This is a genomic window from Paenibacillus ginsengihumi DSM 21568, from assembly GCF_000380965.1.
Lineage (GTDB): Bacteria > Bacillota > Bacilli > Paenibacillales > NBRC-103111 > Paenibacillus_G > Paenibacillus_G ginsengihumi.
This window is the reverse complement of the sequence record NZ_KB905581.1, coordinates 1-52861: the sequence shown is the minus strand read 5'-3', so window position 1 is coordinate 52861 and position 52861 is coordinate 1. Positions and strand designations below refer to the sequence as shown.

At 56.8% G+C, this 52861-nt stretch carries 49 protein-coding genes and 1 pseudogene; 27 read left to right on the top strand and 23 right to left on the bottom strand.

Features of this window, described 5'->3' with window-relative positions; genetic code table 11:
- The first annotated feature begins 508 nt into the window (after positions 1 to 508).
- The gene (locus F591_RS0116780) at positions 509 to 832 is read left to right on the top strand and encodes an MGMT family protein (RefSeq protein WP_026326680.1); all 324 of its coding nucleotides are present in this window, start codon (positions 509 to 511) and stop codon (positions 830 to 832) included.
- Between the two features lie 124 nt (positions 833 to 956).
- Here F591_RS0116780 and F591_RS0116775 read toward each other — a convergent pair whose 3' ends face one another.
- Both F591_RS0116775 and F591_RS0116770 read right to left on the bottom strand, forming a co-directional pair.
- Positions 957 to 1283 carry a spore coat protein gene (locus F591_RS0116775; protein ID WP_026326679.1) on the bottom strand — a complete coding sequence of 109 codons (327 nt, stop codon included), beginning with the start codon at positions 1281 to 1283 and terminating at the stop codon, positions 957 to 959.
- Between the two features lie 40 nt (positions 1284 to 1323).
- Positions 1324 to 1635: a ferritin-like domain-containing protein gene (locus tag F591_RS0116770; RefSeq protein ID WP_019535782.1), complete on the bottom strand. Its 312-nt coding sequence runs from the start codon at positions 1633 to 1635 to the stop codon at positions 1324 to 1326.
- Between the two features lie 172 nt (positions 1636 to 1807).
- On the opposite strand from F591_RS0116770, the gene F591_RS0116765 reads away from it, so the two are divergent.
- The 3 genes from F591_RS0116765 (at position 1808) to F591_RS0116755 (ending at position 3809) form a co-directional block, all read left to right on the top strand.
- Positions 1808 to 2326, top strand: a complete 519-nt coding sequence (locus tag F591_RS0116765) for a TetR/AcrR family transcriptional regulator (RefSeq protein WP_019535781.1) — start codon at positions 1808 to 1810, stop codon at positions 2324 to 2326.
- Positions 2327 to 2431: 105 nt separating this feature from the next.
- The gene (locus F591_RS0116760) at positions 2432 to 3325 is read left to right on the top strand and encodes a hypothetical protein (protein WP_019535780.1); all 894 of its coding nucleotides are present in this window, start codon (positions 2432 to 2434) and stop codon (positions 3323 to 3325) included.
- A 31-nt stretch (positions 3326 to 3356) separates the two neighbouring features.
- Positions 3357 to 3809 carry an ABA4-like family protein gene (locus F591_RS0116755; protein WP_019535779.1) on the top strand — a complete coding sequence of 151 codons (453 nt, stop codon included), beginning with the start codon at positions 3357 to 3359 and terminating at the stop codon, positions 3807 to 3809.
- A gap of 71 nt (positions 3810 to 3880) precedes the next feature.
- Here the strand turns inward: F591_RS0116755 and F591_RS0116750 are convergent, their stop codons facing one another.
- The 3 genes from F591_RS0116750 to F591_RS0116740 all read right to left on the bottom strand — a co-directional run bounded on the left by F591_RS0116750 (position 3881) and on the right by F591_RS0116740 (position 5206).
- The gene (locus tag F591_RS0116750) at positions 3881 to 4546 is read right to left on the bottom strand and encodes a PspA/IM30 family protein (RefSeq protein ID WP_019535778.1); all 666 of its coding nucleotides are present in this window, start codon (positions 4544 to 4546) and stop codon (positions 3881 to 3883) included.
- Between the two features lie 29 nt (positions 4547 to 4575).
- On the bottom strand, positions 4576 to 4797 hold the full coding sequence (locus F591_RS0116745) for a PspC domain-containing protein (RefSeq protein ID WP_019535777.1): 222 nt from the start codon (positions 4795 to 4797) through the stop codon (positions 4576 to 4578).
- A 127-nt stretch (positions 4798 to 4924) separates the two neighbouring features.
- A complete protein-coding gene (locus tag F591_RS0116740; RefSeq protein WP_019535776.1) occupies positions 4925 to 5206 on the bottom strand; it encodes a MerR family transcriptional regulator in 282 nt (93 codons plus the stop codon).
- A 380-nt stretch (positions 5207 to 5586) separates the two neighbouring features.
- Between F591_RS0116740 and F591_RS0116735 the strand changes: the two genes are divergently transcribed.
- From F591_RS0116735 to tatA, 3 genes are read left to right on the top strand one after another with little or no spacing between them, the layout of a single operon-like run.
- Positions 5587 to 7197, top strand: a complete 1611-nt coding sequence (locus tag F591_RS0116735; RefSeq protein ID WP_019535775.1) for a flavin monoamine oxidase family protein — start codon at positions 5587 to 5589, stop codon at positions 7195 to 7197.
- Positions 7198 to 7220: 23 nt separating this feature from the next.
- Complete coding sequence (locus tag F591_RS0116730; RefSeq protein ID WP_019535774.1) at positions 7221 to 7778, top strand: RidA family protein; 558 nt, start codon at positions 7221 to 7223, stop codon at positions 7776 to 7778.
- 29 nt (positions 7779 to 7807) lie between these two features.
- Positions 7808 to 7993: a twin-arginine translocase TatA/TatE family subunit gene (tatA, locus tag F591_RS0116725; protein WP_019535773.1), complete on the top strand. Its 186-nt coding sequence runs from the start codon at positions 7808 to 7810 to the stop codon at positions 7991 to 7993.
- 72 nt (positions 7994 to 8065) lie between these two features.
- Here tatA and F591_RS0116720 read toward each other — a convergent pair whose 3' ends face one another.
- Entirely contained in the window at positions 8066 to 8884 is an 819-nt protein-coding gene (locus tag F591_RS0116720; protein ID WP_019535772.1) for a DUF6492 family protein, read from the bottom strand.
- Between the two features lie 354 nt (positions 8885 to 9238).
- Between F591_RS0116720 and F591_RS0116715 the strand changes: the two genes are divergently transcribed.
- From F591_RS0116715 to motB, 5 genes are all read left to right on the top strand, one after another.
- On the top strand, positions 9239 to 9898 hold the full coding sequence (locus F591_RS0116715) for a YceI family protein (RefSeq protein ID WP_019535771.1): 660 nt from the start codon (positions 9239 to 9241) through the stop codon (positions 9896 to 9898).
- A gap of 626 nt (positions 9899 to 10524) precedes the next feature.
- Positions 10525 to 10977 (top strand): DUF1641 domain-containing protein, encoded by a 453-nt coding sequence (locus tag F591_RS0116710; protein ID WP_019535770.1) that lies wholly within the window; start codon positions 10525 to 10527, stop codon positions 10975 to 10977.
- 27 nt (positions 10978 to 11004) lie between these two features.
- Complete coding sequence (locus tag F591_RS0116705) at positions 11005 to 12180, top strand: NAD(P)/FAD-dependent oxidoreductase (RefSeq protein WP_019535769.1); 1176 nt, start codon at positions 11005 to 11007, stop codon at positions 12178 to 12180.
- Positions 12181 to 12777: 597 nt separating this feature from the next.
- Complete coding sequence (motA, locus tag F591_RS0116700) at positions 12778 to 13584, top strand: flagellar motor stator protein MotA (RefSeq protein ID WP_019535768.1); 807 nt, start codon at positions 12778 to 12780, stop codon at positions 13582 to 13584.
- On the top strand, positions 13565 to 14353 hold the full coding sequence (gene motB / locus F591_RS0116695) for a flagellar motor protein MotB (RefSeq protein WP_019535767.1): 789 nt from the start codon (positions 13565 to 13567) through the stop codon (positions 14351 to 14353). The genes motA and motB overlap by 20 nt, the downstream gene beginning before the upstream one ends.
- Positions 14354 to 14406: 53 nt before the next feature.
- On the opposite strand, the gene F591_RS0116690 is transcribed toward motB, so the two are convergent.
- Positions 14407 to 15354 carry a helix-turn-helix transcriptional regulator gene (locus F591_RS0116690; protein ID WP_019535766.1) on the bottom strand — a complete coding sequence of 316 codons (948 nt, stop codon included), beginning with the start codon at positions 15352 to 15354 and terminating at the stop codon, positions 14407 to 14409.
- Positions 15355 to 15541: 187 nt separating this feature from the next.
- On the opposite strand from F591_RS0116690, the gene F591_RS0116685 reads away from it, so the two are divergent.
- Both F591_RS0116685 and F591_RS32050 read left to right on the top strand, forming a co-directional pair.
- Positions 15542 to 16729, top strand: coding sequence for an MFS transporter (locus tag F591_RS0116685; RefSeq protein WP_019535765.1), 1188 nt, complete (start codon positions 15542 to 15544; stop codon positions 16727 to 16729).
- 199 nt (positions 16730 to 16928) lie between these two features.
- Entirely contained in the window at positions 16929 to 17090 is a 162-nt protein-coding gene (locus tag F591_RS32050) for a hypothetical protein (protein ID WP_019535764.1), read from the top strand.
- A 372-nt stretch (positions 17091 to 17462) separates the two neighbouring features.
- Here the strand turns inward: F591_RS32050 and F591_RS30500 are convergent, their stop codons facing one another.
- The 4 genes from F591_RS30500 to F591_RS0116655 form a co-directional block, all read right to left on the bottom strand.
- Positions 17463 to 17612: a DUF4083 family protein gene (locus F591_RS30500; RefSeq protein ID WP_156829596.1), complete on the bottom strand. Its 150-nt coding sequence runs from the start codon at positions 17610 to 17612 to the stop codon at positions 17463 to 17465.
- A gap of 217 nt (positions 17613 to 17829) precedes the next feature.
- Complete coding sequence (locus F591_RS32900) at positions 17830 to 21576, bottom strand: rhamnogalacturonan lyase family protein (protein WP_019535761.1); 3747 nt, start codon at positions 21574 to 21576, stop codon at positions 17830 to 17832.
- Between the two features lie 316 nt (positions 21577 to 21892).
- A complete protein-coding gene (locus F591_RS0116660) occupies positions 21893 to 22561 on the bottom strand; it encodes an NAD(P)H-dependent oxidoreductase (protein ID WP_019535760.1) in 669 nt (222 codons plus the stop codon).
- A 222-nt stretch (positions 22562 to 22783) separates the two neighbouring features.
- Positions 22784 to 22984 carry a cold-shock protein gene (locus F591_RS0116655; protein ID WP_019535759.1) on the bottom strand — a complete coding sequence of 67 codons (201 nt, stop codon included), beginning with the start codon at positions 22982 to 22984 and terminating at the stop codon, positions 22784 to 22786.
- A gap of 333 nt (positions 22985 to 23317) precedes the next feature.
- Here F591_RS0116655 and F591_RS0116650 point away from each other — a divergent pair, with 333 nt between their 5' ends.
- A complete protein-coding gene (locus tag F591_RS0116650; RefSeq protein ID WP_019535758.1) occupies positions 23318 to 24820 on the top strand; it encodes an FAD-dependent oxidoreductase in 1503 nt (500 codons plus the stop codon).
- 87 nt (positions 24821 to 24907) lie between these two features.
- On the opposite strand, the gene F591_RS0116645 is transcribed toward F591_RS0116650, so the two are convergent.
- The 5 genes from F591_RS0116645 to F591_RS0116620 form a co-directional block, all read right to left on the bottom strand.
- Positions 24908 to 26704 (bottom strand): ABC transporter ATP-binding protein, encoded by a 1797-nt coding sequence (locus F591_RS0116645; RefSeq protein ID WP_051109210.1) that lies wholly within the window; start codon positions 26702 to 26704, stop codon positions 24908 to 24910.
- Between the two features lie 46 nt (positions 26705 to 26750).
- Positions 26751 to 28484: an ABC transporter ATP-binding protein gene (locus tag F591_RS0116640; protein WP_019535756.1), complete on the bottom strand. Its 1734-nt coding sequence runs from the start codon at positions 28482 to 28484 to the stop codon at positions 26751 to 26753.
- A gap of 36 nt (positions 28485 to 28520) precedes the next feature.
- The gene (locus tag F591_RS0116635; RefSeq protein ID WP_019535755.1) at positions 28521 to 28988 is read right to left on the bottom strand and encodes a MarR family winged helix-turn-helix transcriptional regulator; all 468 of its coding nucleotides are present in this window, start codon (positions 28986 to 28988) and stop codon (positions 28521 to 28523) included.
- 316 nt (positions 28989 to 29304) lie between these two features.
- The gene (locus F591_RS0116625) at positions 29305 to 31308 is read right to left on the bottom strand and encodes a bifunctional diguanylate cyclase/phosphodiesterase (protein ID WP_019535753.1); all 2004 of its coding nucleotides are present in this window, start codon (positions 31306 to 31308) and stop codon (positions 29305 to 29307) included.
- A gap of 198 nt (positions 31309 to 31506) precedes the next feature.
- Entirely contained in the window at positions 31507 to 32541 is a 1035-nt protein-coding gene (locus tag F591_RS0116620; RefSeq protein ID WP_019535752.1) for an HD-GYP domain-containing protein, read from the bottom strand.
- A gap of 279 nt (positions 32542 to 32820) precedes the next feature.
- Here F591_RS0116620 and F591_RS0116615 point away from each other — a divergent pair, with 279 nt between their 5' ends.
- Positions 32821 to 33243, top strand: coding sequence for a flagellar brake protein (locus tag F591_RS0116615; protein WP_083935511.1), 423 nt, complete (start codon positions 32821 to 32823; stop codon positions 33241 to 33243).
- A gap of 54 nt (positions 33244 to 33297) precedes the next feature.
- Positions 33298 to 36411: an ATP-binding protein gene (locus tag F591_RS0116610; protein ID WP_019535750.1), complete on the top strand. Its 3114-nt coding sequence runs from the start codon at positions 33298 to 33300 to the stop codon at positions 36409 to 36411.
- Here F591_RS0116610 and F591_RS0116605 read toward each other — a convergent pair.
- Positions 36393 to 37523 (bottom strand): response regulator, encoded by a 1131-nt coding sequence (locus F591_RS0116605; RefSeq protein ID WP_019535749.1) that lies wholly within the window; start codon positions 37521 to 37523, stop codon positions 36393 to 36395. The two genes, F591_RS0116610 and F591_RS0116605, sit on opposite strands and share 19 nt — an antisense overlap.
- A gap of 464 nt (positions 37524 to 37987) precedes the next feature.
- Between F591_RS0116605 and F591_RS0116600 the strand changes: the two genes are divergently transcribed.
- The 7 genes from F591_RS0116600 to F591_RS0116570 all read left to right on the top strand — a co-directional run bounded on the left by F591_RS0116600 (position 37988) and on the right by F591_RS0116570 (position 45311).
- Positions 37988 to 38338: a hypothetical protein gene (locus F591_RS0116600; protein WP_019535748.1), complete on the top strand. Its 351-nt coding sequence runs from the start codon at positions 37988 to 37990 to the stop codon at positions 38336 to 38338.
- 379 nt (positions 38339 to 38717) lie between these two features.
- Positions 38718 to 39806 (top strand): ABC transporter substrate-binding protein, encoded by a 1089-nt coding sequence (locus F591_RS0116595; RefSeq protein WP_019535747.1) that lies wholly within the window; start codon positions 38718 to 38720, stop codon positions 39804 to 39806.
- Between the two features lie 127 nt (positions 39807 to 39933).
- A complete protein-coding gene (locus F591_RS0116590) occupies positions 39934 to 40872 on the top strand; it encodes a nucleoside hydrolase (RefSeq protein ID WP_019535746.1) in 939 nt (312 codons plus the stop codon).
- 13 nt (positions 40873 to 40885) lie between these two features.
- Positions 40886 to 41707 (top strand): ABC transporter permease, encoded by an 822-nt coding sequence (locus tag F591_RS0116585; protein WP_019535745.1) that lies wholly within the window; start codon positions 40886 to 40888, stop codon positions 41705 to 41707.
- A 5-nt stretch (positions 41708 to 41712) separates the two neighbouring features.
- On the top strand, positions 41713 to 42501 hold the full coding sequence (locus tag F591_RS0116580; protein WP_019535744.1) for an ABC transporter permease: 789 nt from the start codon (positions 41713 to 41715) through the stop codon (positions 42499 to 42501).
- 17 nt (positions 42502 to 42518) lie between these two features.
- Positions 42519 to 43580, top strand: coding sequence for an ABC transporter ATP-binding protein (locus F591_RS0116575; RefSeq protein ID WP_019535743.1), 1062 nt, complete (start codon positions 42519 to 42521; stop codon positions 43578 to 43580).
- A gap of 18 nt (positions 43581 to 43598) precedes the next feature.
- Positions 43599 to 45311, top strand: a complete 1713-nt coding sequence (locus F591_RS0116570; RefSeq protein ID WP_019535742.1) for an adenine deaminase — start codon at positions 43599 to 43601, stop codon at positions 45309 to 45311.
- Positions 45312 to 45911: 600 nt separating this feature from the next.
- On the opposite strand, the gene F591_RS0116565 is transcribed toward F591_RS0116570, so the two are convergent.
- The 4 genes from F591_RS0116565 to F591_RS0116550 form a co-directional block, all read right to left on the bottom strand.
- Entirely contained in the window at positions 45912 to 46190 is a 279-nt protein-coding gene (locus tag F591_RS0116565; RefSeq protein ID WP_019535741.1) for a DUF3784 domain-containing protein, read from the bottom strand.
- Between the two features lie 46 nt (positions 46191 to 46236).
- Positions 46237 to 46836, bottom strand: a complete 600-nt coding sequence (locus F591_RS0116560; RefSeq protein WP_019535740.1) for a hypothetical protein — start codon at positions 46834 to 46836, stop codon at positions 46237 to 46239.
- Positions 46833 to 47183 carry a PadR family transcriptional regulator gene (locus F591_RS0116555; RefSeq protein ID WP_026326676.1) on the bottom strand — a complete coding sequence of 117 codons (351 nt, stop codon included), beginning with the start codon at positions 47181 to 47183 and terminating at the stop codon, positions 46833 to 46835. Before F591_RS0116555 ends, F591_RS0116560 begins: the two co-directional genes overlap by 4 nt.
- Positions 47184 to 47857: 674 nt before the next feature.
- Positions 47858 to 49003, bottom strand: coding sequence for an ATP-binding protein (locus tag F591_RS0116550; RefSeq protein ID WP_019535738.1), 1146 nt, complete (start codon positions 49001 to 49003; stop codon positions 47858 to 47860).
- 298 nt (positions 49004 to 49301) lie between these two features.
- On the opposite strand from F591_RS0116550, the gene uxaC reads away from it, so the two are divergent.
- From uxaC to F591_RS0116535, 3 genes are all read left to right on the top strand, one after another.
- Positions 49302 to 50711, top strand: a complete 1410-nt coding sequence (gene uxaC, locus F591_RS0116545) for a glucuronate isomerase (protein WP_019535737.1) — start codon at positions 49302 to 49304, stop codon at positions 50709 to 50711.
- Positions 50712 to 50909: 198 nt separating this feature from the next.
- Positions 50910 to 51176 (top strand): AbrB/MazE/SpoVT family DNA-binding domain-containing protein, encoded by a 267-nt coding sequence (locus tag F591_RS0116540; protein ID WP_245581059.1) that lies wholly within the window; start codon positions 50910 to 50912, stop codon positions 51174 to 51176.
- Positions 51173 to 51508 (top strand): type II toxin-antitoxin system PemK/MazF family toxin, encoded by a 336-nt coding sequence (locus tag F591_RS0116535; protein WP_019535735.1) that lies wholly within the window; start codon positions 51173 to 51175, stop codon positions 51506 to 51508. The genes F591_RS0116540 and F591_RS0116535 overlap by 4 nt, the downstream gene beginning before the upstream one ends.
- 108 nt (positions 51509 to 51616) lie before the next feature.
- On the opposite strand, the gene F591_RS0116530 is transcribed toward F591_RS0116535, so the two are convergent.
- Entirely contained in the window at positions 51617 to 52096 is a 480-nt protein-coding gene (locus F591_RS0116530; protein WP_019535734.1) for a hypothetical protein, read from the bottom strand.
- 621 nt (positions 52097 to 52717) lie between these two features.
- A pseudogene (locus F591_RS33415) lies at positions 52718 to 52861 on the bottom strand (IS1380 family transposase); the annotation flags it as partial.

Genomic DNA, 52861 nt, shown 5'->3' with positions numbered 1-52861 from the left:
TCGGAGCGGCAACGCAGAGCTCGACCGCTAACGCGGAGTCGGAGCGGCAACGCAGAGCTCGACCGCTAACGCGGAGTCGGAGCGGCAACGCAGAGTTCGACCGCTGACGCGGAGTCGGAGCGCCAACGCAGAGTTCGGCCTCTAAGACAGAGTCGGACCGCTAACGAGGAGTTCGAGCGTCAAAGCGGAGTGCGACTGCTAAGTCGGAGTTCGGGGCCCGCCGGCTGAGTGTCCCAAGGGATAGCATGGTATAATAGACCTTGGAACGATGGTTCGGCCCGGCGATCGGGCAAGGCAGGCGCTGCGTTGCGGATTGCCGGCACAGGCTGTCGCATTATCTGCGACAAGGGGAAGGACCGGTAGGAAGGACTGGTGCAGCCATATCCGCGACAAGGAGAAGGATCGGATGCGGCCATATCCGCGCCAAGGGAAAGGAACGGATGCGGCCATATACGCGCCAAGGGAAAGGAACGGATGCGGCCATATCCGCGACAAAGGGGAGGATCGAATGCAGCCATATACGCGGCGGGTGATCGAGATCATTGCCGGGATACCGGAAGGATGTGTCATGACATACGGACAGGTGGCCGAATTGGCCGGAAGCCGGAGAGCGGCCAGGCAGGTGGTGCGCATCCTGCATTCCATGAGCGACTCGCACAGGCTCCCGTGGCACCGCGTCGTCAATGCGAAAGGGGAAATTGCCGTCAGGGACGAGGAATCGCGCCTGCTGCAGACGCTTTATTTGCAGGGCGAAGGCGTGGCGGTGGACGACCGGGGGTGCGTCGATCTGTCGAAATACCAGTTTTGGCCGGAAATGAAAGACCAAAGATAATATAAAAGCGTTATATCATCAACCCGGATTCCGTGGAAAGGACAAGGACGACCGTGGGACCGCGGCGAAAGGCGCAAAATCAAAGCCCCGAAAGCTTTTCCTTTCGGGACTTCGCAGGCAGCTCCTAATAAGGATACTGCGATGAATAGCCGCTGAACTGCTGCTGCGCCTGCTGCACCTTCTGCTGTTCCTCGGCCTCGAGCTTGTACCAGCCGTTTCGGAACATCAGTTGGTACATTTCCCGGGCGCTATGGTGCGTCTCCGTCAAGATTTGCAGCATATCGTCGTACAGCTGCTGGTGGCTTGCTTCACGAACGGCGACGTTGAGGCTGTCGGTCAAATATTTGCAGGTGCTGAGGCCGTCGTTCAGAAAGTCGCGGTCGTTCATCTCCGGCCCTTTGACCTTCGGCAGCTGCCCGGTTTGCGGATTGGCGATTTCCCTGCTCTGCATTTGCTGCGTCATTTGCTGCGTCGGCATGTTGCCCACCTCCTTACTGTATTGGCTGCTGGGATTGCTGCTGCTGCGGCTGCGTCACACTGGCCATGGCGGCATTATTGTCGACCTGCAGATGAGTCAGCAGCTTCTCGTAATGGCGCTGATGCATTTGGCCGGCTTTGCCCAAAGCCTGCTTGATTTGCGGATTCGAAGCCTGCTGCGCCAGGAAATGAAATTTCTTGAACGCGAGCAGCTCCCACGACAGCGCATCCTTGAGGTACAGCAAATCTTTGGTCGTAATGACGCGGGGCGGAGCCGGAATCGGCGGCTGCTCCTGCGGGGCGGGGGGATTCATCGTGGCTTGCATGCGGAGCCCTCCTTTCTGTTCAGCAATGGCATATTATAACGATTAGCATGGACAATAACGGCGCGATTATGCTTTGTCCGGGAACCAAAAATAAAAAATGTCAGCCTCTTGACAAAAAGGTTCGCTGCGCCATAATATTTATTTATCAATAAATAAAAAGGAGTCTGACAAAGTGGTTGTCCGCGAGGATCGAAAGGAACAGATTTTGGATAAGGCGGTAGCGGTGTTCGCGGAGAAGGGGTATTACAAAGCGACGACTGCTCTGGTGGCGAAGGCAGCCGGGGTTACGCAGCCTTATGTCTTTCACTTTTTCAAGAACAAGGAAGAGCTGTTCAACGCGGTGATCGACAGAGCCGTAGGCCGGCTGTACGATACGTTCATGCAGGTCGAGGCGCCGGCTGACCAGTTGGCCGAATCGATGGGGAAGGCGTTTAAGCAAATTTTGCAAACGAACCGGGACGTAATGATCATGGTCATGCAGGCGCACGCCATTTCCGAACCGGCGATCCGGATGCATGTGCGGGAAAAGTTCCGGCTGATGAACGAAGTGTTCATTGCCAAGTTCGAGGCTGCGGGGATGCCGAATCCGAGAGCGGCGGCAGGTCATTTCCTCAGCATCGGCCTGCTGATCACGTTATCTGACGTGCTGGAGCTGCCGGAGCTGCTGCAATGCGAGAAGGGGTGCATTTGAATAGCCATATGGGCGAACGTGTTAAGGCGGCGGAATGCTGCCTTGATTTAAGGTTCATCATTTATTTATCAATAAATAAATAATAGAAGGAAGGTTGAAAAAACTATGAATCATGCAAAAAAAATGCAATCACAGTCGGCAATCCGCGAAGCTTTGTTTTCCGGAGAACGGCTGCTCGTGTTGGTCGGACTGCTAGGTATGGCGCTGGCCGCCGGCACGGCCGTATGTATCGGTCTGCTCGGGGCAGAGGTGCCGCCGGAAGGCAATTTGGAAAGCGTCTTTTCCTTCAATGCGGCGATCGGGATCTTTGTGCTGTCGATTGCTGCGATACTGCCGCTGACCGGTTGGAGCCCGGCCCGGCGGACGCGGGTGCGCTACTGGCTTGCCGCTGCTTCTGTTTACGCATACGCCCAGGAGACCGTCCAGCATTTTCGCGGGATCAACCCCCGGTTCAGCGCGGCGGGCACGGCGATCGATCGAATCTTCGGCATCTTTTTCGCCGTCGATTCGCTGCTTCTGATCATTTTAACCGTTATGATCGCGATTCCTTTCTTCCGCCGCAAGCAAGCTTTCCGTCGGGCGTCGCTTGTGCTCGGCATCCGTTATGCGATGATTTCGACGATGATTGCCTATGCCGCGGGGATTGGGATGATCGTGCTGCAAGGCCGCTACACGGGAGATGGCGGCAATCTGATCGTGCTGCACGGGATCGGGTTCCACGCCCTGCAGACGCTGCCGCTGATCGGCTGGCTCACGGAGCGGTCGCAGCTTGAAGAGAAGCAGGGCCGGCGCTTCGTTCACGCGGGGAGCATCGCCTGGCTCGCCGCCAATCTGCTCATCGGCTGGCAGACCGCGCTCGGCCGCACTGTCTTCGAATGGTCGCCGCTGCCCATCGCCTCGGCAAGCCTCCTGCTTGTCTGGCTGGCAGTCGCCGCGCTTGCCGCGCTCGGCCTGAGAAAGCCGCAGGTCAGCCAGCCTCCGGTATCGTCATCATCTTGAGTGCGGCTTAAGGAAAGGAGGGTGCGAATCGATGTACGAAACGCTGTTTGCTCTGGCCAATCCGGCCGTGGCTTTCTGGTTGCTGCTCATGCTGCTGCCGGGGTGGCGGGTGACGCGGTTTTTGGCCGATACAGCTATCTTCCCCGTTTATCTCGCCGTATTGTATGCCGTCGGAATGGTGGCAACCGTAGCAGCCTCGGGCTTCGGCTTCATGAGCGATTACGGCTCGGCGGAAGGGGTCGCCCGGCTGCTGTCCGACACCGATATCGCCTTGCTCGTCTGGATTCACGTGCTATGCTTCGATCAGGCGGTCGGCCATTACATTTACCGGGATAACATGAAGCATCGCTATGTCCCTCTGCCGGTCCAGTCCGTGCTGCTGTTCTGCACGCTTATGTTCGGCCCGCTCGGATTCCTCGGATATGTCGGCCTTCGTTCGCTGCGGCAGCGGGCCGGTCGCCGCGTTCGCGCTGACCATGAATAAGCGCGGCGAAGCCCCTCCACGCCAACCGGCGGAGGGGCTCTTGCGTGTTATAAGACTTAAGCTGACGGGGCTCAGGATGACGTCCTGCTTCTTAGTCGCTGCAACTGCTCTTCAATGAACGCTTCACGGCGGCTGTCGTCCCGGGGACCGCTTCCTGCGGCGGCGTGCGGCTTGGAAGCCAGTTCGGTCTGAATCTCCAGTTGCATGATTTTTTCCTCGATTCGTTCGAATCCGCGCGCCGCCGTGCCGACCTCCATCCCCCGGCTCACGCTGGGCATGACCGTCTGCGCCTTGGCTGCGACCTGGCGGGCCCGCGCCGTCAGCTCGGTTTTTTTCTCCTTCAGACGGGCATATTCCGCCTGGGCCTGCTTAAGCTGCTGCTCGAGCTCCGCGCACCGCTGCCTGGCTTCCGCATATTCGGCTTCGTACTCCTTGATTTTTTCCATATAGTACAGCTTCATGCCGAGCGCTTCGCGCGCTTCCTCTTCATAGCCTTCGGCTACGGCGTCCGCGGCCTTCATCTCGTTCTCTTCGACGAGCCGGATGGCGTCCTCCAGCCGCAGCTTCAGCCCTCTCTCCGCGGCGCGCTGCCTGCTCAGCTCCCGCTGAACGGCGTCGATATCCTGCTCCATATTGCGGAGATATTGGTTTAACATCAGCTCCGGGCTTTCCAGTTTGTCCAATGCCTCATGGACGGCCGCCTTCGACAAATTCATAATCCGTGCAAATACTCCCATGGATTTCTCCACTCCTTATCTCTTGTTCGTTAGGGGCGATTCGGGTCGGTGTAAAACGATTGGCCGTACGGGGCTTTCGGAACGACGATGCTTAAGATGAAGTAAATGAGCAGTACCGTGCCGAAGCTGCACAGGGTGGCGATGAAGACGGCGAGCCGGGTAAGGGCGACGCTGATGCCCAGCCATTCCGCAATGCCTCCGCAAAGTCCCGTCAGCCAGCTGTTCGTTCTTGACCGGTAAAGTTTGTTCATGGTGGATGCTCCTCTCTGCATCGATTGATGGTCAGTTCGCGCTGTCTTTCTCTCTCGGTTCATGACTATATTGTAGATCGGGTGCGTTATCCTGGAAACGGACCCGCGGCGGTTTCACGTCCTGGCCTTAAGACGGGGAAGCTCTACGCCCAAAGGCGGAGCGCTCGGTGGACGGCGCGGCTTTTCGCTGCTTGGACAGGAGCTCCTTCAGCTCATTCGTGCTGAAGCCGTCGGTCAGCATGCGGTGGATGGTTTTGATCATTTCGACGTCCTCGAGCGAGTATTTGCGGAACCTGCCCTTGGTCCGTTCGGGAAAAATCAATTTCCGCTCCTCGTAATACCGGATTTGCCTTTCCGATAATCCCGTTAATTCGCAGACCGTGCCGATGCTCATGATTTTCTTGTCCACCAGTACCCCTCCGCTTCTTTCTGAAGTCAAGATAGATCCTATGACGAGCTAAGATTTCGTCATCGGTCGTCACCTGCGGTGTTGAAATTTTGTCGGCGTATATCGCCAAATTTTCAAGATAGATATATGTTATATAAAATAACATAAAACGAAGAAGGTCAAGAGCTTGATATCGTTTTTATAGCAGAATCATGCCCGTTTTTTTAGAAAAAGCTCTGTTTTCTCCTCAAAAATTTCACCCCCCCTCATTCGACAAAATTTTTATGTAAGATTATCTAACGTATTTTGTCTCAACTTATCGTTATTCTGCTATAGTCGTATCAAGACCCGTTTTTAGACGAATCACGTCTAGAATTATTTTGCTGAAGGAGTGCGGCGATATGGAGACGAAAACCTCGCAGACAGCAATGACACGCAGGCAGTTTCTGACGACAGTCGGCAAAATCGGCGGCTCGGCGGCCGTGTTTAGCCTGATGGGCTCGCTGGGGCTGCTTGCGCCTGAGACGTTGAAGGCGGCGGCGTACACTCCGCCCTCGCAAGGCGATCTGCTCTCCGCACACCGCGGCGGCAAAAAAATCGTCATTCTCGGCGCCGGCATCGCCGGTCTCACCGCTGCGTACGAGCTCGGGCAGGCAGGATACACGTGCACGGTGCTGGAAGCCAGAGGCCGCTCCGGCGGCAGAATTTGGACGGTGCGGCGCGGGACGACGGAAACCGATATGGACGGCTTCAAGCAGGTCGCCCGGTTCGATGCGGATGAGCATCTGTACTTGAACGCCGGGCCGATGCGCATTCCGCAGTTTCATGTGACGATGGACTACTGCCGCAAATTCGGGGTGGAGCTGGAGCCGTTCAACAACGTGAACGAGAGCGGCTATTATTACAGCGAGAACGTGGGAGCCTTGTCAGGGCAAAAAATCCGCAAGCGGGCCATCAAGGCCGATGTCAGAGGCTACATATCGGAGATGCTGGCCAGGGCGGTGCGTCAAGACCAGCTCGATCTGCCGCTCACGGCAGAGGAGAAGGAGAAGCTGGTCGCATATTTGAAGCGGGAAGGGGATCTGAACGAGGACCTGTTCTACAAGGGCTCCTCGCGCGGAGGCTACAAGTCCGAGCCCGGCGGCAAGCTGGATGCGGGCGTCGTTCGTGATCCGTTCGATCTGAAGGCGATCATCCACTCCGGTTTCGGCAACTTCTTCAGCGGCGAGTACAGCTACGACCAACAGATGATGATGTTCCATCCGGTAGGAGGCATGGACCGCATCTCCAGGGCATTCGAGCAGCGGCTCCGCAGGCCGGTCGTCTATCATGCCGAGGTGAAGGAGATCCGCCAGAACGACGTCGGTGTGCGAATCGTTTACCTGGATAAGATGTCGGGGCGAATGAGGGAAGAGACGGGCGACTACTGCATTTGCACGCTGCCGCTGCCTGTGCTGAAGGACATTCCCGCCGATTTTACGCCGGAGCTGCAGAAGGCGATCGCCGGCATCCGTTACGCGTCGGCTGGCAAGCTGGGCATTCAGTTCAAGCGCCGCTTCTGGGAAGAAGACGAGCAGATCTACGGAGGCAGCACGACGACGAACACCGATCTGGCCTCGATCTATTATCCTCCGACCCGCTATTTCGCCCCGAAAGGCGTGCTGCTCGCTTATTACGCCAACGGCGCCGCCGCCGACCGGCTGGGGGCGATGAGCCCTGCCGAACGCGAGAAGTATGCGCTCAGCGTAGGCTCGCGGATTCATCCGCAATATTATACGGAGTTCGAGACCTCGTTCTCGGTCGATTGGAAGAGAACCAGATACAGTCTGGGCGGTTGGGCCTCCTATTCGGCGGACGACCGCAAGACGCACTATCCGGTGCTGTGCGAGCCGGCCGGGCGCGTTTATTTGGCCGGGGAGCATATGAGCTATATTACCGCCTGGATGGCCGGGGGCATCGAATCGGCCCGCAAGGTCGTCACGGAACTTCACGAACGGGTTATGAAAGAATAGAGATAAGGAGCGCGATCCATCCTATGCGAATGAAAAAAGCAAAGTCGATCATCGCCATGTGCTTGCTGTCGGGCATCGTCGGGGTCTGCGTGTACGCCGCCGAGCCGGCCCGGCCGAACCAATATCCCGCCGAGCCGATCGTCGAGCCGGAGTTCTACGGCAGTCCGTCCTCTTCGATCTCGGGCGGGGTCGCCGTTCCGGCGGGGGCGGCCTATTTGTACACGAGCGGGACCGTGCCTCCGGTGCTGAACAAGGACGGGGCGACAGTATACGAGCGGTATGGCGATACGAAGACACAGGCGGTCGGCATTTTGACGAATATCGAGAAGCAGTTGAAGGACAAAGGCTTGTCCATGAAAGACGTCATTTACTTGCGGGCATACGTCGTCGCCGATCCTGCCAAAAACGGCGAATTCGATTACGCCGGCTGGAACGAGGCGTACGGGCAGTTTTTCAACAACGAATCGAACCCGGTCAAGGCGGCCCGCTCGACCGTCGGCGTCGCCAGTCTGGTCAACAAGGATTGGCTGATCGAGATCGAGGCGGTAGCTGTGTTCCCCAAAAAGAGCCGTCCGCAGTAAGTCATTTCCGAACCGTGGGGGGATAAGGCATGCTGCAAAATATCGGAATTCCCGGATTGCTGCTGATCGTCGTCGTCGTGCTGCTGCTGTTCGGTCCGGCCAAACTGCCGGAGCTTGGCAGAGCGGTCGGCCGGACGCTGGCCGAATTCAAGCAGTCGGCGCGGGAGCTGGTCGCCGATCCGCAGGACGAAGCGAAGCCCAGGCGGGAGGTTTGACGGCCGGCAAGACGATGCGGAGAAGGAGGCCAAGGTCGCGTCGCGGGCGGCCAGGACCTCCTTCTCTTGCGATTAATTTTTCGGACGCCTGACATAGATCTTGCGCTTGTGAAAAGAAAGCGAGCGGTATTTTCGGGCCAATCGCTCGATTTTCGGCGACGAGACGACAGCTGCCGCGCTTCCGCTCAAGCTTTTGTTCAGCGTCGGTTTGCGGATCATTCTTCCGGGATATTGCGAACGGAAGAAATTCCCGTAGGTCTCATATTCGGAGAAGCCGAACTGCTTCGCTTTGTTCGTCAGGCGGATGATCGCGCGGTACCAGGGAAGGCCGTGACGCGCTTCGATCGTCTTCTTCAGCCGCGCTACTTTCGAGCGGTCGAACAGCATGTAATGGGCGACGAAGGAGGGGGAAGCAGAAGCCTTCCTGCCCAGCAGCCGGCGGTACATGTTGAAATATTCGCCCTGGCTCCAATTGCGGCAGTAAAATACCGTTTTGCCTCGCTTCAGGAAGCGGTGCGGACGAATCAGCACTGTATCGGCATCGATCACCAAATAATGCTTTCTGGTGCAGATCGTATTGCCGCTCAGCTTCAGCAACTGCTGGTAAAGCCAGCCGGAGCGGTCCCATGTGCGCGAGCGGTAGCGGATATGCTTTTTCGTAATCGGCAGCACCGTCTTTTCGTTCACGAAGGTACAGCCCTTGCGGAGGCAAAGCTGCTTGATTTTGTCGCTGTCCGGGGATACGATCAGAATGCGCCCGATCGGATGCCGGACATAACGTCTGACGCTGTCGATGACGTAGGGCAGCGTTCCCAAATCTTTCTCGATGGCGGGGATCAATACGTCAATCTGCTTTGTGCCGCCGGATGAACGCGCTGTTGAAATGGACAATCGTCTCATCTCCTTGGTAGAGGAATCCAAAGCACAATATGTAGAATATAAGCGGATGGTCCGCCCATTTTTAATCTGCTTTTAAGGTTATCGTAATGATGGATTCAGGTTCGCTTGCTAATCTGTGTCAGATCCGTCAGAAATCAATGATTGCTGCTTCAAAACACTACGCATCGTAGTGTATCGCGGAGCCGAAGCAATGGGGGGGTACAGCGAATTTTACCCAAATACACTACATAGTGTAGTGTATTTGCTCGCAAGCGGCATCCTTTGTCTTCGGCGGCCGGACGATCCGGCAGCAGGCACGGCGGCAGTGCTGATGACACTCTATTCACTTATAGGAGGCGGTTTACGATGAACAAGAAAATGGTGGCATTCGCAGCAGGAGTGCTGGTCGTGTTGGGCGGAGGTTACGCCGCTTACGATTATTTTGTCGGCAATCACGTAACGATACAGGAGGCGATTCCGGCGGCTGCGCCTGCCCAATCAGGAACGTCCGTGGCGGCGAGTGAGCTGGACGGCGTCTGGAGCATCCGGCCCGATTCGAAGGTGTATGTCTCTGTAACGACGTCCAAGGAAACCGTCAATTTTGAAGGAAGCTCGGTTCAAGGCAGCTGGACAGTGAACACTTCCGATTTTAGCCAAATGAAAGTCGAGGCCAAGCTGCAGATCGATTCGCTGCAGTCAGGCAACGCGCAGCGCGACAATCATGTGCAGGGGGAGAAATTTTTGAACGCGGCGCAATATCCGGAAGCGGTATTTACGCTGCAAGACTTTGCGAATTTCCCGCAAGAATGGAAGGAAGGAGAGCGGGTCTCCTTCGATATGAACGGTACGCTGACGGTCAAGGGCATTTCGAAGGACGTCACCTTCAAGAGCGAGGCGATGTACAATCAAGGCGTCATCAGCATGGAAGGGAGCGCCGTCGTCACGTTCGACGATTTCGGCATGCAAAATCCTCATACGGTGCTGCTGGATTCCCAGAACGACGTAACCGTCCAGTTGAGGCTTTAGCTGGAACGGGGCTAATGCTAGCGGAGCGGCACGGCACGGCTTCCGCTTGACTTGCCGCCCGGCCAAGCGTCGGCTGCGGCAAGCTCGGGTGGCCGGTGCGGACTGGCAGGCAGCGGCCAGGCTTGCCCGCGTCCAATGATTACCCTCCGGCAAACGGTAGCGCCGCCGGGGAAGAAGCCGCGGCCGGATGCGCATTCCGCCCCAGGGAGTATGTCCGCCGGCATGCAAAGCGGCGAACTGGCGATCACAGCCGATCCCGTTCCCGCCCCAGGGCGCATGTCCGGCTCGACTGTAATTGCTCCAATTTCTGGAATAATCGCCGGGAATGGATAAAAATTATACGTTAGACACAGAATATTCACAAATGTCGAATGTTGTTTTTCGCGCGTTTTCGCTCAAGAGGTGTATAATAGGGGTACATAGGGTTCCGTTTCAGCCTGTTCGTCTGGCCAAGGATGAGATTTGGAAGTTAGCCAGTCCAGATTAGTATGTTGTTATATGTGAAAAATGTAACAATAACGAGAGCACGACGTTGTCGAAACCGATAACCCGTTTTCGTGACTAGACCATCGACAGGTGATGGAAAATAGGGACTTCTATTTCAAAGCAAAGGAGGACGTTCTCTCATGTCAGCAGCACCTACTCAACAAGCGGCACTTGACGGCCAAGACAACAACGCTTCCCAGCAGGCTCGGCAAACGACGGACGTGCTTGATCAATTGATGAAGCCCGAGGTCCAGGAATCGCTTACGATCCTCGTCGAGAACCTGCCCAAGCTGGCGGAGATGGTAACCATCTTAACGAAGACGTACGATGTGGTGCAAAATCTGGTGACGGACAAAGTTCTGATCGACGACCTGAAAGGCGGCGTCGAGGAGTTTGTGAAGCCGATTCAAGACAAGGCCAAAACTTACGCCCAAGCCGCTATCGAAGCAAGCGACCGGGCGCAGGCTGAGCCCGCCCAAGTCGGCTTGTTCGGTATTCTCAAGATGCTGAAGGACCCGCAGGTACAAAAGACGCTCCGTTTCGCTCAAGCCTTCCTGGAAGTCACGGCTGAACGGCAGCAGCGTCAGCAATAATAGCCGGAACAAGAACGGAGGATAAGTATGTCGAAGCATATATTGATCTTAGGCGGCGGGTACGGCGGCTTGCTGAGCGCATTGACGGCCCGGCAGTACTTGACGCCCGAAGAAGCGGACATCACGCTCGTTAACCGATTCCCGACCCACCAAATTATTACGGAACTGCATCGTTTGGCCGCCGGCAACTTGGCGGAGCAGGCGGTGGCGCTGCCGCTGGATAAGCTGCTGCGCGGCAAGGATATCAATCTGCAAATCGATACGGTCGAATCGATCCATCCGGATGACAAGAAGGTCCTTATGGCCAGCGGCAAGACGTACGAATACGACGCCCTGGTCGTGGCGCTCGGCAGCGAAACGGCGTTCTTCGGCATTCCCGGCCTGCAGGAGCACAGCTTCACGCTCAAATCGGTCAACGACGCGAACAAGCTGCGCGCGCACGTCGAAGCGCAGATCGAAGCGTACCGCCAGTCGAAGGACAAGGCGGATGCGACCTTCGTCGTCGGCGGTGGCGGTCTGACCGGCATCGAACTGGTCGGCGAGTTTGCCGACATGCTGCCTGGATTGTGCCGCAGCAAAGGGGTCGACTTTAACGAAGTATCCATTTACTGTGTAGAAGCGGCGCCGTCGATTCTGATGGGCTTCGCTCCGGAGCTGGTCGAGCGCGCCAAGACGAGCCTGGAGAAGCGCGGCGTGAAGTTCCTGACCGGCGTGGCGATCACGGAAATGCAGGAGACAACGGTATCGCTCAAGGACGGCAGCACGATCGAGACGAAGACGCTCGTCTGGACCGGCGGAGTTCAAGGCAACTCGGTCGTGGCGAACTGCGGCATCGAAGTCAACCGCGGCCGCGCGACGGTCACGCCTACCCTGCAATCGACCTCGCATCCGGACATCTTCCTGGCCGGCGACAGCGCGGTAGTCATGAACGGCGAGCGTCCTTATCCGCCGACGGCGCAGCTCGCTTGGCAGATGGGCGAGACGGTTGGTTTCAACTTGATGGCCTACTTCAAAGGCGCTCCGATGGACACGTTCACGCCGGTATTCTCCGGCACGCTGGCTAGCCTGGGCCGCAAAGACGCGATCGGCACGATCGGCGGCAACCAGACCCAGCTGAAAGGCCTGCCCGCGTCCTTGATGAAAGAGGCAAGCAACATTCGTTACTTGTCCCACATCAAAGGACTGTTCAGCCTGGCTTATTAATAACGCTTCGGATTTTGAAGCGGTTATATTCCGTCTTGACCAAGAGAGGCACCCGGTGAGGGTGCCTTTTTGTTGGTTCGGGTCCCAGGCCGCGCACTCCGCCCGATTTTCCGGAGAGTTAGAAAATGTTGTATTTTGTACAACAAAAACGGGAGGATAAAGCCTACTGACGGCTCAATGTTGTATAAAGTACAGCATTTCGGGTGTTGATCCCTGGTTTGAAGCCAATCTCGCCAAAATTGTTGCGCGAAATACAACATTCCCCCAGCTCATGTGCGACGGATACGAAAAATGTTGCATTTTTTGCAGGATTCGTTGTCTCATATGCCGGGTGTGCCTGTGGGGGGCAGCGCGAAACCGCTGGTGAGCATGACCCAAGTCATCGAGCGTTTTTTTGCTATGTAGCGCGGCTGCATCCTCGAGACGATGTCAACAGGCAGTTTCCTACATTTATTGGAACATCTTGAGCAAATAACGTCTCTTTTTCGCAGAGAAATCTAAAAAGAACTAATACTTCCCGTTCATAATGTCGAAATAATAGGAAGAAAGGTGGCGACAAGGCCGCAGAATTATAGAACGATTAGGGGAGACGTAAGCGTGGAAAAGTCAACGATTATAGGACTGATTCTGGGAATCCTTGCCGTCGGACTGGGAATGATCCTGAAGGGGGCAAGCCTGGCGGCGCTGGTGAATCCCGCTGCTATCATGATTATTATCGTCGGCACGATCGCCGCAGTATTTATCGCTTTTCCCATGCAAGATTTGCGGATGGTGCCCAAGCTGTTTGGCATTGTATTCAAGCAGCAGAAGCTGATCCCGAAGACGGAACTGATCAACATGTTCACGGAATGGGCGATGATCAGCCGCCGCGAAGGGCTGCTGGCAATGGAAGACAAGATCGAGGGCATCGACGATGCTTTCCTGAAGTCCGGAGTGCGCATGATCGTCGACGGCAGCGATCAGGAATTCGTTCACGACGTCCTGATGGAGGATATCGCCGCGATGGAGGAGAGACACCGCACCGGCGCCGCTATTTTTACTCAGGCAGGGACGTACGCGCCGACGCTCGGCGTGCTCGGGGCGGTTGTCGGGCTCGTCGCCGCGCTGAGCGACCTGAGTAACACCGAAGAATTGGGCCATTTGATTTCTGCCGCTTTCATCGCGACGCTGCTGGGGATTTTTACGGGATACGTATTGTGGCACCCGATGGCGAACAAGCTGAAGCAGCGCTCCAAGAAGGAAGTGGCGATCCGCCTCATGATGATCGAAGGGCTGCTGTCGATCCAGTCGGGCATTACGCCGAATGCCGTTCGGCAAAAGCTGGAGGTGTTCCTGTCTCCGGCGGAGCGTAAGGCGATGGAGCTTGCGGAAGGGGGAGCCAGCCGTGCGGAAGAAGCAGCATAGACAGGCGCATCATGAGGAGCATATCGACGAGTCCTGGTTGATTCCTTATGCCGACCTGTTGACGCTGCTCCTGGCATTGTTCATCATCCTGTTTGCCTCCAGCCAGGTCGATTCGAAGAAGTTCGATCAGATTATGAAGTCGTTGAACGCGGCCTTTACCGGGGGAACGAGCTTTTTCGAGATTTTTAAGTCTACGCCGATCGAGATGGAGCAGCCGGACTTCGGCCAGACGGAGATGGACCGCGTCTCCAGCCAACTGGCCGTCGAAGCGGATCAGCAGGCGGCGTGGGAGAAGGAGATGCAGGATCTCAGCGAGCTGAAGGCGCAGATCGATCTGTATATTCAGGAGAACCAGCTGTCGACGCAGCTGGAGACGGAGCTGAACCGGAATATGCTCGTGCTCCGCATCCGGGATCACGCCCTGTTCGAGTCGGGTTCGGCCACGGTGAAGTCCGATTCCAGGCAGCTTGCTCAAGCGATAGGCAACATGCTCTCCGAATACCCGGAATATCCGGTGGAAGTGGCAGGACATACGGACAATGTGCCAATCCGCAACAGCACCTTCCCGTCGAACTGGGACTTAAGCTCAAGCCGAGCTTTGAATTTCATGAAGATCATGATGCAGAACGAAAATTTGGATCCCGCCCGGTTCCGCACCATCGGCTACGGGGAATATAAGCCGATCGATTCGAACGACACCGAAGAAGGACGATCGAGGAATCGGCGGGTGGAAGTCAGCATTTTGCACAACGTCAAATTCGATGAATAATGGAAGGGCGGCTGTCGGTTTCATCCGGGGGCTGCCTTTTTTAAATGCCAATGCTACGAATATTTGGCTATCAATTCCGTTAAATGCCGCTTCAACTCGTCAACCAGCTCTTGCGGCTGCTTGACGGTCGCTTCGCTCCCCAGCCCGATGAAAAATTTGGCATAGAAGGCTATATCGTTCCGCGCAACCGGCCCTTCCAGCCACCCCGTGCCATCCTCCCGCACATGCAGATGAGCGCCGAGCCACATGACGGCTTCGCACATTTGGACGCCTTGGCGGCTTAGTTCCGCGTAAAGCTGGACCGATTCTTTCTCCGATCGGAAACATGATTCCTTATTGCCAAGATGAACGTCCCGCAAATCAAGCGGCTCCGTACCGTCCGCATCGTATTCCGCCGAACGAATGCGGTCGCAGCGGAAGATGCGAAAATCTTGGCGAAGAAAGCAGTACGCCGGGCAGAACCACAATCCGTTGCTCGCATAGATGCCAATCGGTTGTATTTTGCGGCATACTCCGTCTCCCCGGGACTCGTATTCGATGGCAAGCACCTTCTGCCGAACGGCGGCCTCAAGCAGGATCGACAAATACGGGGAGGCCTGCTGCCGCGTCGGCGTCACGAAGTCGAACCGGTTCTTCATCTGATCGATACGGTCGCGCACGTCCCCGGACAGGTGCAAATAAAATTTGTGCAGCGCGGAAGCCGTCTCCGCTTCGAAAGGCAGCGAAGAATAGTGGCGAAGCGCATGCGCGGCAAAAAACAAAGCCACGGCTTCTCTTTCGGTGAAGGCGATTGGCGGCAAAATGCTTTCCTTCAGCACCTGGTAGCCGCCGTGAGGACCAACCTCCGAATACAGCGGAAAACCGAGCGAGCTCAATTCCTGCAAATCTCTCAGCATCGTTCTTGTAGAGACGCCGAACTCCGCGGCCAGTTCTTTCACGGTAAACTTCCGTTTTCGGTTGACCGTCATCATCAGCTCCAGCAAACGTTTCGATTTGGACATAACCAGGCCCCCGCCATTTTATAATTAGGCGCCGATGACGAACGAATCCTTCGTCATCGGTCTCACCTTCGGTACTGAAAATTCGCCGACGGACTTCGTCGAATTTTCGGGATAGTGACAATATTTGTCGCTATTATGCATTACAATGGGCCTTAAGTCAAATCCATTTGCGAAAGAGTTGATAACGATGCGTCAAATCACTGTGCTGTTTTTTCTGATTATGTTTTTGATCGGTACGGATACGTTTCTGATTTCTCCACTGATTCCGACATTGCAAAGCTTGTTCGATGTGCCGACTCGCATGGCGGGCTGGATGGTAGGAGCCTATACTTTAGGCTCGTCGGCGTTCGCGCTGATCGCGGGACCATTATCTGACGGGTGGGACCGGAAAAAAGTGCTGGTAGGAGGACTGGTGTGCTTCGCGGTTTCGACGGGCCTGTGCGGTTTCGCCATCGATTTCTGGACGATGGTGCTGTTTCGATTTCTGGCAGGGGTAAGCGCGGCATTCACGGCGCCGCAGGTGTGGGCCGCCATACCGACATTGCTGCCCCCGGCTAAAGTCGGCAAGGCGCTGGGCGCGGCTTATGCCGGGCTCGCCGTCTCCCAGGCGCTGGGCGTGCCGATCGGCAGCCTGCTGGCGGCAGGCTATTGGGCGGTTCCTTTCTGGGCCATCGGCTGCGTGTCTTTGCTGCTGGCGGCTGTCGCCATAGCGGTTGTGCCAAGCATGAAACCGAGCCAACCGCTCAGGGCTCAGCAAGTTTCGATCTTCTCAAGATACGTTCCACTGCTTAACAGCAGCAGGGCGAGAGGCACTTACGCCGCTTACTTTTTCGTCCATCTCGGGAGCAGCGCCGCCTTCGCCTTTCTCGGCAAATGGATGACGGACCGCTTTCACCTCTCGGTAGATGAGACGGTATACGTGATCGTTTTTCTGGGGCTCGGCAATTTGCTCGGCAGCTTATGGAGCGCTCAGGTAATCAAGACGTTGACTCCGCTGCGGACGATGGCGGCGGGAATGCCGATCGCAGCTGCCGCTTATATCGCGCTGCCTCATGTATCGTCGGTTTTGATCGCCGCGGGCGCTTATATGTTCATTTTTGCGATTCTCGGCATTTTGTTCCCGCTCATGGTGGGGCTGCTGAACAGTCTGAATCCGACCATCCGCGGCACGATTTCCAGTCTGGCCACCTCCACCATGAATGCGGCGACGACGTGCGGCGCTTGGACAGCCGGGATGCTGTATGCAGGCTTTGGCGGGTATGCCGCGATTGGGATGTTTGCGGGAGTCTGCCTGGCGGGCTCGCTGCTCGCCTTCCTCTCTAGCGGGGTGCTCTCGGCGGAAAAAGCAGAGTCGGGCGGGAGCAGGGCTCATTGAGCCATGGCGGGGAGGGGTGGCTTCTTGCGGGGGATGAACCTCGGCGAAGGCTAGTTTATGCTGATAGCCGCTGTTTTATTTGGAATAAGCCTATTAAGAAGTCGTCACTGAAGAATTATAGGGAAAAGCGACGGGCGGAGGATAAAACAGCCTGGATCGGAGCACAATATTCCAGATTCCGGTTGAGGGAGGTTATCCGATGGACGAGCATACGAAGCAGGGAATGGAAAATCTGGAGACGACGGCGGAAGCGGCCGATCTGGTGACGATCCCTGAAGGGGCCAAAGAATACGTCGATTTGATCGGCGATGAAGATCTGGATTCTTTCGGCAATCCGGGTTCGAATGCAGACCGGAGATAGGCGTTTCCTGCCATCCCGACGAAAGGCTATCCCCGCACGTCCGGCGTATGGACCAAAGGGTGGCCTTTTTGGCGTAAGATAGAGGAATTTGTTCTTGAAATTTTGTAATATAAGTAAAAAATAAGCTACAATGGGGATAACCTCACGGATGCAAGGGAGGTGAAGACGTGAGCTGGATTTTTTGGCCGGAGCTTATCGTATTCGCTGTATGTGTGATTTTGCTTATGTTCGGTATTTATTACGTTGTACGCAAGTGGAAGAACCTTTTCCGAAGAGTCGAACAATTGGAACAAACCGTATATCAGGACAAAATTCGATGATCGGCTCATAGAAAAAGCGGATCTCTTCCCGAGACCCGCTTGCCGTATGAGATTAGCGCTGCTCATGCTTATTCAGCAGCTCTATGATTTTATCCAGTTTGTCCGCCACATCGCGCGCCTGCTTCTTTCTCCAATTGATGTAGCTTATAACCGAGATTCCCGCATAAATAAAAAGAACGACGAACAACAACCAGATGAGCATCGGAATAATCCCCGCCAAACCAATATTCGCAACCGCCTAAAGTAACACCTTCCTCTCCTGTTCTTTTGCCCAATTGTCTTACAATTTCCCATTTTATGAAAGAGAGAGGGTCGCCTCCCTCGGATATTTCCGATCCAAGACGGAGGGATTCCCTCTCTCTCGTATGTTCCTTATGCTGCTGCGGCTTCGCCAGCCCGTGTCTCCCGCGAGCGCGAGCTTACCTGCTGACTGTCACCGTGATTGGATCGCTTCGCGTTGTCCCCGCGTCGTTGATCAATTCGGCGTAGTACTGGTACGTTCCGGGCGCTCTGCCCTGCAGGGTGGTGACGGCCGATTGCGCCTGCGGCGAGGCGGCGGCCAGCGGCTGGCTGTCGATCAGCCTGCCGTTCTCATACAGCTTGTACTGCGTGCCGTTCGTCCCCCACCACAGATTCATCCGCACCTCGAAGCTCCCGTCGCCGTCCCAGTTGTTATGGGACAAGACCGGCTTGGACGGCGCGGCATGCTTCACCTCCACCGTGACCGGCTCGCAGGCGGTCGTTCCGTGCCGGTTGATCAGCTCGCACGTATACCGGTATGTTCCGTTGCTTCTCCCTGTGATCGACGTTGCAATCGTCTGCGCTGACGGCGACCGGTCCTCCACCGTCCTGGCCTCGATCAATACACCGTTCTCGTACAGCTTGTAGAAGCTGCCGTTCTGGCCGTGCCACAGGTTCATCGTGATCGTATAGTCGCCGTCCAGCAGCCCGGTACCGTGCCCGTTGTCGCTCGACAGGACGGCGGTGCCGGGGGCTGCCGCAGCCGGGCCGTCAGGCGCGGCAATGACGATGTCGGCTTCCGCGGCGGCGCCCGAGCCGTCGGCGGCCGCGGCCCTCACCCGAACGGTTCCCGGCATCAGCGCTTGAAGCGTACCGGCTTGATCGATCGAAGCCGCCGAAGTCGCCGCGCCGTCAGACGAGTATACGCTCCAGACGACCGACTTGTCGGTGGCTGCCGCCGGAGCGACCAGCGCCTGCAACTGCACGGTGTCGCCGACCGCCACCTCCGGGGAAGCGGGCTCGATCCGGATGGACGAGACCGGTACCGGAATCCGGCGCAGCTGCGGCATCGGCGGCTTGGCCATGCCTTCGCCCAGATAGAAGCCCGGGTGAGGCGGCTGGTTATACCCGGTATTTTGCCAGGCGACAGCGAGGCGATAGACGGGGTCGTCCATCAGCGTATATATCCGGTGCTCCGTCACATCCGTCGTCGTGTAAATGCGCAGGGCGCTGCTGTCCTCGCTCCGCCATACGGCCTCCTCCCTCCAGTCGCCGAACAGATCGGCCTGCAGGGAAGGATTGCCTTTCGTCGTATTGTTGGAATAAGTGCCGCTGGCCGTCAACAGGTTGACCGAGCGTCCGTTTATATAGTCCCACTTGTCGATCTTGCCAACGCCGACCGAGCCATTCCACTGATGATCGAGCAGCTCGCGCAGCAGATCGCCGTCCCACCAGATGCCGAAGTTGATCGACGGCCGGGTGCTGCTGATCTTCTCGCCTTTCGCCGAGTAGACGCCGCCGACTTCCCCGCTGGCCCACACCTCTTCGCCGGGGTAACGGGGATCGATATCGGCGGACATGCCCCGCCCGACATCGTAGTTGGTCGGGATGCCCCAGATCAGCTCGCCGGTCCCGGCGTCGCGGAATTCAATGCCGGCCGGATTCGGATAATGCTCGTGCACGGCAAACACTTCCAGACCTGGCCGGGTCGGGTCAAGGTCGCCCACATGCATGGCGTCCCCATGGCCAAGCCCGGTCGAATACAGGACGGAGCCGTCGTCGTCGATCGCCATCGCCCCGTACACAATCTCATCCTTGCCGTCGCCGTCGACGTCCGCCACCGACAAATTATGATTGCCTTGCCCTGTATATTGCTCATGGCCCGGATCGTTCGTATCGAATTTCCACAGCTTCGTCAGCTGGCCGTCCCGCCAATTGTAAGCGACCAGCACGGTTCGCGTATAATAGCCCCGGGCCATGACCAGACTCGGCCGTTCTCCGTCCAGATAGGCGATAGCCGCCAGGAAACGGTCGACCCGATTGCCGTAGCTGTCGCCCCAGCTGGAGACGCTGCCGCGCGGCGGATCGTAATTCTCGGTGTGCAGCGCTCCTCCTGTTACCCCGTCGAAAATGGTAAGGTATTCCGGTCCGCTCAAAATATATCCGCTGGCATTCCGGTAATCCGCATTCGGATCGCCGATAACTTGGCCAGTTCCGTCAATCGTGCCGTCCGCCGTCTTGAAGGCGACTTCCGCCTTGCCGTCGCCGTCCAGATCATAGACCATAAACTGCGTATAATGGGCGCCGGCCCGGATATTCCGCCCGAGGTCGATGCGCCACAGAAGCGTGCCGTCCAGCTTGTAGGCGTCGATATACACATTGCCGGTATAGCCGGATTGCGAATTGTCCTTGGAGTTCGAGGGGTCCCACTTGACGATCAGCTCGTACGTTCCGTCGCCGTCCAGATCCCCGACGCTGGCATCGTTGGCGTGATACGTATAAGCTTCTCCGCTCGGGGTAACTCCGCCGTCTGGCTTTTGCAGCGGAACGTCAAGGTAGTTCTCGTTCCATACGCCGAAGGTTTCGCCTTGCCGCTCTTCGACGCCATTTCGGACGGCGCGAACCTCGTACACCGAGCCCGGACTGCCGCCGGGGTCCAAATAGTTGGTGCTGCCCGTGATCGGGGCTTCGTTGACCTTAAGGCCGTCCCGATACAGATTGAAAGCGATATCGTCCGGGTCGGTGGCGAAGAGCCGCCAGCCCGTATACACGCCTGCTTCGGTCCGGACGGCGACCGGGCTGCGGTCCAGCGTTTCCGCCTGGCGGGTGAGCACCGTCATGGCCGGCACAGACAGCACTGCGGACCGCTTGGACAAGCCGCCCTCATTGACAGCGGCGACCTCGTAATAGTAAGGCACGGTCGTGAACACGTGATCGTCGACAAAGCTCGGCTCGGCAGAGGTGCCGACCAGGCGGAAAGGGCCATCCTCAGCCTGGGAACGGTAGATATTGTAGAACAGAGCCCGATCCGAGGCATTCCAGCGAATCGCCAGCTGCCTCTTGGCCGCGCTTTCGACAGCGAGCCCGTCAGGCGCTTCCGGGGGCGGAACAGAGCGATCCGCGACCGTGACCTCGAGGACGGCGCCCGGGACGGACTCGATGCCGCGGTCCATCAGCGCGGTGGCCCGGTACCGGTACGTGGTGCCGAGCTGCACCGTTCGATCGGTGAAGGACGGATGCGGGGTCGCGCCGAGCATGGTAAAGTCGTCATCCTCCTCCGCCGCGCGGTACAGGTTGTAGCCCGTCGCTCCGTATACCGCATCCCAGACGAGGCGGACAGACGAGCTTGCGGCATAGGTCGCCTCCGCGACCGTTAGCCCGTTCGGGGCGGTCGTCGGCGCCAGCTCGATGGCGTTCACGCGCCCGTCCCGGCCGAATCGGAAGGTCATCTGGCCGTCGTTCACAACGACTCTCTGCTTCAGCTCGGCGTATTGTCCGCTGGAGGAGGACATCGTGCCGTAGGAGACGCCTTCAATCGCGACTTCCGTCCGGTTGGAGGCGATGGCATCGCCGGCGATGATCGTGACCTCATACTCGCCATTCGGCAAGTCCACCATAAAAGCGTAGTCTGAGGCGAGCACAAAATCCCGCAGCAGCGGGTCGGATGTTCCCCGGTCCCGCTGATTGACGGTTTTGTTCAAGCCGTAGCCCAGCGTCTGGTCGTAAATCGTCGTGTGGGCGACCCGAGTATAGCCCGGGGCGACGGGGCTCGTCTCGGAGCCGAAGTCGAATTTGCCGCCGGACGCCGCACCGGCGGCTTCCTCGGCGGCGGCTTGTCCGTTCGTCCAGCCGCCAGCTCCGCCCATCAGAGAGAGGGCCATGGCGGCCGTCAGGACGGCAGACAGGATGCGCTTGCAGCGTTGCATATCGTCTTCCTCCTTATTATGGAATGACAGCGTTTACAATTGTATCATAAGCATGGCGTCGAAATCTTTACACAATCCGGCTAATTATCGCTCAAAATTGCAATCTTTTGTCTTGTCGAACCTCGGAACAAAGAAAAGCCGGCTGCAGAGCAGCCGGGCGGGCGTTGGAATCCTTAAAGCGAAGCCGCCAGCAAACATCGCATGACGACGGCAGGCAAGCGGATAACGTCTCTTTTTGATCGCACGAGGAGCTGGCCTGTATGATGGGCAGCGTGCGCGGGGGCGGCCGCATCGCTGATGAAGGCGCTGGCCGAAGTCAGTTCACCCACGTCACGACCTGCTCCACAGGCCGTCTCGTCTTGGCGCGCGGCTCGCGGACGCGGTAGCCGAAGGCGGCCATGCAGGCCACGCCGAGGCGCGAGCGGTCCAGAATGCCTTCTTCCTCCAGGATGCGCTCGACCTGTTCCTTGTCGAAGCCCTCGATAGGGCAGGAATCGATGCCGATCATGGCGGCGGAGGTCATCATATTGCCGAGGGCGATATAAGCTTGCCGGCATCCCCATTCGAACATCGCCCGGTCGTTGCCGAGCAGCGCGAAATCCGATTCCAGAAAGCGGTGATACATCTCCTTTTTCTTGGCAGCGACCTCCTGAGGAAGCTCCTGAACCTGCGCGGAGATGCTCGCGATATACTCGGAATCGGGCATCAGCTCGCTGGGCCGGCGCGACAGGATGAGCAGGAAGTGGCTGGCGGTCGGCAACGTTTTTTGCGCGCCCCAGGTCACGGGGAGCAACTTGGCGCGCATGTCGGCATTTTGCAGGACGACGAATTGCCACGGCTCGAAGCCGAAGGAGCTGGGCGACAACCGTCCGGTCTCCAAAATATAGGCGAAATCGGCCTCGCTGATTTTCCGGTCGGGATCGAACTCCTTGCATGCATGTCTGAAACGGTAAGCCTGCAGCACTTGTTCCTTTGTATTGTCCACGCGAATCCTATCCTTTCTGTTCTAAAATTGAGGTTCGGTGCTCGTCTCTTAAGTAAGCGCTTGGCTGTCAAAATGATTATATAATATAAGCTACCAAAAAGTAAGTGTGTGCATTCGTGGGCGATAGTCTGACGCGCAAAGCGGTCTGAATGCCGAATTTCGGGCAATAAAACAGCCGCCTCAACCGAAGTTGGGGCGGCTTGGCCGTCTGGCGATGTGGTCTTACAGCTTGACGACGTTCTCGGCTTGCGGTCCGCGGTTGCCTTGCACCACGTTGAATTCAACGCGCTGGCCTTCGTCCAGCGTTTTGAAGCCGTCGCCTGTGATCGCGCTGAAATGCACGAATACGTCGTTGCCGCCTTCCACCTCGATGAAGCCGTAGCCTTTCTCTGCGTTGAACCATTTTACTGTACCTGTTTGCATGGGATAACCTCCAAATTGTTTTTTAACATGCTCTTTTTTAATTCTTTCTTCAAGAAAATAAAAAATTCACATATTGCAAAAGGCTCCATCGCTAAAATGATAACCCTTTACAATATGTGAATCAGGTTTCAAGTTCTCGACTTATCTGAACTGTATCACAATTCGGAACGAAACGCAAGGCCCGGGCATTCGCGGCGCATGACGATGTGCCGGCTGCAGGGGGGCGCCGTCCGACATCCATGCAACCTTTTGAAACAACCGTCCGTATAAATCTTTGGGAAAGGCAAGGCATGGATTAGAAAAAAAGGCGATGACCATGATCAGGGGGAACAGATGAAACCGAAATATCGTGTTGTGGCAGGTTTGATGATCGCGCTGCTTATTTTCCTGGCTGGCTGTGAGGCGGGCTCGGATGATCGGGGCCGGGGAAATGACTCGTTTCCCGACGTCGCGGTGATCGGCTCGGAAATCGAAGGCATGTATTTGGCCCGGGCGGCGAAGGATGAAGGGCTGTCGGTCGTTATTCTTGATCCGAGGAACCAGCCGGGCGGGCAGCTTGTTCAGGGGGAAATGCATTTTTTGGACGAGCCGGAGGACGATAGCCGGCAATCGCTGCTCCAGGGCAGAGTCAAGGAGCTGTTCGACCGTTATAAGCGAGGGGACATCCGCCTGTCCGGCGAGTTCGCGCAATATTTCCATTCATTGATCGAGGATATTCCGCTGGAATCCGGCATCACCATCGTAGGAATCAAGCTGGCCCCGGAGGAAGGCAGCTCCAGGCAGCGGATCGAATCGATCACCTATCGCGATGCGGCGGGGAAAGAGAAGACGCTGCAGGCGAAGTATTGGGTGGAAAATACGGATTTCGGCGCGCTTTCCGGAAAGCTGGCGCTGAAGCGGATTCCCGGCATCGAAACGGTGTTCGGCGGCGAGAAGGATTATATGGCGGCCTCGATGATGATGAAATTCCGCCATGTCGATTGGGACAAGTTTCGCCGAGAATTCAACCGGCTGAGCAAGCAGGAGGCGGAAGAGAAATATGGGACGCAGTCGACGGTGACCGATAAGTTTACGTGGGGGTTCGGCCATGTCGGCGCAAGATATACGCCCAGCAGCAAAGAGGTCTTTTTGCGAGGTCTTAACGCGATCCATCTGCGGGACGGCGAGGTGCTGATCAACGCTCTTCTGGTGTACAATGTGGACCCGTCGAGCCCGGAAAGCGTTGAGAGAGCCCTTGCATTAGGCAAGGCCGAGACGGAAAAGGTGCTGCCTCACCTGCGCCAGGAGCTGCCCGGCTGGGAGGAAGCGGAATTGAACGGCTTCCCCAATTACTTGTACATCCGCGATTTCGACCGCTACGAGACGGAATATGTGCTGCAGGCGGCGGATCTGATGAGCGGCACGATGTTCTGGGATAATGTGAGCATTGCCGGGTATCCGATCGACCTGCAAGGAACGATGAGCCACAACTGGGGGCTGCAGGTCGGGGACCCGGACAAGTACGGGATGCCGCTAAGGTCCTTCATTCCCAAAGGCTATGCGAACGCGATCGTTGCCGGCAAAAATGTCGGAGCGTCAGCCGTCGCCTACGGCAGCGCCCGCATTCAGCCCAACACCGCGCTCGCTGCGGAAGTGATCGGGATTATGCTGGGCAGGCTGAAAGGGGAGCCGGGCCTGGCGGAGCTGACCGAGCAGGACATGAAAGAGATGCACAGCTACATTGCCGAGAAGTACGGCATCATATTAAGCGGCGTGAAAGGCGCCAATAAAATCGAGCATTTGTCCGGGGAGCAGATCGAACAGCTGAATCAAGGAAAATTGACTTTGCATGATTAATGTCGCAGCCGCGCAAAAAAAGAGGTTAGCCTGCGTTCAGTGCGCCGGCTAACCTTATTCATGTGCGTGCTGTTCTGCGCGCAAGTCCTATCCGACCTTCTGGAACTGGCTCGTATACAGCTCATAATAAAAGCCCCGATGGGCAAGCAGCTCTTCGTGCGTGCCCCGCTCGATAATTTGGCCGCCGTGGATCACGAGAATTTGATCGGCCTCCCGGATCGTGCTGAGCCGGTGAGCGATCACGAAGCTGGTGCGACCCTGCATCAGCCGGTTCATCGCTTCCTGGATATGCATCTCGGTGCGGGTATCGATGCTGCTGGTCGCCTCGTCGAGAATCAGAATCGCCGGATCGGCGAGAATGGCCCGGGCAATCGTGATCAGCTGGCGCTGCCCGTGGCTTAAGTTGCCGCCTTCAGCCGTCAGCACGGTGTCATAGCCGTGCGGCAGCTTGCGGATGAAGCCGTCGGCATTCGCCAGCCTGGCCGCCGCCTCCACCTCCTGATCGGTGGCGTCCAGCTTGCCGTAGCGTATATTTTCGCGGATGGTATCCGAGAACAGGTAGGCATCCTGCAGGACGATGCCGAGCTGCTGTCGCAGGCTGTTCTTGTCGTATTCCTGAATGCTGCGGCCGTCGATGGTCACCGTCCCCTCCCGAATTTCATAGAAGCGGGTGAGCAGATTCACGATCGTCGTCTTGCCTGCGCCGGTCGGGCCGACCAGAGCGATCGTATCGCCGGGTCTCGCGGTCAGCGTCACGCCTTTAAGGACGGAGACGTCGTCCTTGTACCCGAAGGAGACGCCGCTGAAGACGACCTCGCCGCGGACCGATTCCAGCCGCCTGCGGCCGCTGTCTTCCTCGAACTCCGTCGGCGCATCCATGATCTCGAATACGCGCTCCGCTCCGGCGATGGCGGCCTGGATCATGTTGAACTGATTGGCCAGCTCGTTGATCGGACGGCCCAGCTGCCTGGAATAGTTCAGGAAGCTGACGACGATGCCGACGCTCGTGACGCCGAGGAAGGCCAGCCAGCCGCCGCCGCAGGCGATAATCGCAAAGCTCAAGTTGTTCACGACGTTCATGACGGGACCCATCAAGCCGGTAAAAATTTGCGCGCGAATGCCGACGCTTCTGAGCCTGGCGTTGATGGCGTTGAAATCGGCGACCGCCTGCTCCTCCCGGCAAAAGGTCATGACGACCTTCTGGCCGGTTACCGTCTCCTCGATAAAGCCGTTCAGCTCGCCGAGCTGCCGCTGCTGTTCGGCGAAGTGCTTGCGCGTAAAGCCGGCCATCTTGCGGGTGATGAGCATGATCAGCGGCACGGTCACTAGGCTGAGCAGCGTCAGCCATACGTTCAGGCTGAGCATGATGACAAGCGCCCCGGCGACGTTCAGCAGACTGGAGAACACTTGGGTCACGCTCTGGTTCAGCGTGTTCGAGACGTTCTCGATGTCATTCGTCGTGCGGCTCATCAAGTCGCCGTGCGCCCGGCTGTCAAAGAAACGGAGCGGCAGCTGCTGCAGCCGGGCAAACAGATCCTTGCGCATCTCCCAGACGGTGCGCTGGGAAACCTTCGTCATCATGTAGACTTGAATCCAGGATGCAGCCGTGCCCAGCACATATATGGCGAGCAGCCCGGCGCACAGCCGCAGCAGGCCGGCGTAATCTCCGGGGATGATGTAGCGGTCGATGGCGACGCCGATCAGATACGGGCCGGCCAGCGCGATCGCTGAACTGAGCGCAGTGAGCAAAAATAAGATAAAGAGACTGCCGCGATGCCGGCTGAGATAAGCCCATAACCGAATCAGCGTCTCCTTCGTATTCCTGGGACGAGCTTTGGGAGCCATGCCGCGGGCCGCTCCGCCGCCCATCCCGCCCATGCCCATCACAGGGGGCCGGTGATCGGCGGAAGCCGCGGAAGTATTCCGATGGTCACGCACTGGCGGCATCCTCCTCTTTCAGCTGGGATCGGTAAATCTCCTGATATACCTCGCTGGTTGCCAGCAGCTCCCGGTGGGTGCCGACCGCCGCGACGCGCCCTTCGTCCAGCACGATAATCTGGTCGGCTTCCAGCACGGAAGAAATGCGCTGGGCGATAATCAGGCACGTGCTGCCTTGCATCAGCTCCTTCAGCGCGGCCTGAATCCGCGATTCGGTGCCGAGGTCGACGGCGCTCGTGCTGTCGTCCAGAATCAGGATGCGCGGCTTAATTAGCAGCGCCCTGGCGATCGAGATGCGCTGCTTCTGCCCGCCGGACAAGTTCACGCCGCGCTGGCCGAGCACCGTATCGTAGCCGTCCGCCAGCGCCGCGATGAAGTCGTGCGCCTGGGCCGCCCGGGCCGCCGCCTCGATCTCCTCCTGCGAAGCGTCCGGCCGGCCGAAGGCGATATTGTCGCGGATCGTGCCGCTGAACAGAACCGCCTGCTGCAGCACCATGCCGATCTGGCTGCGCAGATGGCGCTGCGGAAAGTCCCGGACATCGATGCCGTCGATCAGCACCCGCCCCGCGGCCACGTCATACAGGCGCGGAATCAGGCTGACGAGCGAGGACTTGCCGGAGCCGGTCGCTCCCAGTATCGCTACCGTCTGGCCGGGCTCGGCCGTGAAGCTTATGTGCTGCAGCACGGGCTCGTCGGGATCGTAGGCGAAGGACACGTCCTCGAACGCGATGCGGCCCGCGCGGATCGTGTGCGGCTTCGCTCCGTCCTTATCGCGAATTTCCGATTGCGAGCCGAGTACCTCCTGAATCCGGCCCACGGAAGCCTTGGCGCGGGAGACGTTCATCATCATCATGCCGACCATCATCATAGAGAACAGCATCTGCGTCACATAGTTGGTGAAGGCCACCAATTCGCCGACCTGCAAGGAGCCGCCCCAATACAGCTTGCCGCCGAACCAGAGCGCCGCGACGATGCTGGCGTTCAGCAGCAGGAACATGACCGGCATCATCGTAGCCATCACCAGGTTGGCCTTGACGGCGATATGCATAAAATCGTCGTTGGCGGCGCGGAACCGCTTGTTCTCGTAATCGGCGCGGACGAACGCCTTGACGACGCGAATGCCCGACAAGTTCTCCTGCAGCACGTTGTTGAGCCGGTCCAGCTTCTGCTGAACCTGGGAGAAGAGCGGGAAGCCGCGGCGGATGACGGCGAATAGCACGCCGAATAGGACGGGTGTCACGATGACGAGGATGAGCGCCAGCTTGACGCTGATCGTGAAGGCCATGATCAGGCTGCCGACCGTCAGCAGCGGGGCCCGCACCAGAATGCGCAGCAACATCTGCACGAACATCTGCACCTGGGTTACGTCGTTCGTCAGGCGGGTGATCAGCGACCCGGTCGTAAACCGCTCCAGGTTGCGGAACGAGGAAGCCTGCACCTTCATGAACAGGTCGCTTCTGACGTCGGCTCCGAACTGTTGCGACGCGATGCTGGAGAAGACGGTGCAGCCGACGCCGCCTGCGAGGCCGATCAGCGCGACGCCGAGCATGAGCGCCCCGGTCTTCTGGATATGGGCGATATCTCCCGTCAGGACGCCGTGGTCGACGATGCTGGCCATCAGCTGCGGCTGCAGCAGATCGGTGTACACCTCGACCATCATCAATAGCGGCGCGAGCAGGGCCGCTTTCCAGTAGGGCCTAATATACTTCGCGATAATTGTCCACATACCGCTATCATTCCCCCTCTCTCGTTAGCCAGCTAATCATTGCTGCGCCTCATCGGGCTTCGGCGGCTTAAGATCGGCCCGCACCAGATTGTCGTACATTTGCAGCAGCAGCCGGCGAAAGACGATTCTTTCCTCCATCGTGAAGTTTGCGAAGCAAAGCGCTTCCATTTCGTACATGAATGAGCTCAATTCGTCATGCTTCAGGCGTCCTTTCGCGGACAAATACACTCTCGACACACGTTGGTCGGCATCGTCCGGCCTGCGCTCCACGAGGCCGTTCTTCTCCATCCGCCCGAGCATGACGGTCAGCGTCGCCGGCGTAATCTGCAGCTTCTCGGCAAGCTCCTTCTGGCTCTGCCCGTCCCGTTCCGCCAGCGCGCGCAGCACCGGCGGCTGCCCGGGGTAGATGCCTTTACCCGACAGCAGCGCATGAACGGTCTGCTTATGCAGCTTGGCGACGTGCTTGAACACCAAATCGAGAGATTCGGCCTGATGAATGTCCATTGCCGCCCTCCTGTTATTAGTTAGTCAGCTAAATATAACGATAATGACTTTCGCGCTTAACGTCAAGAGGAACATGGAAAAATCCCCTCTTCTCCGTTCATCGCGGAGGATGGCGTTGGCAGCGGGAGGATGAAGCCGAATTCTGAGGATGGCGTTGGACGAAGCGTATGCTGGCAGAGAGCGCAAAATCAGGGAAGTCCGCTTCGCGACGGCGCGGCTGCGAAGCGGCGGGGATGCGCCGGAGCGGTCGATCGCGCGCTGATCCAGGGGAAGGGGAGAATACACCAGCGCCACTTGCAACAAAAAAACGCTCCGGCTAGTCCACCGGAGCGGCTTGACGCGCCTTGATCCACGATTCCAGCTCGTCGATATGGAGGGGCTTGCCGTAATAGTACCCCTGCATCAGATGGCAGCCGAGCTTGGACAAATAGTCTATATGCTCCTGCTGTTCGACGCCTTCGGCGATGACGTCGAGGTGCAGCGTTTTCGCCATCAGCATAATGGCATGGAGAATGGCGCGCTTATCGGGATTGTCCAGATCGTGCGTAAACAACCGGTCCAGTTTGAGCGCGTCGAGAGGGATCTTGTTCAGAAGCCCGATGGAAGAATACCTTGTGCCGAAATCGTCCATCGAGATGCGCACCCCCATCGCGCGAATTTGCTCCAGCTGGCGAATAATATCGTCCACATCATGCAGGATCATCGATTCCGTAATTTCGAGCTCCAGCCAGCTTGCCTCCAGCCCGGTCGACTGCAGCGCGTCCAGCACCATGCCGACCAGGCGGTCCGTCTGGAACAGCCGGACTGACAAATTGACCGATACCGGCTGGGCTACTCCTTCGGACAGCCATTGCTTGCACTGGCGGGACGCTTCCTCCAGCGTCCATCTCGTCATCGGCACGATCAGCCCCGTCTCCTCCGCGATCGATATAAATTCCGCCGGATACACGATGCCCAGCCGCGGATGCTTCCAGCGAATCAAGGCTTCGAAGCCGAACAAGCGGTTCGTTTTGACGTTCCATTTCGGTTGATACACAATATAGAACTGATTGTTTTCCAGGGCGTGCCGCAGATCCTTCTCAATCTCCATCTTCCTAACTTCCTGTTCGCCCATTTCCTCGTCATAGACGCAGTATTGGTTTTTGCCGCGCCCTTTCGCCTTGTACATGGCCGTATCGGCCGTTTTCAGCAAAACGGAGCGGTCGGTATCCTGAATCGAGCCGATGCTGATGCCGATGCTTCCGGTAATATACAGCTCATTTCCGTCAATATGGTACACTTCTTTCGTTTTTTGCAAAATTTGCTCGGCCAGCTGTTCTGCCTCTTCCCGGGTGCATTTGTTCACGATGAACAGAAACTCGTCGCCCCCGATTCGGTACGCTTGCCGGTCGCTGCGGACAAACAGGCGCAAACGGGCGCCGACTTCCTGAACGAGCAGGTCCCCGACATGGTGCCCCAGCGTATCGTTGATCGCTTTGAACTGGTCGAGATCGAGGAACAGCACGCCGATGCTGTCGTTTCCGGAATAGGTATCGAAAAAGCGGTTCATTTCATTCCGGTTGGGCAAGCCTGTCGTGATGTCTTGGTACGCCATTTTTTCCAGGACGTGCCGATCGAAGAAGATGGCTCCCCACGATATCAATAAAATGATAAAGATCATCGCGGTCACGCTATATAGGAGGAAAACTTCGACCGAGGCGGCCTGTTCCGTCATCTCGTGCCCGTGCCCCTGGAACAAGGCGGCTTTCATGCCGGTATAATGCATGCCGCAGATGGCCAGGCCCATGATGACAGAGGCCAGCCATTTGAGCCCGCTGGCCGCCTGGTAGTTCCGAAAGCGGATAAACAAAAACAAAGCCGCATAAGACGCGGCAAATGCGATGATTGCGGACAAGACCCACAACGCTTTGTTATAGGTGAGTGTGGCGGGCATGACCATCGCTTTCATACCCAAATAATGCATTGTCACAATTCCGCTGCCCATGAAAAAGCCGCCGATGGCGATGTGGATGCGGTCGATTTTTTTGGACCTTGTTATGTAGAACGCGATGAACGAAGCAATGATGCTGGCGCTCATGGAAAACAGCGTAAGCCAGACATCGTATTGCACCGGAGCGTGCAAACGAAAGGCCAGCATGCCGACGAAATGCATAGACCAAATCCCGCTGCCCATGACGAAAGATCCCGACAACAGCCAAAAAAACTTGCTTTTCCCGCTCGTATGCAATATTCTGGCCGCAAAATTTAATGCGGAATATGAAGCCAATATCGCAATCAAGACAGAGAGAGCAACAATATAAATATTGTAACTGCCTTCCAAATACACGTTTACACCTCAATTGCTGTAATCATATAGTCGTTTGGTCCGATGACTGCGTTCATCGCAGGGATCTGCTTCCTGTATTGTATGGGATAGCATTTGGCTAGACAAGGGAATGCAGACCGGGCCAGGGGAGGAAGATGCTTTCGGCGTTGTGCACTATGTTCGCATGGGCGGCTTTGGGAGACTTGACACGAATTATAGGATCTGCTTGATGTGGGTGGACAAGTCTTTGCTTAAATCGAGAAACTGATTCTCCCTTTGCACCAAGGGATGAATCGGATCATGCCGATGAATCATCACAATCGTTCCTTCGCTTCCATCTGTCAGAAGAACGGAATGGCCTATGAGGCCAGACATGATTTTTTCGATAAACAATCGGGTGATGACAGGGTCCAGCGGGCCGAACGTATCTCTCTCCATCTGATAGAGAACTTCGTAGAATGGAGACGGGTTGCGGTATATCCGCGCGGAGGTCATGGCATGGAACACGTCGGCCACCGCAACGATGCGGCTGAACAGGTCGATCTTGTCGCCGGTCAGGCCGAACGGATAGCCGCTGCCGTCCATGCGTTCATGGTGGTGCAAAGCGACGAGCGCCTGGCGGTGGTTGATGCCGACCGTTATCCTCAGTATCTCGTAGCCCAGGACGGTATGCCGCTTCATCTGGGCGTATTCTTCATCGGTAAGCTTCCCGGGCTTGTTCAAGATGTGCTCCGGGATGAGCATTTTCCCTACGTCATGCAGCAGCGCTGCGGTGGTCAGCTGCAGAAGCTCCTGGCGGTCGAGCTCCAGCCACGTCCCGAGAATGTTGGCAATCGCGCCGACCGCAATATGATGACGGTAAGTGTAGTCGCCCTTGGCCTGCAGCGAAGAGACCAAATCAAGCCAATGCGCGCTCTGGGCCGCCTCCTGCAGGATCGGGATGACGTTGTTCCTGATGTCGGCGAGCGGGATTTTTTGGGTTTCGCGCACTTCGTCGAAGAGCTGCTCCGCTTGCAGCACCGCCTCATCGATCATGATCTCGTGCGGCGAAATGCTCGTCGTAGCTTGCGGATCATCGGGAGACAGATCCCGGCTCGTCAAAGTAATGCCATGCTGCCGCAGCATTCTCAGATGCCCCAGGTTGATAATGCTCGATTCGGGGATGAGCAGTACGCCGCGGTCGCTGAAAATATCGCGATTGATTCGTTTTCCGATTGTGTGGCGGATGTCGACATCCGGTTGTGCCATCGATGATTTCCCCCTCGGAAGATTGCCATATCCAACAAGTTAACGATAAGAACTAGACAATTTCTCTACAAAATGGACGCTTATGACGGGCGCTCTTTTTTTCGCGTGGAGCCCGGCAGCTTGACGGCGAGCCTCCGTGGGCGTGCTGTGCCTAGCCGCCCATGCCGCCTTGCGCGGCGCCATCAGAAGATGACAATGGGCCGCACGCGTTAAGAATTTGTTGAGCCGACTACGGTGTAATAGGGAGATACGGTGAAAGGAGAGGGGAATACAAGCAATATGGAAAGCAGGGGGCGAGCCGACCGCAGAGTTGACTATAACGTGCAGCGAAGACGATTGTTTCGAGTACCCGTGTCGATTGAATTGAAGCTTTGCCTGGATGCTTCGCCGGTTTCTCACGATGGCGAGCCTGCTCGATTGACGACGCTGGACATCAGCGGAGGAGGGCTTTCTTTTCTATGGGCTTATCCGCTCAAGATCGCGCACACATTCGAGGGAACGGCCTGTCTGAAGACGCAAAACGGACAAAGGCTGGTTCCGTTCACCGGGGCTGTGGTAGGCTGCGTGAAGCAGCCCGATCAATCGTACCGGATATCGGTGCAATTCGTGCAGATTACAGAGGCGGAGCGCTCCGAGGTCATCAGATACTGTATGCTCAAACAGATCGAAATGCGCAATAAACTGAGAAATTATCTCATCTAGATGGTATGATAGAGAGGAAGAAGACAGCCAGATAGATGAGGTGGAGCAACAGCAATGACGTCGAAGACCAAATACGCGCTGATCGTTGCGGTATTTCTGGTAGCGATTACCGGTATACGCTTGACGTGGCTATACTTTCAGAGAACGGTAGAACATCCGCAGGCAGCCCGCGGCGTTCTCGATTTGCGAGGGTGGGAGCTGCCGCCGGAGCGCACGATTACGCTGAATGGGCAATGGGAGTTTATCCCTTCCCGCTTTGTCATGCCGGAGGAGTTCATGACAGATGACGAGGCCGGCCTGCCGGAAAGACGGCTCATTCAGGTTCCCGGAGACTGGAAGGAGGCCTTTACGGACGACGACGGAGCTGTGCTGCACTATGGAACCTACAGGCTGCGGATATTGCTTGGCGACGACAAGCATCCGGATTACAAGCTGCGCATTCAAGCGATAAGGAACGCTTCGATCATCTATGCGAACGGACGTCTGGTGGCGGAATCGGGACGCCCTGCAGACTCGCTGGAGCTGCAGGAGGCCCGGAATGTTCCGTATTCGGTTACTGTTGCTCCATCACCGCACGATGGCTCGATCGAGCTGCTCATTCATGTCTCCAACCATGCCGGACAGGGCGGCATCACCGAGCCAATCCGTTTCGGGACGGTCCAGGCTGTCGACAAGCGAACGAACCTGCTGATCGGCATGCAGCTGCTGCTCAGCGTTATTCTGGTGGTACACGGCCTATACGCTGTATTGCTCTATTTCTTGGGGGCGGCGAGCAAGGGGTTGTTTTATTTTTCCTTGCTCATGGTTTGCGCACTTGCCAGCGTGCTGACCTCCGACGACCGGCTGCTATTCGCCTTGATCCCTTATTCGTTCGAGGTTTACGCCAAAGTTACGGTGTTGTCGTATCTTGGCTCCGCGGCGTTTCTGCCGCCGATGATGAAATATTTGTTTGCCGACATCGGAAATGTCCGCGGCTTGCGGTGGTTCGGCGGCATCTGCGCCGCATGCGCCCTGCTCGCCCTCGTCTTGCCGTCCCAATATTCGCTTCACCCCATCAGTCCGATTATTCTGGGGCTGATGCTGATGGCGGCGATATTCCTCTCGATTCAAATTTTGAAAAAAGCGGAGATGGAGAAAGAGGACGCCTTGTTTTTGCTGCTCGTCTGCCTGTGCATCGCAGTGAATATCGCTTGGACGAGCCTTCGATTCAGAGTTTTTGTCAATATGTCGTTCTATCCGTTCGATCTCATGATTGCGGTTTTCGCGTTCGCGGCATTTTGGTTCAAGCGCTTTTTTCGTGCAAACCTGCAGATGAAGCGGCTTGCCGAGAAGCTTCGGCTGGCCGATAAGCGCAAGGACGATTTTCTGGTCAATACTTCGCACGAGCTGAGAAATCCTTTGCACGCCATGATCAACATTTCGCAGACGATGCTGGACGACCAAGCGCGCCCGCTGCACGAGGAGCACCGAAGAAGCTTGACGCTGCTGACCTCCATCGGCAAGCGGCTGTCGATGCTGCTGGACGATCTGCTGGATGCGGCGCGGCTGAAGGAGCGCACGATCCGGCTGCAGCTGAGCAGCGTGCACGTGCAGCCGGTGGTGACCGGCGTGCTGGAAATGCTGAAGTCCATGCTGAGCGGCAAGTCGATCCAGCTGTCGGTCGACATTGACGGCCGCTTGCCGGCGGTACGGGCGGACGAGAACCGGCTCGTTCAAATCTTGTTCAATCTGCTGCATAATGCGATCAAATATACGACTCGGGGGGAGATCGTGATCCGCGCCTCTCATGCCGGCGGAGTGGCCGTCATTCAGGTGGAGGATACGGGGATCGGGATGGACGAGGAGACGATGCGGAGAATTTTTCTGCCGTACGAGCAGGGCGATCCCGAAAAGGGCGGGGCCGTCGGAGGCTTCGGGCTCGGCCTGAGCATCTGCAAGGAGCTGGTCGAGCTGCATGGCGGCACTTTGCAAGTGAGCTCGTCTTTGGGCGAGGGTTCGGTGTTCACCTTTACGCTGCCGCTGTCGACAGAGCCGGCCAGCTCGGATGCGAACGAACAAGCTGCCGCATTCCCTGCCGCGCAGGCGCAGCCGGAGCTTTCGGAACCGGGGGCAGACTGCGACGAGAGCGGAGCGCTCGCCTCGGCTGCGGCGAACAGGCCCAGGATTTTGGCGGTTGACGACGACCCTGTCAACTTGAAGGTGCTGACCGGCATCCTTGGCCCGGACCGGTACGATATCACTGTGGCCGCCAGCGCTCCCGAAGCGCTTGCCAAGCTGGGGAAGGCGTCGTTCGATCTGGTTATCGCGGATGTGATGATGCCTGATATATCGGGCTATGCATTGACCCGGACGATCCGGGAACGCTTCACTGTATCCGAGCTGCCGGTCCTCCTGCTGACGGCAAGAAATCGCTCGGAAGATATTGTGACCGGATTTCAGGCAGGAGCGAACGATTATATTGCGAAGCCGGTGGACGCGCTGGAGCTGCGGTCGCGGGTGCGCGCGTTAACGGATCTCAAGCGATCGATCCAGGAGCGCCTTCGCATGGAAGCGGCGTGGCTGCAGGCTCAGATACAGCCGCATTTTATGTACAACACGCTGAACACGATCGCTGCGCTCGGCACGATGGATCAGGCGAAGATGCTCGATCTGCTGGAGCAATTCGGCAATTATTTGCGGATGAGCTTCGATCTGCACAATATAGACCGCGTCATTTCGCTAAGGCGCGAGCTGGAGCTGATCCACACGTATCTCTTCATTGAAAAGGAACGCTTCGGGGAACGGCTTGAGGTGCAGTGGGAGGGAGAGCTGGAGGCCGAGCTGATGGTGCCTCCGCTCGCGATACAGACGCTGGTCGAGAATGCGGTCAGGCACGGCGTGCTGCGCCGTTCGAGCGGGGGAACCGTTGTTATTCGGGTCGAGATCGCGGCGGAGGAAGCCGCGATTACAGTCAGCGACAACGGGGTAGGCATGACCAGGGAGCAGCGGGAGCAGGCGCTCGGCAAACCGACTACGTCCGGCAGGGGCATCGGACTCTATAACACCGACCGCCGCCTCAAGCAGCTTTACGGCACGGGGCTGGACATTCAAAGCGCGCCTGGCCAGGGAACGAGCATTACCTTCCGCATCCCCTTGAGGCAAGCGGCGGATCACTCCTTGTTATCCTGATTCCACTTGCGGTACCAGTCGGTAATATACGGACTGGGCTGCTCGTTCAATTCTTCATTCAGAATTGTGGTCAGGAGCCGGTATTGGCGGTGAACCGACAAATGATTGTTCGTGGAAGCGTACAGCTTCATCAAGGCAAAATGCGCTTCCTCCGCCTGCGGGTGCCTGAAGCAGATGTCCAAATACTTCTCGATGGCCTTCTCCTGATCGTTGCTTGCCAAGTACCATTCGGCCATCTGGAAAGAAATGCGGAGCCATAGCAATTTGAGCCTGTGGCGCTCGCTTTCGGCCCACCAGTAATCGAATTCCTGCAAGTATTCCCCTGTATAAATCGCCATGATTTTCTCGTATTCTTGGATCGTCTCTGCCGTGACCGGCAGTCCGGATTGCACAAAGCTTTCCCATACCTCCACGTCGAGCGTCACGTTCTTAAGCACAAGCATGTACCCGTCCGTCATATTCATCAGCTTGAAGTGAGGGGCGTACGGCTCCAGCGTTTTCCGAATATGATACACGGCCGTGTACAGCTGGGAAAACGATTTGTTCGGCTCGTATTCAGGCCACAGCAAGTCGATCAGTGCCGTCTTCCGGACGTGCTGGCCGCGGTGCTGGAGAAAATAAAGAAACAGCTCCTGGGCCCGGCTCGTCCGCCAGCGCATGGGCGTCCACAGCAGGTCGTCGGTTTCCATGGAAAAGTGCTGGAACATGTTCAGCTTCAGCGGCCGCACGTTCGCCGAACCGCTGGGGACAGACCCGGTCCGTTCCTGAATGCGCCGGATCGTTTTGGACAGGCGCTCTATACCGACCGGCTTCAGGACGTAGTCCAGGGCATTGAGCTCAAAGGCTTGCACGGCATAATCGTCATAAGCGGTAACAAAGACAATATTAAGGTATGGCTTGCTCTCCAGCAGCAGCTCGGCCAGTTCGATTCCGCTGATCTCCGGCAGGTTGATATCGAGAAAGACGACATCGACATCCCGTTGAATAATAGCGTCTTTTCCTTCGAACGGATTGACGAACTTTCCTACGATCTCCACGTCTGCGATTTTTAACAGCTGATGCTCGAGATAACTCAAGGCCAAATGTTCATCGTCGATAAGGATAACTTTCATTGTAAACTCCTTTGCATTCGCCCCGTCGAATAATTAGGGGGTCAAAGAGTAGCTTATGACGTACATCTATACAAAACCTCGACAAGTGATATGAATTGATAACGAAGTGCGGTATATTTCATATATCGGCACCGCCGCCGGCCAGGTACAGTTTTCGACGACAGGAGCTATGGATATGATGCTGAAGTATCACATTTGTTTCATAAATCGGGGGCAGGGCATTTTGCTGCTGAATCGAAACGCCCCCAGCCGGATAGGGCGCTGGAACGCATATCGATAAGAAGCTTTGCTCATCTACGCCTTCCGTTCGGAAAACGGCTGACATTCGTTGTGATGTTTGCGCGAAATATAGCGCGGAAAGCAGAAAATCCGAACAATCCCTTGATTATTTTGCTTTTCTTCTGTATGATTAAGGAACAATCGATTGTTTCACTGGGCTCATTACGGCAATCATAGGTGATGCTATGCTGCAGATCGACTCCAACGAATTCAAGAAGAAGCTTTGTCATCTGTATAACGAGGTTTCGAAGGAGCTGTTCGGGTTCGGCACGACGTTGCTTAGAGCAAGCGTGGAGAACCGGATCGTGACGCTGCATGCCAGGCATCGGCGGTCCCCGCGTTCCGACGCCTTGGAAGGCGAGGTTCCCGCTTTGAAATATGAGGTCGATTTCTATATGTCGTCGATTTACAAGAAGCGACTGAGAGAGCGGCTGGAGCAGGAGATGGGTCTGCAGATCGAGGTCATTCTTCGCGATTACGATCCAAAGACGCAAGTGGCCATCACCAATATTATATTGCAGGGAGGACGCCTGTGACGAACGAATCCTGTCGTCTTCGGCAGACACCTGCGGTACGGATCATTTCGACAGGCTTCGTCGAATGATCAGAATAGCGATCATCCATCATATCGATATTGGAGTTTCCTTTCGGATCTATCTGAAGGGAAGCCCGCCGAACCGAGAACGGATGTCGCCGGACTTTGTTTACGAAGGAAGGCGCTCTTGTTAGAAGCTTGTATTCTACCAGGAGCGCTTTTTTTGTTTTTTTCACGGTTTCTTTATTACGGATTCCAAGGAAGGGAGTGGGCCGGACTCGGAAGAGCAGGAGAGACCCGCGGAATGAAGCGGTGCATTGGATTGCTGGAAATGGAGCATACTAGGAAAAATTTTCATGGATTTGCAATCAAGGGGGAGAATGGAAACGATGACAAAACGTTGGATCACCGGAATACTCGCTGTAGCGCTCACAGGCTCGCTGCTCGCCGGCTGCGGCAGCGCAGGCCAGCAGCAAGGCGGCGCCGCGGAAGGCCAGGGCGGCCAGCAGGAGCAGCGCACGCTGGTCATATCGACCTGGGGCTTCGCCGAGGACTTCTTCCGCAAGGAAGTGTACGAGCCGTTCGAGAAGGAGCACAACGTCAAGATCGTGCTGGAGATCGGCAATAACGCCGAGCGGCTGAACAAGGTGCGCCAAGGCAGCTCGAATGTCGATCTGATGTATTTGTCCGATTATTACGCCCAGCAGGGCATTGAAGCGGGAATTTTCGAGAAGCTCGACCGCAGCCGCATTCCGAATCTGAACGAAATTTACGAGTCCGCCAAGGCGCCGCTCGGCGAGGATTACGGCCCGGCCTATACGATCGGGGCGCTCGGCATCGCCTACGACCCGCAGGCGGCGGGCCGGGAGATCAAGTCGTGGAAGGACCTCTGGAGTCCCGACCTGGCGAAAAAGATTACGATGCCGAATATTACGTCCACCAGCGGCCCGATGATGGTCGATGCGGCCTCCATCGTGTCCGGCAGCGAAGCCTTCAATGAGGATCAGGCTTTCGCGAAGCTGAAGGAGCTCAACCCGGGCGTCGTCAAGTATTACAGCAAGACGTCGGAATTCGTCAACATGTTCGCCCAGGGCGAAGCGGCGGCCGGTCCGATCATGGAGATGTACGTGAAGGATCTCCAGGCGGCGGTGCCGACGGCGAAGTTCGTCATCCCCGAGGAAGGGGCCTACGCGATCATGAATACGGTGAACGTCGTCAAAGGCAGCAAAAACAAGGAGCTGGCCGAAGACTTCATCAACTGGCATTTGAGCAAGGAAGTGCAGGAGAAATTGGCCAAGGGCCGGATCGATTCTCCCGTCAACAAGAACGTGCAGCTCAGCGCGGAGGAAGCGCAGGGCATCACGTACGGAGCGGAGGTCGTGGACAAGCTGCGTAAGCTGGACATGAAATTCGTCAATGAGCAGCTGAAGAACTGGATCGACCGCTTTAACCGCGAAGTGTCGAAATAATTCCGGCGATATGCCGCCGGGAGCCGCAGAAGCGAAGGGGCGCCAGCCGTCCCCATGAACAAGGGTATATGACGCCATATACCCTTGTTGTCTGTGCATCACCTGATCGAAACGGAGGTAGACCGGCATGAAGAAAGTGATCCTGGATGTGGATACGGGGATCGACGACGCCCTCGGCATCATGCTGGCGCTGGGCAGCGGCCGACTCGATGTGCTCGGCATCACGACGGTAAGCGGCAACGTATCTCTGGAGCAGGCGACAGAGAACACGTGCAAAATCTTGGACCTGCTGCAGGCCGGCCAAGATTTGCCCGTCGTGCCGGGGGCGGCCAAGCCGCTCCTGAGGCCGGCGTTCTTCGAGCACCGCGTTCACGGCAGCGACGGCATCGGCGGCGCTCTGCGCGGCGTGCGGACGGCGAGGCGGCCCGAGGGAAGGAGCGCCGCCGATTATATGATCGAGCAGATTCGGCGCCATCCGGGCGAGCTGACGCTCGTCATGACCGGGCCGCTGACCAATCTGGCGCTGGCCGCAGCCCAAGCGCCGGATATCGTGCGGGACGTACGGGAGGTCATCGTGATGGGCGGCGTCGTACAAAGCTATGGCAATGTGACGCCTGTCGCGGAATACAACATGTATGTCGATCCGGAGGCGGCCCGCATCGTGCTCAACGCCGGGTTCCGCGAGCTGGTCCTGGTCGGTCTCGACGTCACGCGCAAGGCGCTGCTGAGCGAGGAGCACATCGAGCGGCTCGGGGATACGCCGTACGGACGCTACGTTCGGGAGAGCACGGCGGATTACATGAACCGCTACTGCGAGCGCAACGGGGTCAGGGCCTGCGCGCTGCATGATCCGCTTGCCGTCGGCGTGGCGATCGACCGGAAGCTGGTCACGACCGGCCATTATTATGTCGACGTGGAGACCCGCAGTGAGCTGTGCGACGGCCAGACGGTGTGCGACTTCCAGAACCGGCTGCAGCGGGAGCCGAACGCGCACGTCTGCGTCGATGTGAACGCGGACGCTTTTCTGGACATGTTTATCGCCGCTCTGCGCCCCAGCCATCAATAACAGGAGACTCGATATGAAAAACAGGTATGCGTACTTTCTCATTTTGCCGGGACTTGCGTTTTTGACGATATTCATGGTCATCCCCATTCTGCTGACGGTAGGCTCGACCTTCGTTCAGAACGGGAGCTTTACGTTGGGCGGCTACTGGCATTTTTTCAAGGACCCTTATTTTCTGAAAATATTGTTGACTACGCTGCAGGTCAGCGTCGTGACCACCTTGCTGTGCGTCGTGATCGGCTTTCCGGTCGCTTACTATATCTCCAAGCTGCCGCCGCGCGGCAAAAGTGTGCTGCTCGCTCTGGCGATCTTCCCGCTGCTGACCAGCTCGGTCGTGCGTTCGTTCAGCTGGATGATTCTGCTCGGCAAGCGGGGGCTGATCAACAACACGCTGCTCGCGATCGGGCTGATTCAGGAGCCGCTTGACATCCTGTACACGCCGACGGCGATGATCATCGGTCTCGTGCACCTGTTCCTGCCGCTTATTCTGATCACGCTGGTCGGCGTTATGGAGAATATCGATCCGGACGTCGTCAAGGCGGCGGAAAGCCTGGGGGCGTCCAAATTTACGGCGTTCCGCAAGGTGATCGTGCCGCTGAGCATCCCCGGGCTCATTATCGGCAGCATTCTGGTGTTCGTCGGCAGCTTGACCGCGTATACGACGCCGGCGCTGCTCGGAGGCAAGCAGCGGGTCATCTCGACGTTCCTGTACCAGAACGCCATTACGCTCAACGACTGGCATTCGGCTTCCGTCATCGCCACGATCATGATGGTCATTACGTTCGTCGTGATCGCCCTGATGAACCGCGCAGCCGCCAAATTCAATCCGAAGGAGTAACTGCTATGCGGGAAAACAACCGGGGCCTGGCCCTGTTCACCGGTCTGGTGTACGTGTTCTTGCTCGGGCCGCTCGTCATTATAGCCGTCTCCTCGTTCGAGCCCGGCTCGATTCTGAAGTTTCCGCCTTCCGGGTTCTCGTGGCGATGGTACGCCAACATTTTTGACGTTGAGATGTTCATGAGCACGTTCCGCACCTCGATGGCCGTATCGCTGCTCGGCAACCTGTTCGCTCTGCTGCTGGGGGTTCCGGCCGCTTACGCGCTGAGCCGCTATTCGTTCCGGGGGAAGGAGATGCTGAACGCCGTCTTTATCTCGCCGGTGCTGATTCCCGGCATCGTGCTCGGGTTCGCCATGCTGAAATATTTGATCGTCGCCTATCATCTGCCGATCTATACGGCTCTGCTCATCGGACATACGGTCATTATGCTGCCGTTCATCATTCGCGTCATCGCTTCGAGTCTGGCCAACTTCGATTTTTCCGTCGAGGAAGCGGCGCTCAGTCTCGGGGCCAGCCGACTGCATACGTTCTTCAAGGTGGTGCTGCCCAATATTCGCTCGGGGATTATCGCCGCGGTGCTGATCGCGTTCCTGGAGTCGTTCAACAACGTCGATATTTCCGTGTTTATGACCGGCCCCGGCGTCAGCACGCTGCCCATTCAGCTGCTGACTTATGTGGAGAACTATTTCGACCCGACGATCGCCGCCATTTCGGTGCTGCTGATGATCATCACCTCGATCCTGATGTTTCTGATCGAACGGCTGATGGGACTATCTTATTTCACGAAACGATGAAGGAGGCTTACCGCGCCATGTCTTTGCTGCAGCTGGAGAATGTATCGGTGGCGTACGACCAGCAATTGATTCTGAAGGATTTTAATTTGAGCATCGAAAAAGGCCAGCTCGTCTCGCTGCTCGGCCCAAGCGGCTGCGGCAAAACGACGACGCTGCGGCTGATCGCCGGCTTCCTGGAGGCGAAAGACGGCCGCTTTCTGTTCGGCGGCCAGGATTACACGCGGATGCCTGTGAACAAGCGCAACTTCGGGCTGGTGTTCCAGAGCTACGCGCTGTTCCCGCATTTGTCCGTGTTCGACAATATCGCCTTTGGGCTGCGCCTTAGGAAGGTCGGCGAGGACGAAATCAAGCGGCGGGTCGGCCGGATGCTGGAGATCGTCAGCCTGACAGGGCTCGAACGGCGCTTTCCGAAGGCGCTCTCCGGCGGACAGAAGCAGCGGGTGGCGATCGCCCGCGCGCTCGTGATCGAGCCGGATTTGCTGCTGTTCGACGAGCCGCTCAGCAACCTGGACGCGAACCTGCGGGTCAATATGCGGGTGGAAATTCGCCGCATCCAGCAGGAGCTCGGCATTACCGCCGTGTACGTGTCGCACGACCAGGAGGAATGCTTCTCGATCTCCGACCGGGTCGCGGTCATGAACCGCGGCGTGATCGAGCAGCTCGATCATCCGGCGGCGATCTTCAAGCGCCCGAAGACGGAGTTTGTGGCCCGCTTTATCGGATTCCACAATTTTATCGATTTCGAGGAGCGGAGCGAGACGGGGAACGGAACCGAGCTGAAGGTCAGAGGCTATCGCTTCGTCGCCGCCGCGCAGCCCGGTCACGAAGTTCGCGCGGGCAAGAAGGGAGCGATTCGCCCGGACGATGTGGAGATCGGAACGGTGGCAGAGCTGGGCAGCGGCGCGAACCGGGTCGTCGGCAAGATCAAGGTCAGCACTTATTTGGGCCGAAGCTATCAGTACGAGGTGGAGACGGAGCTCGGCACGTTTACGGTCAATAAAGAAATGGATACTCCTTATGTCAGCGGCAGCGAAGTACATCTGATGTTCCCGCCGGAGAGATTGGTGCTAGTGGATTAACAACATGGAGGGACCGGCATGCAGGTAGACGTACTGATTGTAGGTGCGACGATATATAACAGCTATTTCAAACGATTTACCCCAGGCAATGCGGCGATTGTGGACGGCAAGTTCCTGTATATCGGCCGGCGGGGGGCGGGCGATTTCGAGGCGGCTCAAGTGATCGATGCCGCAGGCAGGTATATGCTGCCTGGGCTGATCGACATTCATTTGCACATCGAGAGCACGATGGTGACGCCGGAGACGTTCTCTTACGGCCTCATCCGCAACGGGGTGACGACGATCGTGCCGGAGCCGCACGAGATGGCCAACGTATACGGGCTGTCGGGCGTCAAGGAGATGATGCGGGCCAGCGAAGGCTGTACGGCCGATATGTTCTACGCGATCCCGAGCTCGGTGCCGGCGACGCCTCTCGAGACGACGGGCGGCGCGATCGAGCTGGACGATATCGATGAGCTGCTGCGAACCGAGCGTGTCCAATGCATGGGCGAGATCATGAACTATGTCGATGTGATCCGCGATCCGGATTGCAAGACGAACCGAATTCTCGATCATATTCGCCGCCATTATCCGGAGCTTGTGATCGAGGGACATGTGCCGAAGCTGCTCGATCTGGACCTGCACCGGATGATCTATGCCGGCGTCGATTCGGACCATACTCATCAGACGATCGAGGGCCTGGAAGCGCGGATCGCCGCCGGCATGTTCGTGGAAATTCAGGAGAAGTCGATGACCGAAGAAGTGATGGCGTACTTGAATGCGCACGATGTGTCCGAGCACTTCTGCTTCGTCACCGACGATGTGATGGCCGACTCGTTCCAGCAGCGCGGGCATCTCAACCATCTCGTCCGCAAGGCGATCCGGATGGGCATGGAGCCGGAGCGCGCCGTCTATGCGGCGACGTACACGCCGGCCCGCCGCATGCGCATGTACGACCGGGGCGTCATCGCGCCGGGCAAGCTCGCCGATTTCCTGCTCGTATCCGACCTCGCGGAGCTGGCGATCGAGCAGGTGTACAAGCGGGGGCGCAAAGTCTATGACGCTGCCGAGCCGTATGTGCAGCCGCCGCCGCGGCGCCGGTTCCCCGAGGCGTACTACCGCAGCGTGCGGCTGCCGCAGCTGACAGAGGCGGATTTCGCCGTTGCCGCGGATCGGCCGGACGGCCGCTATGCGTGCCGCGTCATGATGGTCGAGGACGGCTCGACGTTCACGCGCGAGCATCGCGGCGAGATCGAGGTGCGCGGCGGCGCGCTGTGCTGGGAAGGCAGCGGCTATGGGCTGATCGCGACGTTCGAGCGCTACGGCAAGAACGGCAACCGCGCCTATGGGCTGATCGGCGGGGATACGATCAAGCGTGGCGCCGTCGCCACGACATATTCCCACGACAACCACAATCTGCTCGTCGTCGGGCATAGCCCAAGCGATATGATGCTGGCGGCGAACGAGGTGATCCGCGGCCAAGGCGGATTTTGCGTGGTGGAGAACGGGCGCGTGCTGGCCCATCTTCGCCTGCCGGTCGGCGGCATCCTGACCGAGGAGCCGCTGGAGCAGGCCGCCGCGGAAGTGGAAAAGCTGCGGATGGCTATGGAATCGCTCGGCTACCGGCACTATAACCCGATTATGTCGATCAGCACGCATTCGCTGCCGGTAAGCCCGGCGCTGAAGATAACCGACCTGGGGCTGATCGATGTGAACGAGGGCAAGGTCGTACCGCTGTTGCTGCCGAATTGATCGTGCACGGCGATCTAGCGCCGGTCTGATTTTTGTGCGACCGCGAGCTGTATCCGCTAGCCTCAAGCGCTTGGCGATATTGCGTACTAGGAGGGGGCCGATGGATTGGCGATACTGCGTACTAGGAGGGGAAAGGGCATGGGCTCCAGCCGCGCCGCTCCTGCCTACGCGCTGGTGCCGACTTACCGCTACCCTCCCTGATGGAGGAAATGCTTGAATAAGCACGAAATTCGATCTTATCTCTAGGAAAAATAAGAAAAATTCCAAAATAAGGATAAATTTCATGCTTATTTCGATAAAATCGACCCGTTTCCGGGGGCAGCGGCTCGTATAAGAAGATTTTTCGCTCTTATTTTCGTTCATCGGGCCAGTTTTTGAAGAATAAGATTGCTTTTCGATCTTATTTGCTTAGTGGCAGCCTGCGCTATCATTCGAAGTGCAAAGGCCCTCATTGAGCGTTCCTTTCCAGCCGAAAAAAGGCTCGCTTTTTGCCTTGGTGTGTGGAGGTCAAGCCCGGATGCAGCGGTGATATACTCTATATATTGAACCAAGGGGACGCTGGATAGCGTCCCCTTTCGGTACAGTGAGCTGTGGCGGGAATTATTCCACCATCCTCATATTAACGTACACGAGCAGCGCGATAAATCCTGCGACGGCAATGGGAAGTGCGGCCTCCCCGCCGGAAGGGTTAATGAGGCCGATGGCGACGAGCACGGTGCCCGCCAGGAACGTGTAGCCGCCGACGAGACGGGCCAGCCTGTCTTTATCTCTGACGCGGTGCTGATTGAAGCCGGACAGCAGCCACGTTTGTTTTCTGACGCCGACCAAATAGCCCAGCAGCAGAAAAAGAGCGCCTAGGAACAAAAGATGAGGGGACATTGGCAGTCAGCCTCCTTTTCTAACATTGAGAATAACCAAGAACGGATCAATCCATGCACCGTATGCGAACATAGGAGAAAAACAGCAGCGACGACACGGCGATCGCAGCGAGGTTGATCGTTGCCTCTCCGGGGTATTCGGCAAGCTCGCCTGCCAGAAGGATCGCCCCGATCAGAAGCAGATACAGGCTGCCGGCGCGGGCGGCCCGCTCCCGATGGCGGAGACGGGGCATCGACTTCCTCGCTGCGGCAAAGAACCAGACATCCTTGCGAAGCCATGCGATGGCCGCCAGCGCAAAGCAAAGCACGGCGATCGGCGCCGCCCCGTAGGAGGGCATGAAGAAAGAGGCAAGGACGGCGGCTGCAAACGGAATAAAGAGATAGCTTCGCCGCGGCGGTTGGCCGCCTGCTCCGTCACGGTAAGACTCCGCAAGGTCGGCAGCGAGCTGCTGCGGAGGCGAAAATTCCTGTTCAATCAGCGACGAGATTTCCGCCACGGATAGCCCGGCGTCCAGATCCTGGACGAACGAACGGAGATGGCCTTCGATTTCCTGCATAAAGCTATTGCGGTAACGGGCAGGGACTTCCCGAAGATGATCGGCTAACAGGGACAAGTAGCGGCTGACGGCCGCATCGCGGTCGTTCATGATGATCCCCCCTTAGTCAGCATAGTCAAAGTTTCGTAAATCTCGGCGAATTTGGCGAAACGGTCCTGCAGGACCCGCTCCCCTTTGACGGTGAGCTGGTAATATTTGCGCCGAGGACCGTCAGGCGAGTCTCCCCAAAAAAACTCGATCCATTCCTTGTCCGTCATTCGTTTCAAAATCGGATAGATCGCCCCTTCCGAGATGGTGAAGATCGGAGATTTTTTCAGGGAGGAGGTAATCTCGTATCCGTACATCGGGTGATGGCGGATCAGCGCCAAAATCGCCAGCTCGAACGTGCCTTTGCGGAATTGCGTGAGCCATTGATCCATATCTTCATTGGTTTTCATGGTTTTATTATATATCATTCATATCTATATATCAATCATACATACCTGAGTAATTTTTTCCAACGCTGTGCTGTTCAAATTCGAGAGTTTGCTAGAGTAAACGAGATGATGATGGTATAATGGGTTCTATGGACTGAATTCGCGAGTGGAGATTTTTCGGGCCACGGCGCAGCTTCCCGAGAGGGGGTGACGCCGATGGTCGCACTTGTGGCGTTGCTAGACGTGCTGCGATGGATCGCTGCAGTACTAAGCCTTGTGCTTGGTATTCGGAAGGTTTATCGTTGGTTGCGTAAAAAGTTACGAAACAAGCGAAAACCCACCGCGTAATTAGGTTGACCGACCTACGGTGGGATTCGCTGATTTGCATTAGCGCGCCGTGGTGATCCACAGCCTTTCAGGTCCTAAGAGTCTTTGCCGTAGCCGCGGCAAGGACTCTTTTACAGTATACGGCTTAACATGCAGCTGTTATGCAGATCGTCTCGCAACAGTATAACGCTGCCTCTATTTTATCACGACATACTATGGCTTGCAATGAATAGAGGCTTCGACTTTGGTTTATCGTCTGGTCTATAAGACACAGCGAAGTTTGCTCCAGCAAACGGACGGCGCTTCCGGTCTTTGGCTGATACTCCTGGCAGGCAAGCCCGCTGAATATTCCGGCTAAAGCGATCCGGTTACGCCTTCGCAGCCGAATCCGACCCAAGAACGTTGATGCGCAGCCCGGAATAGGCGGAGGCGAGATCGGCGGCGATACGCTCCACAGTGCCGGGCTCGAAGCCGCCGGCAAACAGTCCCGGGTCAGGCAGGAAGGTAACGCTCGTCCCGGTTTCCTGAGTCGTGCCTACCGTCAGCAGCTCCGTTTGGGGAATGCCGTGCTTGAATTCCTGCCGGTAAATGCGGCCTTCCCGGCGAATTTCTACCCCAAGCCGCTGGGAAAGGGCGTTGACGACGGCGATGCTGATGCCTTTCTCGGCTCCGGGCGCAACGTAGGAGGAGCCGGAATGCTTGCGGCCGATCTCGGTCAGCAGCGCCTGCACATTGGTTGCGCGGCCGTCCGGCAGCGCCGCGACGGGAATGCCCCGGCCGTTGTCCGTCACCGTAACGCTGCCGTCCCCGTGAAGGTAAATCCCGACCTCCGTGCAATGACCCGCCTTATGCTCCAGCACCGAGTTGTCCACGACAGCCATCAATAGAATATGAGGGTCGGCGTCATCCCCGGCATGACCAAGGTAAGGCCCGGCATGACTGCGGACTTGCTCCATTTCTATATAATTGCTCGTATCGAGCAGCTCCGATACCGCCGCCAGCAGCAGGAGGAGGGGAAAGGTGCGGCGGGCGGGCAGCGCGTAACGTCCGCCCCGTTCCTCCTGAACAAGCAGATCGGCTCCCTGCAGCGCCTTCATATGGTGGTACAGCTGGCCTGTTGTCCCCATATTCAGCCGCTCGACCAGCTCGGCTCCGCTCATCGGCTCTCTCAGCACGGTCCGCAAAATATCGAGCCGCTGCTTATGGCCAAGCGCGGCCAAAATCCTCGCCGCCTTCTCTCCGTCGAGCCCGAGCAGCTGCTCGACGCGGCTTTCCTGCGGCGTCCAGCGAAACTGTCCTTCCGCACTCCGGTACTGCCCGGAATAGTACAGGCGGCCTTCGTCCGCTTCTCCTGTTGCGGTATGATTCGGAAACGGGGAGGGGGCGGCGTTCCGGACGTCCCGCAGTGCCGTTCCGGAATCCCCGGCCAACAAAGCCTGCACCATCCGGCGCAGCTCTTCCACTTTATCGTTCAATGCGTCCAATTCTGAGCCATAATCCCGGTTGGAAGACATTCCGATCACCTCATTTGATTTTATTGAATGACGTAATTACGTAAATTGATAATAACATAATTCCGCTTGCTTGTAAATATTCCCGTGGGTTTATGGGATCCCGGAACCGCCGCATTGTTGCCATTCTGCCGCTGGTCCATCCGAATAACGAAGCGAGTGCAAAATAAGCAAAGGCGGGCCCGTCGCGGGCAAGAATAAGCCATTGTATTTTGGCGGGCAAACGGGTAGTATAGAATTATAGCCATTGTTAACGTGAACATTATCTTTAAATCTTAGGCAAAGGTGGAATGTTCAAGCTATGAAAAAGAAATTTCTGGACGACAATTTCCTGCTGAACAATGAAACGGCTGTCCGTCTGTATCACGATTACTCCAAGGATATGCCGATCATCGACTACCACTGTCACTTGAGCCCGCAGGAGATTTATGAGAATAAGCGGTTCAAAAACTTGACGGAAGCGTGGCTGTACGGCGACCACTACAAGTGGAGAGCGATGAGAGCGAATGGCGTTGAGGAGAAGTATGTAACCGGCGGCGATGGTGCAAGCGATTACGACCGCTTCCTGGCCTATGCCAAGACGGTGCCGATGACGATCGGCAACCCGCTGTATCACTGGTCGCATCTGGAGCTGCAGCGCTTTTTCGGCGTGTATGACATCATTAACGAGAAGAATGCGCCGGCGATTTGGGAGAAGGTCAACGCCCAGCTTAGCGGGGAAGGCTTCGCGGCCCGCGATCTGATCAAGAAGTCCAACGTGAAGGTGATCGGCACAACCGACGATCCGACCGATTCGCTGGAATACCATATTAAAATCAAGGAGCTTCCGGATTTCGACGTACGGGTGCTGCCTTCGTTCCGTCCGGATAAAGGTCTTGAAATCAACCGTGCGACATTCCTGCCCTGGATCGCCAAGCTCGGCGAAGTCGTAGGCAAACCGATCGCGAACTACGACGACCTGCTGGCGGCGCTGGAATCGCGGGTGCGCTTCTTCCATTCGGTAGGCGGCAACGTCTCCGACCATGCGCTCGATTACGTCGCTTACGCCGAGACGACCAAGGAAGAAGCTGCGGCGATCTTCGCCAAAGCGCTGCAGGGCGGCGGCGTCACGCTGGAGGAAGAGAAGAAGTACAAAACCTATACGCTGACTTTCCTGGGCAAGCTGTACGCTGAGCTCGGCTGGGCTATGCAGTTCCATATCAACGCCCACCGCAACAACAATTCGCGGATGTTCGGCAAGCTCGGACCGGATACCGGCTTCGACTCCATCAACGACAGCGATCTCGCCTATCCGCTCGTCCGCCTGCTGGATGCGCTGGACAAGGAAGACGCGCTGCCGAAGACGATCCTGTACTCCTTGAATCCGAAGGACAACTATGTGATCGGCTCCCTGATGGGTAGCTTCCAGGGCGGCGGCATCCCGGGCAAAATCCAGCTCGGCTCGGCCTGGTGGTTCAACGATACGAAGGACGGCATGATCGAGCAGATGAAGGCGCTGGCTAACCTCGGACTGCTGAGCCGTTTTATCGGTATGCTGACGGATTCCCGCAGCTTCCTGTCTTACACGAGACACGAATATTTCCGCCGCATTCTGTGCAATCTGATCGGCGAATGGGTGGAGAACGGCGAAGTGGCCGACGATATCGAGCAGCTCGGCCAGATCGTTCAAGGCATCTCTTACAACAACGCCAAGGAATATTTCGGATATTAAAAGACCGCCTGTCGAATAGGCGGCAGCAGAGGACGCCCGATCCCGCTCTTAGGAGCCGGCCCGGGCGTTTTGCTGTTGCAAGAGACTTTATTAGCATTTTAAAGTGTTCAAATCCTGAAAAATGTATATCCTAATGATATACATTTTAGAAGGAGTGCGATATAATTGATTCATAAAACGGGAAAGGATATGATCCTTATGACAACGGTAACGCTTAGTCGTTGGGGGAACAGCAGCGGCATCCGAATTCCGAACCAGTTTTTGAAACGAATGAATCTGGTCGAGGGAATGGAGCTTGAAGCGATATTAACGCCGGAAAACCATCTTTTGCTGCGCCCTCTGAATACGCAGGAGTCTAACGAGGAATTGCGTTCGCATCTGAAAATGCTGCTCTCAAAGATTAAACTGGATTCTGCACGTCATGAAGAAGTCGACTTAGGAATCGAAGGAGACGAGATCATTTGACTATTCCAGCCCGCGGCGATCTGATCTGGTTGGATTTCGATCCGCAAGCAGGACGTGAACAGGCAGGTCGTCGGCCCGCAATTGTCATCTCCGAAACCGCTTTTAACGAATTAACCGGCTTTGCAGTGGTATGTCCGATTACAAACCAATCGAAGGATTACGCTTTTGAAGTGCCGCTTCCGGAAGGGCTGGCGTTTACTGGAGTGGTTCTTACAGATCAGTTTAAAAGCCTGGACGTAAGGAAACGGAAAATCAAGGTCGCTGGAAGCGTACCTGTCGAATCGGATTTTTTCAAAAACGTACTCCTGAATGTCCGGTCGATTTTGGCTTAAAGATCGTTATCGACAGTCGTCTTCCGAACACCTGTAGGTTCGCTTCAGGCCATGGCCGGGTCTGTCAGATCGATCATCAAACTTTGGCTCATTACCTGTCAATGAGAGCTAGACCGCCCGATAGCCTTCCTCGCGCAAATACTCCTCCGCTTCATCCCGTGTCTCGAAAGCCATGTCCAGATTAAGACCGGAGTATACATACCAAAGATCGCCCTCCTGCACGAGCAATAATGTATGCTCCCCGGGCCCGATCCAGCGCTGCTCGCATTGAGCGCCTTCCGATTCCGAGACGGTCTGCTGCTCGGCCGTTTTGGGGGAAAGGGAACGGATGGACCGCTGAACAATGGAGCGCAGCTCGTCCTCGCTGTAATCGCGGATGTTCACCATGCCTTTGTCGTCGGTATCGCAGTCGGGTAACAATCCGGCATACACGTAGCCGTTGCCGTTCGGGTGGAGATGGTACACGACGGTTTTTTTATCGTAAGCGCTTTGTTCGTAATGGTAGTTAACCCGACCCAGTGAAATGTTCTTCCGCTGCAGTTCCGGGAACGAATCGAAGATCGCGATTTTTTGTTCAAAGGTAAGCATTCGAGTTTCCTCCGTGATCGTTTGTTTGGACGCCGATGACAAGTCATTCTTTCATCCTCGGGCGTCGCCTTCGGGGCAAGGAAAGTGCCTGAAAATTCGCCGACCGTACTTCGCCCAATTTTCAAGACAGTTTGTCCGATTATACCATATTTTCGGAACGCTGCGCTGAAGGCTCTAATGGGTAGTATGCCCGGAGGAAGGGCACAACGGCAAACAGCACTCATAGAACTTAAAAGACCGGCGTTTTTTGCTGGTGTGGGCTGCCGGGAAAATAGTGATTGCAAAAGAGGTTTAGCACAACCCATGCATGATCAATATAAAACTTTTTGATTTTTTTCAAAAAAAATGTATTGGTTAATTGTGGTATTTATGGGTATAATATGAATGATCAGAAATGGGGAAAGGGAGGAGATTGATGTCCAGAAGGGGAGTTGGCGCTTTATTTATCCTGAATTTCGAAAGCGCATAAGATCAATGCAAGAGGCTAAAGCAATGGCGACTTAAGATGTAAAAATGTAGGAGTTTCCCATGCCTAGTGGAGACGGAAGCTTGCGGCGGATGGTCTTTCCCCCTCCCCAATGAAGAGGCAGTCCTTATTTCCATGTAAAATTTTGCTTATCATCATTCTAACTGCGCCACTCGAACCTCGATTCGTTTCCAGACATAACGGCTGGAAAAGTCCTTCCCAAGCTTTAGTATGACAGAGCGGCCATGCCGAATGAGCGTCGCGGCGCAATGAAAGAATTCCAGACGGAACCGGGCAAT

Excerpts from the sequence above, each read along its gene's own strand:
- F591_RS0116710 (WP_019535770.1), top strand. The coding sequence starts at position 10,525 with ATGTCAGCAGCACCTACTCAACAAGCGGCACTTGACGGCCAAGACAAC.
- uxaC (WP_019535737.1), top strand. The coding sequence starts at position 49,302 with ATGAAAAAGAAATTTCTGGACGACAATTTCCTGCTGAACAATGAAACG.
- F591_RS0116730 (WP_019535774.1), top strand. The coding sequence starts at position 7,221 with ATGCGAATGAAAAAAGCAAAGTCGATCATCGCCATGTGCTTGCTGTCG.
- F591_RS0116605 (WP_019535749.1), bottom strand. The coding sequence starts at position 37,523 with ATGAAAGTTATCCTTATCGACGATGAACATTTGGCCTTGAGTTATCTC.
- F591_RS0116645 (WP_051109210.1), bottom strand. The coding sequence starts at position 26,704 with ATGGGCATGGGCGGGATGGGCGGCGGAGCGGCCCGCGGCATGGCTCCC.
- F591_RS0116640 (WP_019535756.1), bottom strand. The coding sequence starts at position 28,484 with ATGTGGACAATTATCGCGAAGTATATTAGGCCCTACTGGAAAGCGGCC.
- F591_RS0116595 (WP_019535747.1), top strand. The coding sequence starts at position 38,718 with ATGGAAACGATGACAAAACGTTGGATCACCGGAATACTCGCTGTAGCG.
- F591_RS0116610 (WP_019535750.1), top strand. The coding sequence starts at position 33,298 with ATGACGTCGAAGACCAAATACGCGCTGATCGTTGCGGTATTTCTGGTA.
- F591_RS0116705 (WP_019535769.1), top strand. The coding sequence starts at position 11,005 with ATGTCGAAGCATATATTGATCTTAGGCGGCGGGTACGGCGGCTTGCTG.
- F591_RS0116650 (WP_019535758.1), top strand. The coding sequence starts at position 23,318 with ATGAAACCGAAATATCGTGTTGTGGCAGGTTTGATGATCGCGCTGCTT.
- F591_RS0116570 (WP_019535742.1), top strand. The coding sequence starts at position 43,599 with ATGCAGGTAGACGTACTGATTGTAGGTGCGACGATATATAACAGCTAT.
- F591_RS0116685 (WP_019535765.1), top strand. The coding sequence starts at position 15,542 with ATGCGTCAAATCACTGTGCTGTTTTTTCTGATTATGTTTTTGATCGGT.
- F591_RS0116775 (WP_026326679.1), bottom strand. The coding sequence starts at position 1,283 with ATGCAGAGCAGGGAAATCGCCAATCCGCAAACCGGGCAGCTGCCGAAG.
- F591_RS0116585 (WP_019535745.1), top strand. The coding sequence starts at position 40,886 with ATGAAAAACAGGTATGCGTACTTTCTCATTTTGCCGGGACTTGCGTTT.
- F591_RS0116620 (WP_019535752.1), bottom strand. The coding sequence starts at position 32,541 with ATGGCACAACCGGATGTCGACATCCGCCACACAATCGGAAAACGAATC.
- F591_RS0116750 (WP_019535778.1), bottom strand. The coding sequence starts at position 4,546 with ATGGGAGTATTTGCACGGATTATGAATTTGTCGAAGGCGGCCGTCCAT.
- F591_RS0116600 (WP_019535748.1), top strand. The coding sequence starts at position 37,988 with ATGCTGCAGATCGACTCCAACGAATTCAAGAAGAAGCTTTGTCATCTG.
- F591_RS0116575 (WP_019535743.1), top strand. The coding sequence starts at position 42,519 with ATGTCTTTGCTGCAGCTGGAGAATGTATCGGTGGCGTACGACCAGCAA.
- tatA (WP_019535773.1), top strand. The coding sequence starts at position 7,808 with ATGCTGCAAAATATCGGAATTCCCGGATTGCTGCTGATCGTCGTCGTC.
- F591_RS0116755 (WP_019535779.1), top strand. The coding sequence starts at position 3,357 with ATGTACGAAACGCTGTTTGCTCTGGCCAATCCGGCCGTGGCTTTCTGG.
- F591_RS0116565 (WP_019535741.1), bottom strand. The coding sequence starts at position 46,190 with ATGTCCCCTCATCTTTTGTTCCTAGGCGCTCTTTTTCTGCTGCTGGGC.
- F591_RS32050 (WP_019535764.1), top strand. The coding sequence starts at position 16,929 with ATGGACGAGCATACGAAGCAGGGAATGGAAAATCTGGAGACGACGGCG.
- F591_RS0116530 (WP_019535734.1), bottom strand. The coding sequence starts at position 52,096 with ATGCTTACCTTTGAACAAAAAATCGCGATCTTCGATTCGTTCCCGGAA.
- F591_RS0116715 (WP_019535771.1), top strand. The coding sequence starts at position 9,239 with ATGAACAAGAAAATGGTGGCATTCGCAGCAGGAGTGCTGGTCGTGTTG.
- F591_RS0116770 (WP_019535782.1), bottom strand. The coding sequence starts at position 1,635 with ATGCAAGCCACGATGAATCCCCCCGCCCCGCAGGAGCAGCCGCCGATT.
- F591_RS30500 (WP_156829596.1), bottom strand. The coding sequence starts at position 17,612 with ATGCTCATCTGGTTGTTGTTCGTCGTTCTTTTTATTTATGCGGGAATC.
- F591_RS0116540 (WP_245581059.1), top strand. The coding sequence starts at position 50,910 with ATGACAACGGTAACGCTTAGTCGTTGGGGGAACAGCAGCGGCATCCGA.
- F591_RS0116615 (WP_083935511.1), top strand. The coding sequence starts at position 32,821 with ATGGAAAGCAGGGGGCGAGCCGACCGCAGAGTTGACTATAACGTGCAG.
- F591_RS0116555 (WP_026326676.1), bottom strand. The coding sequence starts at position 47,183 with ATGAAAACCAATGAAGATATGGATCAATGGCTCACGCAATTCCGCAAA.
- F591_RS0116760 (WP_019535780.1), top strand. The coding sequence starts at position 2,432 with ATGAATCATGCAAAAAAAATGCAATCACAGTCGGCAATCCGCGAAGCT.
- F591_RS0116655 (WP_019535759.1), bottom strand. The coding sequence starts at position 22,984 with ATGCAAACAGGTACAGTAAAATGGTTCAACGCAGAGAAAGGCTACGGC.
- F591_RS0116550 (WP_019535738.1), bottom strand. The coding sequence starts at position 49,003 with ATGTCTTCCAACCGGGATTATGGCTCAGAATTGGACGCATTGAACGAT.
- F591_RS0116780 (WP_026326680.1), top strand. The coding sequence starts at position 509 with ATGCAGCCATATACGCGGCGGGTGATCGAGATCATTGCCGGGATACCG.
- F591_RS0116690 (WP_019535766.1), bottom strand. The coding sequence starts at position 15,354 with ATGTCCAAATCGAAACGTTTGCTGGAGCTGATGATGACGGTCAACCGA.
- F591_RS0116735 (WP_019535775.1), top strand. The coding sequence starts at position 5,587 with ATGGAGACGAAAACCTCGCAGACAGCAATGACACGCAGGCAGTTTCTG.
- F591_RS32900 (WP_019535761.1), bottom strand. The coding sequence starts at position 21,576 with ATGCAACGCTGCAAGCGCATCCTGTCTGCCGTCCTGACGGCCGCCATG.
- F591_RS0116590 (WP_019535746.1), top strand. The coding sequence starts at position 39,934 with ATGAAGAAAGTGATCCTGGATGTGGATACGGGGATCGACGACGCCCTC.
- F591_RS0116635 (WP_019535755.1), bottom strand. The coding sequence starts at position 28,988 with ATGGACATTCATCAGGCCGAATCTCTCGATTTGGTGTTCAAGCACGTC.
- F591_RS0116560 (WP_019535740.1), bottom strand. The coding sequence starts at position 46,836 with ATGAACGACCGCGATGCGGCCGTCAGCCGCTACTTGTCCCTGTTAGCC.
- F591_RS0116745 (WP_019535777.1), bottom strand. The coding sequence starts at position 4,797 with ATGAACAAACTTTACCGGTCAAGAACGAACAGCTGGCTGACGGGACTT.
- F591_RS0116580 (WP_019535744.1), top strand. The coding sequence starts at position 41,713 with ATGCGGGAAAACAACCGGGGCCTGGCCCTGTTCACCGGTCTGGTGTAC.